Annotated in this window: 45 protein-coding genes; 23 read left to right on the top strand and 22 right to left on the bottom strand. The window is 38.2% G+C overall.

Annotated elements, in window-relative coordinates; genetic code table 11:
• The first annotated feature begins 179 nt into the window (after positions 1-179).
• On the top strand, positions 180-2,147 hold the full coding sequence (gene betT / locus ABJD71_RS09135) for a choline BCCT transporter BetT (protein ID WP_348167782.1): 1,968 nt from the start codon (positions 180-182) through the stop codon (positions 2,145-2,147).
• Between the two features lie 439 nt (positions 2,148-2,586).
• On the opposite strand, the gene ABJD71_RS09130 is transcribed toward betT, so the two are convergent.
• The 7 genes from ABJD71_RS09130 to lptD form a co-directional block, all read right to left on the bottom strand.
• Positions 2,587-4,611: a methyl-accepting chemotaxis protein gene (locus ABJD71_RS09130; RefSeq protein WP_348167779.1), complete on the bottom strand. Its 2,025-nt coding sequence runs from the start codon at positions 4,609-4,611 to the stop codon at positions 2,587-2,589.
• A 160-nt stretch (positions 4,612-4,771) separates the two neighbouring features.
• On the bottom strand, positions 4,772-5,590 hold the full coding sequence (locus ABJD71_RS09125) for a symmetrical bis(5'-nucleosyl)-tetraphosphatase (protein ID WP_348167775.1): 819 nt from the start codon (positions 5,588-5,590) through the stop codon (positions 4,772-4,774).
• Between the two features lie 4 nt (positions 5,591-5,594).
• The gene (gene apaG, locus ABJD71_RS09120; RefSeq protein ID WP_348167772.1) at positions 5,595-5,969 is read right to left on the bottom strand and encodes a Co2+/Mg2+ efflux protein ApaG; all 375 of its coding nucleotides are present in this window, start codon (positions 5,967-5,969) and stop codon (positions 5,595-5,597) included.
• A gap of 30 nt (positions 5,970-5,999) precedes the next feature.
• Positions 6,000-6,818, bottom strand: a complete 819-nt coding sequence (rsmA, locus tag ABJD71_RS09115) for a 16S rRNA (adenine(1518)-N(6)/adenine(1519)-N(6))-dimethyltransferase RsmA (RefSeq protein ID WP_348167769.1) — start codon at positions 6,816-6,818, stop codon at positions 6,000-6,002.
• Positions 6,815-7,798: a 4-hydroxythreonine-4-phosphate dehydrogenase PdxA gene (gene pdxA / locus ABJD71_RS09110; RefSeq protein ID WP_348167766.1), complete on the bottom strand. Its 984-nt coding sequence runs from the start codon at positions 7,796-7,798 to the stop codon at positions 6,815-6,817. The genes rsmA and pdxA overlap by 4 nt, the downstream gene beginning before the upstream one ends.
• On the bottom strand, positions 7,799-9,091 hold the full coding sequence (surA, locus tag ABJD71_RS09105; RefSeq protein WP_348167763.1) for a peptidylprolyl isomerase SurA: 1,293 nt from the start codon (positions 9,089-9,091) through the stop codon (positions 7,799-7,801). It abuts the gene before it with no gap.
• Positions 9,092-9,183: 92 nt separating this feature from the next.
• Positions 9,184-11,373, bottom strand: coding sequence for an LPS assembly protein LptD (lptD, locus tag ABJD71_RS09100; protein WP_348167760.1), 2,190 nt, complete (start codon positions 11,371-11,373; stop codon positions 9,184-9,186).
• A 152-nt stretch (positions 11,374-11,525) separates the two neighbouring features.
• On the opposite strand from lptD, the gene ABJD71_RS09095 reads away from it, so the two are divergent.
• The 4 genes from ABJD71_RS09095 to ABJD71_RS09080 all read left to right on the top strand — a co-directional run bounded on the left by ABJD71_RS09095 (position 11,526) and on the right by ABJD71_RS09080 (position 14,923).
• Entirely contained in the window at positions 11,526-12,533 is a 1,008-nt protein-coding gene (locus tag ABJD71_RS09095) for a phosphotransferase (protein WP_348167757.1), read from the top strand.
• Positions 12,526-13,197 carry an N-acetylmuramate alpha-1-phosphate uridylyltransferase MurU gene (gene murU / locus ABJD71_RS09090; RefSeq protein WP_348167754.1) on the top strand — a complete coding sequence of 224 codons (672 nt, stop codon included), beginning with the start codon at positions 12,526-12,528 and terminating at the stop codon, positions 13,195-13,197. Before ABJD71_RS09095 ends, murU begins: the two co-directional genes overlap by 8 nt.
• Positions 13,198-13,210: 13 nt before the next feature.
• The gene (gene djlA, locus ABJD71_RS09085) at positions 13,211-14,044 is read left to right on the top strand and encodes a co-chaperone DjlA (RefSeq protein WP_348167751.1); all 834 of its coding nucleotides are present in this window, start codon (positions 13,211-13,213) and stop codon (positions 14,042-14,044) included.
• 138 nt (positions 14,045-14,182) lie between these two features.
• On the top strand, positions 14,183-14,923 hold the full coding sequence (locus ABJD71_RS09080) for a choice-of-anchor H family protein (protein WP_348167748.1): 741 nt from the start codon (positions 14,183-14,185) through the stop codon (positions 14,921-14,923).
• 25 nt (positions 14,924-14,948) lie between these two features.
• Here the strand turns inward: ABJD71_RS09080 and ABJD71_RS09075 are convergent, their stop codons facing one another.
• Both ABJD71_RS09075 and ABJD71_RS09070 read right to left on the bottom strand, forming a co-directional pair.
• Positions 14,949-15,152: a hypothetical protein gene (locus ABJD71_RS09075; protein WP_348168114.1), complete on the bottom strand. Its 204-nt coding sequence runs from the start codon at positions 15,150-15,152 to the stop codon at positions 14,949-14,951.
• Between the two features lie 214 nt (positions 15,153-15,366).
• Positions 15,367-16,221, bottom strand: coding sequence for an SPFH domain-containing protein (locus ABJD71_RS09070; protein ID WP_348168105.1), 855 nt, complete (start codon positions 16,219-16,221; stop codon positions 15,367-15,369).
• 403 nt (positions 16,222-16,624) lie between these two features.
• On the opposite strand from ABJD71_RS09070, the gene ABJD71_RS09065 reads away from it, so the two are divergent.
• The gene (locus ABJD71_RS09065; protein WP_348167745.1) at positions 16,625-21,058 is read left to right on the top strand and encodes an ExeM/NucH family extracellular endonuclease; all 4,434 of its coding nucleotides are present in this window, start codon (positions 16,625-16,627) and stop codon (positions 21,056-21,058) included.
• A gap of 109 nt (positions 21,059-21,167) precedes the next feature.
• Here ABJD71_RS09065 and ABJD71_RS09060 read toward each other — a convergent pair whose 3' ends face one another.
• Positions 21,168-22,928 carry an acyl-CoA dehydrogenase family protein gene (locus ABJD71_RS09060; protein WP_348168102.1) on the bottom strand — a complete coding sequence of 587 codons (1,761 nt, stop codon included), beginning with the start codon at positions 22,926-22,928 and terminating at the stop codon, positions 21,168-21,170.
• 137 nt (positions 22,929-23,065) lie between these two features.
• Positions 23,066-23,506 carry a hypothetical protein gene (locus tag ABJD71_RS09055; RefSeq protein ID WP_348167742.1) on the bottom strand — a complete coding sequence of 147 codons (441 nt, stop codon included), beginning with the start codon at positions 23,504-23,506 and terminating at the stop codon, positions 23,066-23,068.
• Positions 23,507-23,723: 217 nt separating this feature from the next.
• On the opposite strand from ABJD71_RS09055, the gene ABJD71_RS09050 reads away from it, so the two are divergent.
• Entirely contained in the window at positions 23,724-24,782 is a 1,059-nt protein-coding gene (locus ABJD71_RS09050) for an efflux RND transporter periplasmic adaptor subunit (protein ID WP_348167740.1), read from the top strand.
• Between the two features lie 2 nt (positions 24,783-24,784).
• Complete coding sequence (locus ABJD71_RS09045) at positions 24,785-27,895, top strand: efflux RND transporter permease subunit (RefSeq protein WP_348167738.1); 3,111 nt, start codon at positions 24,785-24,787, stop codon at positions 27,893-27,895.
• Between the two features lie 21 nt (positions 27,896-27,916).
• Here ABJD71_RS09045 and ABJD71_RS09040 read toward each other — a convergent pair whose 3' ends face one another.
• From ABJD71_RS09040 to rpsU, 5 genes are all read right to left on the bottom strand, one after another.
• Entirely contained in the window at positions 27,917-29,482 is a 1,566-nt protein-coding gene (locus ABJD71_RS09040) for a sodium/solute symporter (RefSeq protein ID WP_348167735.1), read from the bottom strand.
• Positions 29,483-29,585: 103 nt separating this feature from the next.
• Positions 29,586-31,445 (bottom strand): RNA polymerase sigma factor RpoD, encoded by a 1,860-nt coding sequence (gene rpoD, locus ABJD71_RS09035; protein WP_348168099.1) that lies wholly within the window; start codon positions 31,443-31,445, stop codon positions 29,586-29,588.
• Positions 31,446-31,579: 134 nt separating this feature from the next.
• Complete coding sequence (gene dnaG, locus ABJD71_RS09030) at positions 31,580-33,346, bottom strand: DNA primase (RefSeq protein WP_348167732.1); 1,767 nt, start codon at positions 33,344-33,346, stop codon at positions 31,580-31,582.
• Between the two features lie 134 nt (positions 33,347-33,480).
• The gene (locus ABJD71_RS09025; RefSeq protein WP_348167729.1) at positions 33,481-33,942 is read right to left on the bottom strand and encodes a GatB/YqeY domain-containing protein; all 462 of its coding nucleotides are present in this window, start codon (positions 33,940-33,942) and stop codon (positions 33,481-33,483) included.
• Between the two features lie 80 nt (positions 33,943-34,022).
• Positions 34,023-34,238 (bottom strand): 30S ribosomal protein S21, encoded by a 216-nt coding sequence (gene rpsU / locus ABJD71_RS09020; RefSeq protein ID WP_006991319.1) that lies wholly within the window; start codon positions 34,236-34,238, stop codon positions 34,023-34,025.
• 220 nt (positions 34,239-34,458) lie between these two features.
• Here rpsU and tsaD point away from each other — a divergent pair, with 220 nt between their 5' ends.
• Together tsaD and ABJD71_RS09010 are read left to right on the top strand one after the other, a co-directional pair.
• A complete protein-coding gene (gene tsaD / locus ABJD71_RS09015) occupies positions 34,459-35,472 on the top strand; it encodes a tRNA (adenosine(37)-N6)-threonylcarbamoyltransferase complex transferase subunit TsaD (protein WP_348167726.1) in 1,014 nt (337 codons plus the stop codon).
• 132 nt (positions 35,473-35,604) lie between these two features.
• Entirely contained in the window at positions 35,605-37,047 is a 1,443-nt protein-coding gene (locus ABJD71_RS09010) for a hypothetical protein (RefSeq protein ID WP_348167723.1), read from the top strand.
• A 57-nt stretch (positions 37,048-37,104) separates the two neighbouring features.
• On the opposite strand, the gene plsY is transcribed toward ABJD71_RS09010, so the two are convergent.
• Entirely contained in the window at positions 37,105-37,704 is a 600-nt protein-coding gene (plsY, locus tag ABJD71_RS09005) for a glycerol-3-phosphate 1-O-acyltransferase PlsY (protein ID WP_348167720.1), read from the bottom strand.
• Positions 37,705-37,780: 76 nt separating this feature from the next.
• On the opposite strand from plsY, the gene folB reads away from it, so the two are divergent.
• The 5 genes from folB (at position 37,781) to ABJD71_RS08980 (ending at position 41,306) form a co-directional block, all read left to right on the top strand.
• Positions 37,781-38,140: a dihydroneopterin aldolase gene (gene folB / locus ABJD71_RS09000; RefSeq protein ID WP_348167717.1), complete on the top strand. Its 360-nt coding sequence runs from the start codon at positions 37,781-37,783 to the stop codon at positions 38,138-38,140.
• Positions 38,141-38,157: 17 nt separating this feature from the next.
• On the top strand, positions 38,158-38,658 hold the full coding sequence (folK, locus tag ABJD71_RS08995) for a 2-amino-4-hydroxy-6-hydroxymethyldihydropteridine diphosphokinase (protein WP_348168095.1): 501 nt from the start codon (positions 38,158-38,160) through the stop codon (positions 38,656-38,658).
• Positions 38,655-39,455, top strand: coding sequence for an undecaprenyl-diphosphate phosphatase (locus ABJD71_RS08990; protein ID WP_348167714.1), 801 nt, complete (start codon positions 38,655-38,657; stop codon positions 39,453-39,455). Before folK ends, ABJD71_RS08990 begins: the two co-directional genes overlap by 4 nt.
• A 12-nt stretch (positions 39,456-39,467) precedes the next feature.
• On the top strand, positions 39,468-39,833 hold the full coding sequence (locus ABJD71_RS08985; RefSeq protein ID WP_348167711.1) for a histidine triad nucleotide-binding protein: 366 nt from the start codon (positions 39,468-39,470) through the stop codon (positions 39,831-39,833).
• Between the two features lie 636 nt (positions 39,834-40,469).
• Complete coding sequence (locus tag ABJD71_RS08980) at positions 40,470-41,306, top strand: HDOD domain-containing protein (protein ID WP_348167708.1); 837 nt, start codon at positions 40,470-40,472, stop codon at positions 41,304-41,306.
• A 58-nt stretch (positions 41,307-41,364) separates the two neighbouring features.
• On the opposite strand, the gene rdgC is transcribed toward ABJD71_RS08980, so the two are convergent.
• Positions 41,365-42,267, bottom strand: coding sequence for a recombination-associated protein RdgC (rdgC, locus tag ABJD71_RS08975; RefSeq protein WP_348167705.1), 903 nt, complete (start codon positions 42,265-42,267; stop codon positions 41,365-41,367).
• A 133-nt stretch (positions 42,268-42,400) separates the two neighbouring features.
• Positions 42,401-44,122, bottom strand: coding sequence for an ATP-binding protein (locus ABJD71_RS08970; protein WP_348167702.1), 1,722 nt, complete (start codon positions 44,120-44,122; stop codon positions 42,401-42,403).
• A gap of 217 nt (positions 44,123-44,339) precedes the next feature.
• Here ABJD71_RS08970 and phoB point away from each other — a divergent pair, with 217 nt between their 5' ends.
• The 7 genes from phoB (at position 44,340) to ABJD71_RS08935 (ending at position 52,074) form a co-directional block, all read left to right on the top strand.
• Positions 44,340-45,029 carry a phosphate regulon transcriptional regulator PhoB gene (gene phoB / locus ABJD71_RS08965; RefSeq protein WP_348167699.1) on the top strand — a complete coding sequence of 230 codons (690 nt, stop codon included), beginning with the start codon at positions 44,340-44,342 and terminating at the stop codon, positions 45,027-45,029.
• Positions 45,030-45,103: 74 nt separating this feature from the next.
• Positions 45,104-46,432, top strand: coding sequence for a phosphate regulon sensor histidine kinase PhoR (phoR, locus tag ABJD71_RS08960; protein ID WP_348167696.1), 1,329 nt, complete (start codon positions 45,104-45,106; stop codon positions 46,430-46,432).
• A 911-nt stretch (positions 46,433-47,343) separates the two neighbouring features.
• Positions 47,344-48,504: an outer membrane beta-barrel protein gene (locus ABJD71_RS08955; protein WP_348167693.1), complete on the top strand. Its 1,161-nt coding sequence runs from the start codon at positions 47,344-47,346 to the stop codon at positions 48,502-48,504.
• Positions 48,505-48,534: 30 nt separating this feature from the next.
• Entirely contained in the window at positions 48,535-49,062 is a 528-nt protein-coding gene (locus ABJD71_RS08950) for a polysaccharide biosynthesis/export family protein (protein ID WP_348167690.1), read from the top strand.
• 28 nt (positions 49,063-49,090) lie between these two features.
• Complete coding sequence (locus ABJD71_RS08945; protein WP_348167687.1) at positions 49,091-51,283, top strand: polysaccharide biosynthesis tyrosine autokinase; 2,193 nt, start codon at positions 49,091-49,093, stop codon at positions 51,281-51,283.
• Positions 51,284-51,420: 137 nt separating this feature from the next.
• Positions 51,421-51,585: a CpsB/CapC family capsule biosynthesis tyrosine phosphatase gene (locus ABJD71_RS08940; RefSeq protein ID WP_348167684.1), complete on the top strand. Its 165-nt coding sequence runs from the start codon at positions 51,421-51,423 to the stop codon at positions 51,583-51,585.
• 177 nt (positions 51,586-51,762) lie between these two features.
• Positions 51,763-52,074, top strand: a complete 312-nt coding sequence (locus tag ABJD71_RS08935) for a CpsB/CapC family capsule biosynthesis tyrosine phosphatase (RefSeq protein ID WP_348167680.1) — start codon at positions 51,763-51,765, stop codon at positions 52,072-52,074.
• A 138-nt stretch (positions 52,075-52,212) separates the two neighbouring features.
• Here the strand turns inward: ABJD71_RS08935 and ABJD71_RS08930 are convergent, their stop codons facing one another.
• The 3 genes from ABJD71_RS08930 to ABJD71_RS08920 form a co-directional block, all read right to left on the bottom strand.
• Entirely contained in the window at positions 52,213-53,244 is a 1,032-nt protein-coding gene (locus ABJD71_RS08930) for a glycosyltransferase (RefSeq protein ID WP_348167677.1), read from the bottom strand.
• Entirely contained in the window at positions 53,237-53,776 is a 540-nt protein-coding gene (locus ABJD71_RS08925; RefSeq protein WP_348167674.1) for a serine O-acetyltransferase, read from the bottom strand. The genes ABJD71_RS08930 and ABJD71_RS08925 overlap by 8 nt, the downstream gene beginning before the upstream one ends.
• A 227-nt stretch (positions 53,777-54,003) precedes the next feature.
• Positions 54,004-56,685, bottom strand: coding sequence for an AMP-binding protein (locus ABJD71_RS08920; protein WP_348167671.1), 2,682 nt, complete (start codon positions 56,683-56,685; stop codon positions 54,004-54,006).
• Between the two features lie 419 nt (positions 56,686-57,104).
• Here ABJD71_RS08920 and ABJD71_RS08915 point away from each other — a divergent pair.
• On the top strand, positions 57,105-57,671 hold a 567-nt coding region (locus ABJD71_RS08915), incomplete at its 3' end, for a hypothetical protein (protein ID WP_348167668.1).

Here is a 57,671-nt window from a genome sequence, read left to right as displayed (position 1 = left end):
GCGGCGCCCGTATTGTAACCTACCAAGATGAAAATTTCCTGAGTCATTCTCGTTTATAATAAAAAGTTCAATGGATATTCATATTTTTTGGAAAGTGGCTAATCATAGCCATTGTGTATCAAAGACAGTGCCAAAAGGTTATATTGGTAAAATATCATCTAATAGGTAGACGTATTTAAGTGGTTTTAAGTAAACTCGATCAAGCCCTCAATCGCCCCGTTTTTTATCTTTCTTCATTGTCGATTTCAATATTAGTTTTGTTTGCGCTAATAAGTCCTGATACAGCTGATGTTTTTTTTACTGATTTGCAAAGCACAATTATTGCTAATGGCAGCTGGTTTTACGTGTTATCTGTAGCGACTATTTTGATATCAGTATTGTACCTAGGCTTTTCGAAGTACGGTGAAATAAAGCTCGGGCCTGACCATTGCACGCCGGAATTTTCTTTACCTACTTGGCTTTCAATGTTGTTTGCAGCAGGTATGGGTATTGGACTCATGTTCTTTGGTGTTGCAGAGCCAGTTATGCATTTTTTGTCTCCCCCAACTGCGACTCAAGGTACAACTGACGCAGTGCGAGAAGCGATGACAATGACGTTTTTCCATTGGGGGTTACATGCTTGGGCCATTTATGCCGTCGTAGCTTTAGTGTTGGCTTATTTTAGTTTTAGATTAAATTTACCACTAACCTTACGCTCTGCTTTGTATCCTTTAATTGGAGATCGTATTTATGGTTGGGCAGGGCATGTTGTTGATATATTTGCCGTTGTTAGTACTATTTTTGGCATTGCGACCTCTTTAGGTTTAGGGGCGGCGCAAATCAACTCAGGTCTCAATTATTTATTTGAACTGGATGAATCAGTCACCACACAAATATATTTAATGGTAGGGATAATTGCTATTGCAATTGTTTCAGTCGCGACAGGTTTAGATAAGGGGATTAGACGTCTGTCAGAGTTAAATATGATATTGGCTATAGCTCTGTTGTTATTTATCTTAATTTTAGGACCGACGGTATTTTTATTGACTGCATATGTGCAAAACACAGGGGCTTACCTATCGGATTTAGTGCGTAATACTTTTAACTTATTTGCCTATGATAAAACTGATTGGATAGGTGGGTGGACTATTTTTTATTGGGGTTGGTGGTTAGCTTGGGCTCCATTTGTTGGTTTGTTCATAGCACGAATATCCAGAGGAAGAACAATTCGTGAGTTTGTCACTGGGGTAATGGTTATACCTACAGCATTTACATTATTTTGGATGACTGTGTTTGGTAATTCTGCCATAGACCTAATCTATACACAGGGTATTGATGACTTAGGAAGTATGGTAAGTAACAATGCCCCTGTGGCACTGTTTGTCTTTTTAGAGAACTTTCCTTTTCAACAATTTTTAAGCTTTATTGCTACTTTAATGGTGGTGGTGTTCTTTGTTACATCTTGTGATTCTGGTGCCATGGTGGTTGATATGTTGTGCTCACATGGTCGCAATGACACACCAGTTTGGCAACGTATCTATTGGGCGATAAGTATAGGGTTGGTGTCGGCTATATTACTCACTGCTGGCGGATTAAACGCGTTGCAAACTATGACTATTGCCTCTGCCTTACCTTTTGCTGTTATTCTATTATTGGCACTGGTTGGGTTGATTAAAGCGTTACGGGTTGAAGCCCATAAGAAAGCAAGTTTGGCTATGAATTCTCACCCTCAGCCATCAGATACTGATGGAGGTTGGAAACAGCGCCTTTCGACTATAATACAATGTCCAAATGAAGCCACCGCAAACAAGTTTGTAGATGGTATTGTTCGCTCAGCGATGGAAAATGTGCGCGCTGAGTTGGCGCTCAACCAAGTAGAATCTGAAATCTCTGGTGATGTAAACAAGCTTACATTACACGTTGACCATGGCCCTGAACACTCGTTTGTGTACGGAGTAAAATGTGCTAAACATCAGCAACCGCTCTTTACTTGTGAGCCAGCTATACTCACAGTAGATAATAGTGATGAAGACTATTACCGTGTTGAGGTCCACTTAGCTGAAGGTGGTCAAGATTACGATATTATGGGGTGGTCAAAGCAAGCCGTGATTAATGATATGATTGACCACTATCAAAAGCACCTACATTTCTTACATCTTGTCCGATAATAATGTGGTGCGTTTAATACCAATTCAAATTTATAAGTGAACTGTCGAATGAGTCCAGCGGTTTAGCAGTTATGGTCTACTTTCTGAAGACTGAAACTCCGTACAAAAGCCGCTGAGGCATTTCTCTTAGGTGCGTTTAAAATGGGCTATTTCAATTTGGTGCTCAAACTCAAAATAGTGTCTCTACTCTACAGTTAAAGCACCTTTATTAAGCTCAATGACATTCTCCCTGAGAGTTCAAATCTTTACACATTGTCGCAATACGCTGTTGATTTATTTACTAGATAATTGTTAAAAGTGAGACTGGTGAATTTGGTCAAAGTGCTAACTTCAGGAAGTGGCTAAGTTGGTGTTAAGCATTTGGGGGCAGTGAGTGTTGTAATAAAAAGCCGGCTTTCGCCGACTCTCTGTTTATATACTAGTAGGCTAACCTACCTAGCTAGACCTTGAAAGCTTGCACTGAATTTTGTAATTCTTCTGCCAGTTTAGCAACCTCGTGACTAGATTCAGCTGTTTGGTGAGCTCCTGTAGTAGTTTCTTCAGCAATATTCACTATGCCCTCAAGCTTTTCACTAATCTCTAATGAGACAATATTTTGTTCGCGGGCGGCTTGTTCTATTTGACTACTCACATCATAAGCTTTGTGAACAGCGCTAGTTATAGATTCTAAAGCAACAGTTGCGTTTTCAGCTTGTTGAACACAAATTGTGGTTTGTTCCTTACCTTGATTCATTACCGATACTGCTTTTTCAGCTCCAGCTTGTAATACTTCAATCATAGAGTTTATTTCTTGAGTGGATTTCTGCGTACGACTTGCTAAGGTTCTAACTTCGTCTGCAACTACTGCGAAACCACGACCATGCTCTCCTGCACGTGCCGCTTCGATAGCAGCATTTAATGCGAGAAGGTTAGTCTGGTCAGCTACGCCCCTAATAACTTCCAAAATACCACCTATGCTAGCACTATCTTGGTTTAGCTTATTAATGACCTGCGCTGCTGCTTCAACATCTTTAGCTAATATTAGTATGGTATTTTTGTTTTCTTCTGAAATAGCTTTAACTTTTTCAGCTTCATGATCCGCATTCTTGATTTGATTAAGTGTATCTTCCGCATTTTGAGTGACTAATTGAGAAGTACTATGCATTTCAGTTGTGGCTGTAGCTACTTGAGCCACTTGTGACTTTTGTTCTTGAATAGAATGGGTGGTTTGCGTAGTCACTGCTGAAGTTTCTTCTGCTGCGGCTGCCAATTGAGTAGACCTAGAGCCTATACTTGAAATAAGTGTTTTCAAACTAGCTATGAGGTTATTACAGTTTTTTGCCAATTCACCAAATTCGTCATTAGCCGTGTCATCAAGCTTTTGGGTGAGATCACCAGTGGATACAATATTAAGTATTTCATTAACTTTATGTAGGGGGTTGATAATAGCTGATACGGTTCTATATGCAATTCCTGCTGCGATTGCTAAAGATGCTAAGCCTATAATAATGGTAATCATTTTTCCTGAAGAAACTGAATTGTTTACATCATCCTTGGCTTGTTGAGCTTGGGCATCAGCTAATTTTTTGAGATCGTCAAGTTTATCTGAGGCCTGTATGATATTTTGTTCTGATGCGGCATAAGCTACACTTGATTGCTGTTTACTTTCTAATAGTTTTATTTGGGTTTGTATCAGTCCCTGTGAAGAGTTGATAGATTCTAATACATCGTCAACAAGCCCGTATATTTCATTTAATGTGCCTGAACTATCTAAGTTATCTGCTTTATCTTGCATTGCAGTTACTTTATTTTGTATATCATCCACTACAAATTTGACTTCGCTACCATTAATATCTGCACGGAGTAAGGTCTCAGTTTTTATATACTCTGCACTAGCTGTTAGCAGGGTCATTAAATTTGACTCGAGTCCGTTAGCAATTTCAGAAGTCTCCTGTAAGCTACTGTTATCTAATACCTCATCTAAATCGGCAAAATCAACGATAAGTGTGGATGTATCATCAGCGTTATCCTCAACATCTCCTATAATATCCAATAGATTGTCTGCGTATTCCAACTGAGATTTTTTGTTAACAAAAAGTGTATTTACATTATCTAAGTACTCACGGAATATAGTCTCAGTTTCTACTAAAGATTTACGCAGTGCAGGCTCTTTAGTTACTACAGCTGATAGCGTACGTAATTCATCTTCAAAGTTTTGATGGCTATCTTCAAATGCAACTAATTTGTCTTCTAAGACTTCTGACTCTGTTTCATATAGTGCCTCAGTAGTTAATTTACTCATGTTTAAAAAGGCAATTTTTAGTATTTTACTCCCACTAACAGTTGGAAAAGCAAGTGCATTAACTTCCTCAGTAGCGTTATCAATCTTGCTTAAACTGGTATAGGCAACAACACCTAATATAAACATAAGAGCGGTAATGACTCCAAAACCACCTACGACACGAGTTGCAACTGTTATTTTCATGAAACGGCCTTAAACTTAAGTTGGATGTACCAAATACTGTCAAACATTAGTTATTAATTGTTGTTTTAATAAACCTGCAATGTGACAAGATTCAAACTATAACTGACTGAACCCAAATTGATAGAGATAATGGGTATATTAATTCTTAGCTATCGACCGATTATTGGGTTTCTTTATACTTTATTGAATGTCTAATGTTTGTTGATAAATCAAGTAGGGTTAGTTTGTTTCCCCAAACGAAACCTGTATCAAGAGCGATCGCTTGTCTAGTGTGAGTTGACCCGTTGAGAGCAGCCCAATGCCCAAAAATAACTTTTTGGAGGCTTTTTAGTTTTTCATTAGAAACCGCAAACCAAGGAGTGAGGTTTGGGTTTGCATCTTTTGGAGCAGTTTTACAGTCAAAGTTTAAAGAATTTACATCTTTAACAAAGCGCATTCTGGTTAGGGCATTAACAATAAAACGAGACCGTTTAGCACCCGTTAATTTATCATCCCACACCGTCGGTAGGTTACCATACATAATAGATAAAAAACTTTGCCAATTTTCACCTGTCAATTGTTCACTTATTTCGTTGCTATAAGCTAAAGCTTGCTTAATGGACCATTGAGGGTAAAGGCCTGCATGGGTTATTAATATATCTACTTTTGGTTGCAGAGCTAAAGGTTTTTTCCGTAACCAATTTATGTACTTTTCTATATGGTTGCTGGTAAGCAATAAGTCTAGTTTGTCATTTGGCTTAGCTTTTCGTATCCCAGAATAGATTGCTAGTAAATGTAAATCGTGATTCCCCAAAACTGTTTCAAAACTATCACCAAGTGAGTATAGATATTCTATTGTTTCAAGAGCTTCTGGGCCACGACCTATTAAGTCGCCTACTGCAATTAATTTGTCTTGTCTTGCTGAAAAGCCAACTGAGTCTAATAGTTTTACTAGACCACTGAAGCAAGCTTGTATGTCTCCAACAATATAAGTTGCCATTTCTTTAATTTAAAACATTAGGTACAGCTAAACGAAACACATCAATGGGAGCCTCAAAGGTTTGCCCATCTAAGGTGAGCATTTCATAAAAGCCCTGCATGGTGCCGATTGGAGTGTCTAAAATTGCACCACTACTATATTGAAAGGATTCACCTTGCTTGATAAGAGGCTGTTCTCCAATAACGCCAGGACCTTTAACTTCAGTACTCTTACCATTGCCATCTGTTATTAACCAATACCTCGCTATTAATTGCACACTTTTATCACTCTGATTTGTGATAGTAATAGTATAGCTAAATGGATATTTATCCTTATCTGGAATTCCATTTGGCAGATATTGAGTCTGCACATCAATTGCAATAGGGGAGGCTTCATTCATTACAGTGCTCAGTATTTAATTTTTTTGTCTTTAATCGTTACCTGATTCTATCGCATAGCTTTCAACAGCATTAGCAATTTTTGCAAAATCTTGTAAAGACAAGTTCTCTGCTCGAAGCTCTGGATTGATTCCCAAATCGATAAGTTGGTGTTCACTTAAGCTATTTTTAAGGCTATTGCGTATTGTTTTGCGTCTTTGGTTAAATGCCTGTGCGCAGACCGTATGAAGGGTATCCTCATTAGTGAGTGAAACTGGCTTTTGTTTATGAGGAATTAATCTAACAACAGCTGAGTCAACTTTCGGGGGAGGGTTAAATGCGCCGGGGGGGACCTGAATAACAGGTATTACTTGGCAATGGTATTGGGCCATCACTGATAATCTGCCGTAATTTTTATTTCCAGGTGATGCGGCTAAGCGATTAACCACTTCTTTTTGTAACATAAAGTGCATATCTTGTACTTTGTTTGCAAAAGAAAATAAATGGAACATAAGCGGTGTTGATATATTATACGGTAGGTTTCCAAATATTCTTAGGGGAGTATCCTCTGAAATCAATTGTGAAAAATCGTACTTTAATGCGTCTGTTTCAACGATATTAAGCTTGCTTGAAATAAAGGGGTGGGTTCTTAATCGAGCTGCTAAATCTCTATCTAATTCTACAACTGTTAATTCATCAAGTAATTCACATACAGGTTCGGTAAGGGCGCCGAGCCCTGGACCTATTTCTACCATGTGTTGCCCTTTTTGAGGATTAATAGCGGATACTATTTGATCAATCACATAGTTATCATGTAAAAAATTCTGGCCAAAACGTTTTCTAGCCGTATGCCCTAAATGCTGTTTACTCATTGTTTTTTCGCTGCTATTTCGATGGCTTTTTCGATAGCTAATTCAAAGCTACCCATGTCTGCTTGGCCTGTCCCTGCTAAATCTAATGCGGTGCCATGGTCTACTGATGTACGAATAAAAGGTAAGCCTAAGGTGATATTAATCGAAGCGCCAAATCCTTTATATTTTAAAACAGGCAGGCCTTGGTCGTGATACATAGCTAACACTGCATCTGCTTGTGCAAGATATTTAGGATTAAAAATAGTATCTGCAGGCAGAGGGCCTGTAATATTTAATCCTTCTTCTCTTAGTGCATCTAATGCTGGATTAATTACAAGTATTTCTTCTTTACCAATATGACCATCTTCACCAGCATGGGGGTTTAAACCACATACGAAGATATGGGGACGCTTAATACCAAACTTTAGCATTAAATCAGTATTTACGATGTGAAGTACTTTATGTAAACGTTCAAAAGTAATGGCCTTCGAAACATAGGCTAAAGGTATATGTGTCGTTGCTAGAACAACACGTAAACCTTCTGTCGCTAACATCATTACCACATCATTCGTATTTGACTCGTGGGCAAAAAACTCTGTATGTCCGCTAAATGAAATCCCCCCTTCATTAATAATCCCTTTATGTACAGGGCCAGTGACTACCGCATCAAATTCGCCATCTAAATTTTTCTTACATGCTTGGCGAAGTGTTTCAACTACATATGGGCCATTATCACTACTTAAAACTCCACATTTTGTAGCAACATTACTTGTGATATTCACTAAAAAAATTTGGCCTGCGGGAAGTAAGCTGGTGCAATCTTCTTGGTATTCAACAAATTTAATAGGTAAGCCTAGCTGCTTAGCTCTTTGACTTAACATATCTCCATCTGCAAATACGACTAGTTGCGCAGGCCAAGGTTTTTGTGCGACTTGAATCAATAAATCTGGGCCAATCCCTGCAGGCTCACCTGGTGTAATCGCGAGTTTCAATGGCTTCATTTAGCTTGCCGAGTCGCTTAGGATTTCAACATAAGCGCCTGCACGTATTTCTCGAAGCCAAGTGTCGGCTTCTTCAGCAAATTTACGTTGAAATAATAACTGATAAGCTTTTTCTTCTTTACGCTGCTCAGTGATATCACCTACACGCTTGCCAAGTAGTTGCATTAAATGCCAGCCAAACTGAGAACGTACTGGTTGACTTATTTCATCTACTTCTAGTTTACCAAGTGTTTCTTGGAACTCAGGGACATAAACACTAGGGTCTGACCAGCCTAATTCACCACCTTTTAAGGCAGAACCTGGGTCGGCAGAATGCTCTTTGGCTAGCTCACCAAAATCTGCTTCTCCTGCTAATATCTGTTCGCGGAAGTCTTTCAGCATTTTTTCCGCTTTCTCATCACTTAAAATTACAGAAGGGGGAATTAATATATGTCTTGCGTTAACTTCAGAAATTTCTACTTTTTCAATTCCTCGAAGGTCTTTTATTTTCAGAATATGAAAACCTGCGCCGCTACGAATAGGGCCAACGAGTGTGTCTTTACTCTTGTTCTGAACCGCCTCTGCAAAAAGAGTAGGCATAGAGTTGATGTTCATCCAACCTAAGTCACCACCTTCTAGCGCTAGTGCCCCCCCTGATGATGCGGTTGCAATTTTTGCGAAATCAGAGCCATTATTGAGTAGTTCTAAAACTTTAGTTGCACGACTTTTTGCAGCCGTTATGTCTTCATCTGTAGGTTCTGATGGAAACTCAATCAAGATATGGCCTAAGTGGTACTCGGCTTGTTGGCTACCCTGTTCGTCAATAAGTTTTACTAAGTTATCAACTTCTTGATCTGTAATATAGACACGACGCCTTACATTGGCTCGGCGAACTTCACCCAGTATAATTTCTTTACGAATTTCTTCTCTATAAGTGTCATACGTGATGCCTTCTCGAGCAACCTTGTTACGAAATTGCTCTATCGTCATATTTTCACCTTGAGCAATATTACCTATGGTTTGTTCTAACTGAGGATCGCTAATTTGTATACCCATACGCTCAGCAAGTTGCATTTGCAAATTATCGACAATTAACTTTTCAATAGCTTGAGTGCGGACTACACGATCTGAAGGCAAGGTTTGGTTGTTAATCGCCGCATTACGTTTTACTACCGCAACAAGTTCTTCGATTTCACTTTCTAACACCACACTTTGATCAACAATTACCGAGACTTTGTCGAGTGACTGAGGTGCAGCAAAGGTTTTAAGTGTTAAAAATGCGCTGACTAAAAGAGTAACTACTAATACTTTCATAATGTTTTTTACTTTTAAGTTTAATGACGTTTGTTTAAAAACGTCTAATAGAAATTGGACTGTTTGAAAAGGTTAGTTATTTCAAACGTTAATTAGTTCAACAGATAAGGGCGTCTATATCCAAAAAGCCCGTCTCGTAATAAATTCCGATTGGTAAAGTATACATGAAATCCTGATTCGAAATCATCGGTACTTTGTAATCCGGTATTATCAAAGCTATTGCTTAAATATCGTTCAGCGACGAAGCTAATTGTCCAACAACAAGAGTTGAATTGAACCCCATTGTACGCTTCTACCGTTCTGTTTAGTGTCCTGTCATGATACCAGCGGCCTATCCACTGCCAATTCTTTGAAATAGGCCAAGTGGCAGTTATGCCTATTTGATCAATTTTTTCTGACGATAAATTTCTAACAAATCTGTGGTTTATTTGAAGAAGTTTATTTTCAGAAAGTTGATATTCAAGGGATATGCTACTGCGCTCAACTTTATCTGTGATACTTGATACCTGTGCTAACGTATGTGCATACCATTTACTGCCCATTTGCCAATCTAATTCAGCAGCTAAGGCAGACTTACTGTCATCTTTAGTCGCATCAAGTACTTGATTGTCTTTCAGGTAGAATATTTGACCTATGCTTAGCTTGAACTTTTCTTGATTATTGTTATCGAGAATACGGGTAGTAGTACCTAGTGTAATCTGATTGTTATCACTTATTCTATCTAGCCCTGTGAATTCTTGGCCTCTAAATAAGCCTGCAAAATCATTGTAGAGCCTAGTCGTGTCATACAGTCCAATGTTAGTTTGGTCTTCATAGCTGGTGTATAAATATTGTGCTTTGGGCTCTAACGTTTGTGTTAGGGTTTTACCAAACCAGTTGATTTCTCTTTCGAAAGCTAAACTACCATAGAGTTTTGCTTGACCTAACGTTCTAGTGACTTCTTTTTCTAAACTGGTATCTGTAATGTTTTCTTGAACATAATGGGTGTGCATTACTGAAACTTCAGCTAGTAATTCACTCCATTGATTTTGAAATGGGTAGCTCAATGTAGGTGCAATATGAAAACGTGTGGCTGTAGGGTTGTTTTCATCGCCGCTTTCAAAGTAGGCGAGCTCTGAGTTAATCTTAAATTCAAATCCAGCCGCGAGATTACTTAAATAGTTGAGCCTAATTTCAGGGAGTGCCCGATAACTATCTGGGTGATCCCCTAAAACTTCAAAGTCTCTAAATTGAGCACTTACATCTAAACTTTCAGAGAAGTAATTAAACCCAAGCGTTTTATAAAGGTGAGTATCTGATTGGCTGTAATAATCTGAGCCTAAATCGTTAACATAGTTATCATCACTGAGGCCATTTATTTCAGCATTTACACGCCAATTTTCGTTGATAGTTCCATTGTGTACATATCGATAGAAGTAACGCTCGGAGTTTAGGTCTTCAGCAAGATCATTAGAAAGGTATTCGAGGTTAAGTTGGCCTTTATGTTGTTCTGTTAGGTAACGAAACTCTGTTTTGAGTTGCAAGCCACGGTTAGTCATTAACCTTGGGCTCAAAGTCAAATCGTAGTTTGGAGCAATGTTCCAATAAATCGGTTGCTCGAGACTAATACCAGTAGAGCTACTGTTAGTAATATCTGGGTAAAGTAAACCAGATTGACGCTCATCATTAACGGGAAAAGAAAAGTAAGGCAAGTACAACACTGGAACGTCTTTTATATAGAAGCGGGCATGCTTAACAACTCCCCTTGCCTGATTCGGGGTGATTTTGATTTGACTCGCTTGGATCCGCCAAACTTCGTCATCAACAGGGCAGCTACTATAGCTTGCTTCTAGTAAACTAATTCCCGTTTGTTCACTGATACCAATTTTATTAGCTTGTCCATGACCCTGAACTCGGTTGAGTTGATATGTAGACTCTTCAATTAATAGTTCGTTTGAGATTCTGTTTAAGGATATTTTATTACTTGATACCGTAATATTATTATCTTGAAAGTTAACATTACCACTGGCGACTAAAGTTTCACTTAATCGATCTAACTTTGCTGATGCTGCTTGTATTTTTGCTACTGAACTATTGATCTCTACTTTGCCATTGAATTCAGCATAAGTATTTTGTTTAATTTCACTGTACTCAGAACTCACTTGAATTTGCCCATCAAGTAATGAGCCATTTAAGTTTGGCCCAGCTACAGGAACAAAACACACTTCTTGAGCATTTAATACCCCAGCCCCCATTAATAATGAGCAAAGGAGTGGGCGGTGCAGTTTTAGAGTAATTGACAAGTAAAAAATAGCCTAAATAGAAAGTATAAAATGGTGTAAAATGTTAATTTTAAGGGTTTCGAACGGATTTACCAGTAGACTTGCAAAAAAAGAGATATTTCGCCATTCTCTCATAAAAACACTTAAACATCATTCTCAACTAGAGACAATTTTTGAATATCCAGACTACACGTGAACAACAGCTATTGAATTGGATTAACCTCCACACGCATTTTTCTTGCAAAGCCTTAATCATGGTTTCTGCTGACGCTAGCTTTCGTCGTTACTTTCGTTTTGAATCAAACGACAAGTGGATTATTGCAGTAGATGCCCCTCCAGAATTTGAGAGTTGTGCTGCCTTTGTAAATGTTGCCTCTAGTTATAGTAAACAAGGAATTAAGGTTCCTAAAGTGTTCGCATATGATTTGGAACTTGGATTTTATTGCCAGGAGGACTTCGGTGATTCTTTATTTTCTGGACGGCTAAATCAACAAAATTGCCCTCAGTTATATAAAAAAGCACTTGCAATCATTCCTTTAATTCAAAAATGTACCACCACTGTGGAAGGTCGCTTACCTCAATACGATACTCTTTTAGTTGATAGAGAGGTTGCTATGTTAAAAGATTGGTTATTCGATCGATATTTGGATATCAGGCTCTCGAAGAGTGAGTTAAAAACTGTACAGCAAGCTTTAAGGAGTATTGGAGCTAACTTCTTGTCACAGCCATATGCAGGCGTTCATAGAGATTATCATTCTAGAAACCTCATGGTACTCGGTGATGAAATTGGTGTAATCGATTTTCAAGACGCAGTAATAGGTCCTATAACCTATGACGCCGTATCCTTACTAAAGGATTGTTATCAAGAATGGCCTAAAGAATGGATTGAGTCTTGGTTAAAGGCCTGGCATCAAGAATATTATTCTGAGCATTCATGGGAAAATTTTAAGTTTTGGTTTGATATCGTAGGAATGCAACGACACACTAAAGTAGCAGGTATTTTTGCTAGGCTATATATTCGAGATGGTAAATCTGGATATTTATCGGATATTCCTCGTACTTTAAAATATTTAATTGAAGCTGCTAGTGCTTACCCAGAATTTCGAGATTTTTCGTCAGTGATTGCAGATAAAGTATTACCAAAAGTGTTAATCAAGCAACAAAGCAGTGTGTATGCATAGTACTGCTATGATTTTGGCTGCGGGTAGAGGAGAGCGCATGCGCCCCCTAACTGATTCTGTGCCTAAACCTCTTCTAACAGTTCGTAGAAAGGCATTAATCGAATATCACCTAGAAGCTCTGAAGACAGCAGGTTATGAGAGAGTTATTATTAATCATGCTTGGTTAGGATCCATGATTGAAGACAAAGTTGGCGGGGGAGAGCGTTTCGATTTACAGATTCTCTATTCTCCAGAAGTGGATGCGTTAGAAACTGCAGGAGGCATAGTAAACGCATTGCCTTTGCTTTGCCCAACTGAACAAGCGCAGTATTTTACTGTGATCAATGGTGACGTCTTTACTGATTACGACTTTTCTCAGTTAAGAAAATTGAGATTTTCAAATGAAGTTGCTCATTTGGTAATGATAGATAACCCAGAACATAACCCTGACGGAGATTTTTACCTAGATGAAAGTAGGTTGAATATTAACCAAGGTAAAAAGCTAACCTTTAGCGGAATTGCGGTCTATCAAAAGTCTTTTTTTGATAACGTCAACTGTGAAATTAAACCTTTAGCCCCCATGTTAAAAAGTGGAATACAAAATAACTTAATTAGTGGCCAATATTTTTCAGGTAATTGGACCGATGTTGGTACACCAGAGCGTCTAGCTCAGTTAAATAAATAGGTATGATGAGTAAATGATTGGAAAATTTTTAGGAACCATTTTTGGCTCTATGTTTGGTGGTATTCCTGGAGCCGTTTTAGGTTTTATGGTGGGACACTTTTTTGATAAAGGTTACAGTCAAGATTTCAATCAAAAAGGCGGTTTTAGCCGCTTTTTTAGTACGGAAGAAGCACTTAAGTCTCAGGCAATATTTTTCCATTCTTTGTTTTCGGTGATGGGGCATATTGCCAAAGCTGATGGCAAGGTTAGTGATTCTGAAATTCGTATGGCAAGTACCTTGATGGATCAGATGAAGCTAGAGGGAGATATTAGAGCTGAGGCACAACAAGCCTTTAGAGATGGGAAGGCCGCAAGCTTTCCTTTAAAGCAGACAATCAAAGACTTTAAAGAATCATGTCACGGTCGTCGTGACATAATGCAAGTGTATTTAGAAATACTAATTCAATCTGCTTACGTAGATGGCAAGCTTGATAAAGCTGAGCAAGCTATTCTAGAAACTGTGGCGCAATATCTAGGATTCCCCCAAAAAGACTTATTGTATTTACTGTCTGCATTTGAAGCAGAGCTGCGCTTTAGACAAAGTGGCGGACAACAGCGCGCTGGTGGGCACTCTTCAGCTTATTCATCACAGCAGTCTTTAGCCGATGCCTATAAAATCTTAGGGGTTACGGTATCTGATGACGATAAAAGTATTAAAAAATCCTATCGAAAATTAATGAGTGAACACCATCCAGATAAATTGGTCTCAAAGGGCTTGCCTAAACAAGCCTTAGAAATGGCAAAAAATAAAGCACAAGATATTCAAGCTGCTTATGAATTAGTTAAGGAAAAGCGCGGGTTTAGATAAACTTTAAAGTCGTAGTTTGTTGTGTTTCGTCAACAAATTAGGTTTAGTGTCCCGGCGTTGGTAATGAGTTAAGGCTCGCTTCAGTTTTTGTTCATGTAATTTTCTGCAAACTAGTTACAAGTTTGAAAGGAGCATTACATGAAAAACTTATTATTAATAGGGTTGGCAAGTTTAACTTTAACAACAGATTTATATGCTAAAAAAGCAGATGATTGGGAAGTTACATCGTCTGAACAGCAGTTTGATAATACCAGCGAGCTAGTCTACAAAACTACATTTGTTCCCCCTCAAGAACCATCAGAAACATCTAAAAATGGAGTCGCTGCTACTAGCCAAGCAAAACAAACTTCTGAGGCTAGAAAGTTAGATTTTCGCCCTGAAGCTAAAAACGCTAACTCGAACTTCTGGATATACGATGCCTGGGTAGAGTTTTATGGTGATGAAGACAGTGACGGTTACTTTAGCCACTTTTCGGTTGGTTTAGATGCAGATACTTACTTTAGTGAAGCTCAAGTTTATGCCCGCCTTTATTTAGGTAGAGATGAAGTATTTAAGGAGTATCATACGACTAGTACCTTCACTATTTATGGTGATAGTAGTGCTGACTATTTGGTGGTGGAAAGTGAACTGTTAACTGGTTTTACTTCGGATGATTATGAAGTGCTAATTGAACTATATGACGAGTATACCAATGAGTTAGTTGCTGTGATTGATGGCTACAATGATGGGGACTTGTATTTATTACCCTTAGAAAGTAACAATTATGAAGAAGTCTACGAAGAGCCTAATGTTATTATTATGACTGAGCATGGTGGCAGTATCGGCTGGGGGATCTTGTGCTTACTACCTTTGTTATTCAGAAAAAAATGGATAAGCTAGTAATAAAGGCTTATCCATCTTAGCGCTAGTTATTTTTATCGTTACTGCCGGGCTCTACTACTTCGGTGGCAACTTTTTGTATCAGCTTGACTCTACCTTGTTTTACTAAGGTATCTCGCAATACGTATTCTATTTGGGCGTTAACGCTGCGCAGGTCGTCATCAGCCCAGCGTTGCATCGCTGCTAGCACATCAGGGCTTATTCTTAATGGGAAGGATTTTCTAGACAAATTTATTACCTTGGCCTTTTTAGGACCGCTTGAGAATGACTATTTCCCATACTGGTAGTTGAGCCTAAAGTACAACTGACTAATTCCCAATTTTGTCTGCCTAAATCGTTTAGTATTACCTCAAGTTCATGTGTCTCGGGCGCTTGACTGATTATGCCTTTAGTTTTTGCTTTTACACTTATTACTTTGTATTCCCATTGCATGGTTACTCTCCTTAATACAAGCTGCCACTATTTACTATAGGTTGAGCGTTTTTGTCACCACATAAAACCACTAATAAATTACTCACCATCATGGCTTTACGATCTTCGTCTAGCTCTACAACACCTTTAGCTTGAAGCCTATCAAGGGCTAACTCTACCATACCGACAGCGCCTTCAACTATTTTACTCCGAGCAGCAATGATCGCGGTTGCTTGCTGGCGTTGTAGCATTGCGCTAGCTATTTCCTGAGCATAAGCAAGATGGCTAATTTTGGATTCATGTACGGTAAGCCCTGCTTTTCCTAAGCGTTCTTGGATTTCTTCTTTTAATCTCTCGGATATTTGTTTGGGGTGACTACGTAGTGCTACATCTGAGCTATCTTCGTTTTGTGGATCATATGAATAACTGCTAGCTAAGTTACGCAATGCTGATTCACTTTGAATAGTGACGTAGCTTTCATAGTCATCTACTTCAAAGATGGCTTCTGCTGAATCGGTAACAGACCAAACGACAATAGTCGCAATTTCTATCGGGTTACCTAGGTTATCGTTTACTTTAATTTTAGCTGATTCAAAATTTCGAATTCGTAAAGATACGGTTTTGCGCATAAAAAATGGGACACTCCAACGTAAACCATTTCGCTTTTCAGTGCCGACATAGCTACCAAATAGCGTCATGACTTTCGCTTGATTTGGTTGCACCATAAAAAAGCCACCCCAACAAATCAGCACGACTACAGTGCAAAACAGAGCGAATGGTAGCCATACTTGGTTATGTATCATAAACCCAAATACAAGCTGTAAGATTGGTAAAACAACAAAACCTGCTAAATATCCACTAATCGAGAAACTTTGCTTTTCATTAATCATAAATAATCCATGTGATGTCAAATTGATATCATTATGATTTTATTTCGTTTTGATTATAAATGCAAGTGACTCGCTAGTTATTGAAATATAGACGTTTTAATTATTTTGGTAATTATTGCTACCTCATAGACTGTTGTGTTTATTTATTTTGTCTCTGTTATATTTACGTGCTTGTATATTAAGTTCAGTAAGCATTTTAAGTTGCTGTTTTAATTACTTAATTGTTTGGGTGTGAATATTGCTTTACATGCAGACCAAAAGGTCAGGATCGGTCTTGGGAATACAATGGAAATACTATATATCTGTCATAAGGATGTCACAGAAGTATAAGAATATCGCCTTCAATTTATTAAATGATAATAAGCCGACTTATCGGTAGTGAAATTTTCTGGGAGAAAATATGAAGTTGAAATATCCAGCACTGGTGGCCGCAATATGCGCCTCAACAGTGCAAGCTAATGACTTAGTAATTACAGGGGTAATAGATGGGCCACTGTCAGGTGGTACACCCAAAGCTGTAGAAATATTTGTACTAAATGACGTTGCAGATCTATCTGTTTGTGGTTTAGGTTCTGCCAATAATGGCGGAGGAAGTGATGGTCAAGAATACACTTTTAACAGTATTGCCGCTGCTGCAGGAAGCTATATTTATATAGCCTCGGAAGCCGATGGTTTTGAAAGCTACTTAGGCTTTGCTCCTACAGATACCGCTGGGGCAATGGGCATTAATGGTGATGATGCTGTAGAGTTGTTTTGTGATGGTGCAGTTATCGATACCTTCGGAGACATTGACGTTGATGGCAATGGTGAAGCTTGGGAATACTTAGATGGGTGGGCTTATCGTTCAGCTAACACCGGCCCTGATGGCGCTACATTTACTTTAGCTAATTGGTCATTTAGTGGAGCTAATGCATTAGATGGTGAAACCTCTAATGAAACAGCAGTATCAGTGTTTCCTCTTCAGTCTTTTGCTGATGGAGTTATCATTGATGACGGCAGTGACGGCGGAAGTGATGACGATTCAGCTGGTGCATGTGTTGGCTGTGACGCTGCAGATAAAGTTGCTGATGCTTCAACCTTTGATGCATCAAGTTACTATGCCACTGTACAAGAAGAAGTAGATGCAGGTTCACAGGCCGATATTATTAAGCAACTACTTTCTGAAACCATTAGCGCTAATACAACTGTACTTTCGTACTCTCAAGTATGGACTGCTTTGACAGCCACTGATGAAGATCCCGCTGACTCAGATAATATTATTCTTTGGTACACAGGTACCCCAAGAGCGAAAAACTTAAATGGTGGTGATATTGGTGACTGGAATCGTGAGCACAGTTGGCCAAGTAGTCATGGTTTTGGTGATGATAGTTTTGAAGCTTATACCGATATACATCACTTAAGACCTTCAGATGTAACCATTAACTCTACTCGTGGCAACTTAGATTTTGATGATAGTGATTCAGAAATTTCAGCTGCACCAGGTAACTTTGTTGATAGCGATTCTTTTGAACCTAGAGATGACATCAAAGGTGATGTAGCTCGAATGATGTTCTACATGGACACGCGTTATGAAGGTGCTGACGTAACTCCTGACTTAGAAGTAGTTGATGACTTCACCGATACAAGTTCAGAACAAATCGGCCTTTTGTGTCGTTTATGGGAATGGCATTTAGAAGATCCTGTTGATGCTTCTGAAATGGCACGTAATGACGCTATTTATGAGTATCAAGGTAACCGTAACCCTTACATCGATCACTCTGAATGGGCAGCGCTGTTTTACACGACTGACGCTTGTTCTAATGATGACGGTGGTTCGGATGACGGTGGTGATGACGATAATGGTTCAGATTCATCTGTAGATAGTGTCTTTATTTCTGAATACATTGAAGGTAGCAGCAATAATAAAGCCATTGAGTTATACAACCCATCAGGAGCTGACATCGATTTAGCGGCTAGCAATTATCAACTAGGGCGTTTTTCAAATGGTGCCACTACTGCGACCTTCATCGATTTAGAGGGGATTCTGGAAGCTGATGGCGTATTTGTTATTGCGAATCCATCATCCGTTCAGGACATCTTAGACGTTGTCGACCAAACCAATTCTAACCTTAATCACAATGGTGATGATGCCTATGAGCTATATGCTGATGGTGAAGTGATTGATTCATTTGGGCAAGTCGGTACAGATCCGGGCTCTGAATGGGGAACTGCTCCAACTGACACTCAAAATAACACCTTAGTTAGAAATGCTAATGTATATGGTGGCGATGTTGATAGTAGTGATGAGTTTGATCCTGCCGTTGAATGGTCTGGGCTAGGCGAAGATGTATTTACTGACTTAGGTAGCCATACTGTAGAAGCAAGAGAAATCTTTATTTCTGAGTATATTGAAGGAAGCAGCAATAACAAAGCAATTGAGCTGTATAACCCTTCTAGTACAGATATTGATTTAGATGCCGGTAACTACCAGTTAGGCAGATTCTCAAATGGTGGGACAACTGCTACTTTAATTGACTTAACAGGGACTATTTCAGGAAAAGGTGTATATGTTGTTGCTAACTCTTCATCTGTTCAGGAAATTTTAGATGTTGCTGACCAAGAAAGTGGTAGCCTTAGCCATAATGGTGACGATGCTTATGAACTATACTCTGATGGTGTAGTTATTGACTCATTTGGACAGGTGGGCTTTGATCCTGGCTCTGAGTGGGGAACAGGAGACCAAAGTACTCAAAATAATACATTAGTGCGTAAAAATACCGTTACAAGCGGTGATGCTGATAGTTCTGATGAGTTTGAGCCTTCTGTAGAGTGGGACGGTTATGCATCAGATACTTTTACTTTCTTAGGCAGTCACGGTGTAACTGATGGCGATGATGATGAACCTGTGGTTGACCCAGCATTAGGCCTTTGTTTTGAAGATGCAACGTTAATCAGTGCTGTTCAAGGTAGTGGCGACGTTTCACCTTTAGTTGGCGAAACAGTAGTTATTGAAGGGATTGTAACGGCTTCTCTTCTCGAGCAGAATGGTTTCTTTGTTCAAGAAGAAAACGCTGACATGGATACTGATACATCAACCTCAGAAGGGATATATGTTCCTTATAGTGGTGAATTGCCAAGTGTTGGTGATGTGGTTCGTGTTTTAGGTGTGGTTGCTGAAAACTTTGCTCGTACACAGTTAGCTGCTACTGAAGCGCCATTGATTTGTGGAACTGACACTGCGGAGGTTTTCCCACTGAGTTTACCGTTTACTGATTTTGCAGCAGCAGAGTCTTTAGAAGGTATGTTAGTGACGACGACGCAAGCATTGATTGTGACAGACAACTATACGTTAGGTCAGTATGGTCAAGTAACCTTATCTACTGAACGTTTGTTTACACCAACAAATGTATTTGCACCTGGCTCTGAGGACGCTATTGCTCTTGAAGCTTCTAATGCATTAAATCGTGTATTACTAGATGATGGAAATGATACAAGTAATCCAGAAGTGGTTATTTTCCCAACGGGAGGCTTGTCGGCTTCTAATACGTTACGAGGCGGAGACACTGTTTCTTTGCTTACGGGAGTGCTTGATTATGCCTTTAGTGATTATAGAGTCATACCAACTATTGATCCGACATTTGCTGCGACTAACGCGCGTACTGCTGAGCCTGAACTCAATTTAGGTAATTTGAAAGTGGCAAGCTTAAATGTGCTTAACTACTTCAATAACATAGATAGTGGCCCAGATATTTGTGGACCTGATGGAAATGCAGATTGTCGTGGTGCTGATAGCGAAGCTGAATTTGAGCGTCAGAAAACAAAAACGGTTGCAGCTATTGTCGCAATGGATGCTGATATTGTTGGCTTAATGGAAATTGAAAACAATGGCTTCACAGACGGTTCAGCAATTTATGATTTAGTATCTGCAATAAATGACATCATGGGTGCAGGTACGTACTCAATTGTTGACCCTGGTACAACGGTAGGTACTGATGCGATTACGGTTGCACTTATTTATAAACCTAGTGTTGTGTCGTTAACAGGTGCAACTCAGATTCTAAATAGTGACAACTCTATTGCTGACGATGATGGGGTATTGTTTGTCGATACTAAGAACCGCCCAGCAGTGGTTCAAGAGTTTACTCTACTCGAAAATAATGAATCGATAGTTATAAGTGTTAACCACTTAAAGTCTAAAGGTTCAAGCTGTGGTACTGGTGATGATGACGCTACCACAGGTCAAGGTAATTGTAATCTTACTCGTACCCGTGCAGCTCAAGCATTAAGTGCTTTCTTGACTGAGCAGTTCCCAGAGAAAGCAACGTTAATCATTGGTGACTTGAATGCTTATGCTAAAGAAGACCCAATCGTTGCATTAGAAAATGCGGGTTACACTAATCTAATCAATTATTTTAATGGTGATGAAGCTTATTCATATAGCTTTGATGGTTTAGTTGGTTACTTAGATCATGCATTAGGAAATGAAGCGGCATTAGATAAAGTGGTTGATGTGACTGAGTGGCACATTAATGCTGATGAACCAATTGCCCTTGATTATAATTTTGAGTTTAAGTCAGATACGCAAGCCATCAATTATTATGCTGATGATGCTTACCGTATGTCTGATCATGATCCTGTGATAATTGCATTACAATTAGAGTCAACTGTGACTGTAATAGTTGGTGATATCAACGGTGATGGCAAGGTCAGTGCAAGAGACTATAATGAACTGATAAAAGCTTTTGGTAGTCGTGAAGGTAGCCGTCGGTATAATGCGAGTGCCGATATGAATAGTGATGGCGTTATCAACGTTAAAGATTTCTTCTTATGGGTTGACGCTTATAGAGCCCGCTAAGGTTTATTAGTGAGTCTCTTGTTAGTTTAATAAGAAACTAGAAATCAATATGTTAAAGGCCGCTCAACAGAGCGGCCTTTTTTATACCTACAAGCTAATGAACCGGAGGTTATAAATAATCGAACTCTTTATCCGCTAACACCATTATATCTTCGGCTGAGTCTAGTAAGTTGGTTTTATACAACTCTTTTCTAGGCAAAATACGTTTTAAGTAAAACGCACAAGTATTCGCTTTACCAGATTTCATACTTTCATTTGATGATTTTTTAGCCATGTCGGCCATGCTTAACCAAATAACGCCGAGTAGGCTGTAGGCGCTATAGTTCATGAAGTCATAGGCACTTGCGGCTAAATCAACAGTGCTAAGTTCTTTGACTGCAGTTGCCGTAGTGTGCCATTCCGTTAGTAATTCTGTGGCGCGCTCTTTATCACTCAGGTTTGTCATTTGAGAGATCTTACTGCTGAACAATTCATATGTATCTTGCAATACGTTATTTTTGTCACGGGCAAGTTTCCTAGATATTAGATCTAGTGCTTGAACCCCATTTGTTCCTTCATAAAGTTGAGTAATTCTGGCATCTCGTACTAATTGTTCCATACCCCACTCGCGTATATAGCCATGGCCTCCGTATACTTGAATACCTAAGTTGCTCATTTCAGTGGCCATATCTGTCATGAATCCTTTGACGATTGGTGTTAAAAAAGAAATTACGTTTTTAGCTTTATGTTTATTTGAATCAGTTCCGAACCTTTCTATATCCATTTGCTGGGCATAAAGTAATGCCAAAGCTCGACAGCCTTCTGCAATCGATTTTTGAGTGAGTAGCATTTTACGAACATCTGGCTGGTGAATAATTGAGTCCGCTTTTTTATTTGGCGCTTGAATGCCTTGGGGAGCACGAGATTGAAAACGCTCTCTTGCGTATACCAACGAACCTTGATAAGAGGCTTCGGCGATGCCTAATCCTTGCAGGCCAACCTGAAAACGAGCGTCATTCATCATAGTGAACATACATGCTAGGCCGTCGTTTTCTTCTCCTACTAGATAGCCAGTTGCACTGTCAAAGTTCATCACACAGGTTGGACTAGCTTTTAAGCCCATTTTCTTCTCAATACTGCCAACGGTGACAGAGTTTCTGTCTCCCAACGAACCATCATCTTTAGGCAAAAACTTAGGAGCCAGAAACAAGCTTATTCCTTTAACTCCTGCAGGGGCATCTGGAAGCCTAGCTAGCACTAGATGTAAAATGTTATCAGTCCAGTCTTGATCTCCCGATGAAATAAAAATTTTACTGCCCGTAATATTATAACTGCCGTCATTATTAGGTTCTGCTTTGGTGCTCAGTAAACTTAAGTCTGTTCCAGCTTGGGGCTCAGTTAGGCACATAGTTCCTGTCCATTCACCGGATATTAATTTTGCTAAATAAGTTTGTTTTAGCTCATCACTAGCATGTTTTGTCACTGCTAAAATTGCGCTTTCATTGAGCATGCCGGTCAAGCGCCAACTTACGTTGGCAGAATCAAGCATTTCATGTACGGGTACAGCCATAGTGTTGGGTAAATCTTGGCCTTCATAATCAGTTGTACCTAGCATCGCGTTCCAGCCATTCGCAACGTATTCTTTGTACGCATTTGCAAAGCCGTCAGGCGTCACAACATCACCATTTATAAGCTTTGCGCCTTGCTCATCGCCTTCACGGTTTAGTGGGGCGATGATTTCTTCGGCAAATTTTGCACCTTGATTTAGTATTTCATTTACTAGGTCTTGATCAAAATCTTGGAGCCCTAGAGCTTGATAGTGGTCAGATAGTTGTAACCATTCATGTAACACAAACTGCATATCATTTATTGGGGCTGTATATTGAGGCATCATAAGTCTCTATAAAATGAAGTCATCGGACCATTATAGATATAAATGTATAAAATTTGTTAATTAAAAAGACTGCTAAGTATTATTTCTGCTTATATTTTTTAAAAATACTGATGAATGGTCTCTGCTTAAAGCCTTTATTTAGTGGGCTCAGATTGTTCTATTGATACGAATGCTTCCCGTAGTTGATGCAGTACAATTGTCCCAGAAAAATTGTCATTAGTCAGTGCATATGGATCAACAAATGACACATCAGCTACATTTCTATTCGCCCATTCAGGAACACTTAACTCTTCAATTTGTTGGGAAAGTTTGTCAGTCAATCGGCAAGCAAAGTACTGAGTATTGCTAGAGTCTGTTAACAATAATTCGCCTACTTCTACGTTTAATCCAGTATTTTTCCAGACAACACTATGTGCTGTACATTGGGCACTTGTAGATTTCAGCGCTTTGCCTTGTGGTATATGCCAGTCGTCGTTATCTTTGTGTCGAAGAACTAATATTTTGTTATCTTTTACAATCAGGCATGCTGCTTGAGCTGGGGCTAATTCGTTTAGAGATTGTTTAATTCTACACATGGGATTCGCTGGAATTTCTTTGCTACACCCTGTTATGAGTAGTAAATTAATCAGTAAAGTTATGAGTGATCTATTTTGCAACATTCTGGCTATAAAGACTTATCTTGGATACGTCATTATCACACTAAATTATCCTTCCCCATAATAAATTGTTTGTGTCATTCATGGCATGTTTTTCGGGTGGTTAAATTGCTCGCTATTTTTAAAGGTTATTTCAATGTCTAAAGGACTTAAGTTTTCTCCCCTTTTAGTTGCCCTTGGCGTATGTATTGCGTTGGTTGTGTATTTGTATTTACCGAAAGACTCTGAAGAGAAGTCTCGGCCTAGCTTTGCCGCGAGTGTCGTGTCTCATGTTGTTAAAAAGGAAGAGTTTGAAATTTTGGTTGAGGCTCTAGGAACGGCAACTGCAAATGAATCTGTGATGATTACTGCACAAACCTCTGACATTGTGCAACAGCTTCATTTTAACGATAGCGATGTTGTTAAAAAAGGGCAATTGTTGTTGGAGTTAGATGACAAAGTCGAAAAAGCACGTATTGCTGAATTGGATGTGAGTCTAAAAGAAGCTGAACGCCAACTAAAACGAGTTAGCGATTTAGCCAAAAGTAATGTGGCATCTGAACAATTACTTGATGAGCAAGAGGCTAGAGTTAAATCTTTAAAAGCACAGTATATTGTGTCTGAAACAGAACTTGATGAGTTGCAGATAAAAGCGCCGTTTGATGGTTTGTTAGGTGTTCGAGAAGTGAGTATCGGTGCATTTGTTAAACCCGGTGACTTGATTACGACGTTAGATGACTTAAGTACTATAAAAGTCGATTTCGATGTCGCTGAGGTGCATTTATCTAGCATCGCGATAGGACAGAAAATCAGATCTACTTCTATTGCTTATGAGGGTGAAATTTTTGAAGGCACAATCGCAAGTGTTGGATCAAGAGTTGACCCTTCGACTCGTTCTGTAAAAGTGCGAGCTGTTATTGATAACCAAGACTTAAAGTTGCGTCCAGGGATGTTGCTGCAAATATTGCTACAAAAACAAGTCTTGAATACCTTGGTGTTACCTGAAAGTGCCTTAGTTCCATTAGAAGATAGTCAGTTTGTATTTGTGATTAAAGATGATAAAGCAGTGAAAGTAGAAGTTGAGATAGGGGATAGAAAACCCGGTATTGTGCAGATAATAGGTGGATTAAAGGTAGGCGATATTGTGGTCATTGAAGGGACTTTAAAATTGCGAGACGGGTCTAGTGTTAATGTTGTTAATGATAGCGAGGTTTAACCGTGCTTATATCTGACATTTCGGTTAAACGACCGGTTTTTGCTTCCGTTGTTAATCTAGTTCTAGTGGTATTTGGTATTGTATCAATTACTTTTTTAAGTTTGCGAGAATATCCAGATGTAGACCCTCCAATTGTATCAATTAACACTAATTACACCGGAGCTTCATCTTCAATCGTTGAGACCCGCATTACTCAGTTGTTAGAAGATAGGATTAGCGGTATTGAAGGGATCAAAAGTATTACTTCGACTAGCAGAAATGGACGTTCTCAAATTACTATTGAATTTAATTTATCCAGAGATATTGATGCGGCATCAAATGATGTTAGAGAGCGAGTCAGTAGAGCATTAAATAACCTACCTGACCAGGCCGATCCCCCTGAAGTATCAAAGTCAACTTCAGATGATGATGTTATCGTTTGGTACAACTTACGCAGTGATAATTTATCGGTTATGGAACTGACTGATTATGCAGATCGCTTTATCGTTGACCGTCTATCTGTAGCCGATGGCGTTGCTAGGGTTCGGATTGGTGGTGGCCGCAGCTATGCTATGAAAGTATGGCTTGATCGAAATGCAATGGCAGCCAGGCAAATCACTGTAGCTGACGTAGAAAATGTTATTCGTTCTGAAAACGTTGAGCTACCTGCTGGGGAAATCGAATCAATTAATCGTGACTTTGAAGTACGAGTTGCCCGTAGTTTTTTAACTCCTGAAGACTTCGCTAATTTGACTGTTAAAGCCAGCGCTGATGGCTACTTAGTTAAGTTAGGGGAAATAGCACGTGTTGAATTAGGCGCCGATGACGATGAAACTGAGTTTCGTGGTGACGGTGTGAATATGATTGGTTTAGGTATAATTAAACAGTCAAAAGCTAACACCCTTGAAGTGGCTCGAGAAGCCAAGAAAGCCATTCAAGAAATAGAAGAAACCCTGCCAGATAATATTTTTATTGTGCCCAGCTATGATTCATCAGTGTTCATTGAAGCTTCAATAAATGAAGTATATGAAACTCTTGCTATCGCCATGTTAATGGTGGTTTTAGTTATCTATGTATTCTTAGGAAATGTGAGAGCGACCATAATCCCAGCAGTAACTGTACCTGTATCTTTAGTGGCCGCATTTATTGTGATGTATGCTCTTGGGTTTTCAATCAATTTATTGACCTTGCTAGCTCTGGTTTTAGGGATAGGTCTGGTTGTAGATGACGCTATTGTTGTACTTGAAAACATATCACGAAGAATTGAATTGGGTGAGCCTCCTATTCTTGCTGCCTATCGAGGGGCCCGAGAGGTTGGCTTTGCCGTTATTGCAACTACATTAGTGCTGATTGCTGTTTTTGTTCCACTCGTCTTTTTACAAGGTAACGTAGGCCGATTATTTACTGAATTCGCTTTGGCTATAGCCGCAGCTGTGGCGTTTTCCAGTGTTACAGCTTTAACACTTTCTCCCATGATGTGTTCTTTGTTGTTAAAAAAACGCAACAAGAAAAGCGGCTTTTCATATTGGGTTGACCGTAAATTTACGCGCATTGAAAAAGGCTATTACAATGGGTTAGGAGTGACTATACATCAGCCATTTCTCATGGTGTTGTTAGTCGGAGTTAGTATTATTGCTTTGTTCAAATTGAGCCAGATTTTACCGGGAGAGTTCGTACCTAAAGAAGATAGAGGTAACTTTTTCATTCGAGTGCAAACCGCTGAAGGTTCTAGTTTCGAGAATAACTCTGCAAATATGAAAAAGATTGAAGACATTTTAATGGAGTACTCAGCTAACGGTGAAGTTGATAGGGTGTTAGTACGTACACCAGGGTTTGGTGGGACGGGTGGGATCGGGGTTGTTGGTATGCCTTTTGACAGAGAAAGAAAACGCTCAACCTTTGAAGTTATGGATGAAATGAGTAAAAGGTTAGCTGCCATTCCTGATGTAAGGGCGTTCGCTATTATGCGAAGCGGTATTGGGGGAGGTGGGTTAAACAGACCTGTTCAATTTGTTCTTCAAGGCAATACCTATGAAGACTTAGTTCGTTGGCGAGATATTGTATTAGAGAAAGCTCGAGCTAATCCTAATTTAATTCGAGTTGACTCTGATTACAAAGAAACTTGGCCTCAGTTGTTAGTAAATATTGATAAAAATAGGGCCGCTGATTTAGGCGTATCTATTAGCGATATTGGCCGCACCTTAGAGACCATGTTAGGCCAAAGGCGCGTATCGACCTATTTAGATAAAGGTCAAGAGTACGATGTAATCATGGAAGGGGAGAAGTCTGATTATCGCAGCCCGCAAAGTATAGAAAATATCTATGTGCGCTCTTCGCAGAGTAATCAGTTAATACCATTAGACAATTTGCTGTCTGTCAGTGAAAGAGCTACCTCTGCAAGGTTAAATCGTTATAACCGTATGAGAAGTATTACCATAAGTGCAAACTTAGCTGATGGTTATACGGTTGGTGAGGCACTTGATTACTTAAATGACATCGTCAAAACTGAAATTTCTGATCCTGTGTCTATTGACTACAAAGGAGAGTCTCAGCTTTATCAAGAGTCTGGTAACTCTATTCTCTTTATCTTTGCTTTGGCTCTAGTTGTCACATATTTGATTTTGGCGGCTCAGTTTGAAAGTTGGATCCATCCTTTAGTTATTATGCTAACGGTTCCTGTTGCTCTAGTTGGGGCGTTTGTTGGTTTATACCTGTTCGGCATGACCCTCAATATCTACAGTCAAATAGGGCTCGTTATGTTGATTGGTCTGGCAGCTAAGAATGGTATTTTAATTGTAGAGTTTGCGAACCAGTTAAGAGATGCGGGTATGGAGTTTGAGAAAGCATTGAGAACGGCCGCTTCTCAAAGGTTAAGACCCATAGTGATGACTGGTTTTACCACTGTTTTTAGTTCACTTCCATTGGTTTTGGCAACGGGAGCGGGGGCTGAAAGTCGTACGGTCATAGGTGTTGTAATATGTGCGGGAGTATTAATTTCAGCATTCCTAACCCTTTATATTGTGCCGACTGCTTACTATTTGTTTGCTAAAAATACAGGTTCTCCTAATAAGCGAGGAAACACTATTGAACAGCTAGAAAAAGATATTCCCTATCGAAAAGGTGAATTAGATTAATAAAACGCCTGCTTTTGTTCATTACAAAAACAGGCTTTGTATTGTAAAACAAAACCCTAAAAGGCTGAAAAACCAAACTATTAGCGCTGTTGTGTTGGCTGTAGTTAGTACTTTTAACCGAGCAGTAAAAAATGACTGCTTTGTTGATTCAGAAGACAACAGATATAAACAACAAGCGATACTAATAGTGCAAATAAAACCGCTTAGATTCCACCAAAACCAAAAAATATGCGGTTGATAAAGCCATAGATAAATATTACTGACTACACCTAGGATTAAACCAATATTTACCTGCTTAGCTGTTATACCTGAAGTACAGGTCGCTATTAAGAAGGTAGCTAAAATTGGCCCATAGCAAACAGATCCAATTTTATTAATGGCTTCTATTATTGTGGGCGCAATATCTCCTGCAAAAAAAGATAAACTAAGGGTAACTCCTCCCCAAAATATACCCGCATACTTTGCGACTCTTATAGACGCCTCTGATGATAATGTTTTCCCTGTCACTCTGCAGTAATCCTCAATGCTAACTGCAGATAAACTATTAATAGCAGAGCTTAAAGAAGACATAGCAGCAGCTAAGATTGCGACGAGCAGCAAACCTAAAATACCGTTTGGTAAATAGTTAACAATAAAAATTGGCATCATCCAATCTGGATGTTCAACAGGAATTTGAGAGATGAACTCGGGAGTGGTTAAAGCCAATGTGCCTATTATCAACCCTGCTAAACAATAAATTAAGGTGATCGGGAAACGTAAGAAGCTAGCTGTCATTATTATTTTTTTTAGATCGCTAAGGCTTTTTGCCGCCAACGAACGCTGAGCTTCTGACTGATCGCACCCATAATAAGAGGCGTAAAGAACGATGCCACCAAAAATCATGGGCAATAATCCAAAACCTTCACCATCAAATCCATTTGAGTCTATATTGAGTGTTGTAAGCCTTTGTGTATCAACAAGCTCAGTAAAATTTGTCCAGCCACCGATGTTATAAAGGCCAAACCCCAAGCAGATTAATGCCCCTGTAATGATCAGTACCATTTGTACAGCATCGCCATACACCACTGCTTTCATACCTCCTTGCAGTGAGTAGATAAGTGTGATGACTCCAATTAGTAAGACACTTTGCCAAAATGCTAAGCCCATGGTGCTTTGAAGAATAATAGAAATAGCATAAATCATAATAGCAGTAGCAAAAGACCGGCTAATTTGAAACACGATGCTGATTAACACTCGGGATGAACGTCCAAAGCGTTTTTCTAAAAAGTCATATACAGTGATGATACCAGCACGATAGAGGGTAGGTAGAATAAAGTATAGTAGCGCCAACATAGCTAAAGGGAGTGCTAGTTCGTATGATAGCCAGGTTAGTCCACCACCTTCTCGTAAGCCCACAAAAGCAGGGGCTGATATAAAGCTAACTGCAGAAAGCTGTGTTGCCATGATAGATAAAGATAAGGGCTTCCATCCTAGCTGGTTATTAGCTAAAAAGTAGTCTTCTGTATTTACTTGTTTTCTAAACGTAAAACCCATTATCAATAGCCCAGCTAGATAGGTGGCGATGATGGCATAATCGAAAATATTCATTAAACGTTGCTTTAATAACTAATTATTGAATTACCTTACAAAAAATAATACATAAAAAAAAGCCCCAGCATTTGCTGAGGCTTTGTTATCTTGTTGATTATCCTTATTCGTCTAAGAAACTTTTTAGTTGCTCAGAACGGCTAGGGTGACGTAATTTACGTAATGCTTTTGCTTCAATTTGACGAATACGCTCTCGGGTTACATCAAACTGTTTACCGACTTCTTCTAGGGTATGGTCAGTGTTCATGTCGATACCAAATCGCATTCTCAATACTTTAGCTTCACGTGCAGTTAAACCAGCTAGAACTTCTTGAGTGGCATCTTTTAAACTACCGCCGGTGGCTGAGTCTAAAGGCTGAACAATTGTACTGTCTTCGATAAAGTCACCTAAGTGCGAATCTTCATCATCACCAATTGGTGTTTCCATAGAAATAGGTTCTTTAGCTATCTTTAACACCTTACGAACTTTGTCTTCAGGCATTAACATACGTTCAGATAGCTCTTCAGGAGATGGCTCACGTCCCATTTCTTGTAACATTTGACGAGATATACGATTTAATTTATTAATCGTTTCTATCATGTGTACAGGAATACGGATTGTTCTTGCTTGGTCTGCAATTGAGCGAGTGATAGCCTGACGTATCCACCAAGTAGCATAAGTTGAGAACTTATAACCACGACGATACTCAAACTTATCTACTGCTTTCATTAGACCGATGTTACCTTCTTGAATTAGATCTAAGAATTGTAAGCCTCGGTTTGTATATTTTTTCGCGATTGAAATAACCAAACGTAAGTTTGCTTCAACCATTTCTTTCTTAGCTCGGCGGGCTTTTGCTTCGCCAATTGACATGCGACGGTTGATATCTTTGATATCAGCAATAATTAATCCAGTTTCTTCTTCTACTGTATTCATTTTGCTAATTGCACGCTCAAGTTCTTCTTGGTGTGCTCGCATCTCTTCTGCATAAGGCAATGCAGAGTCCAATATTTCAAATAACCAATCAGTTGAGGTTTCGTTGCCAGAAAAAGCTTTGATGAAATCTTTCTTCGGCATTTTTGCAGTAATAACACAGTGTTTCATCACTATACGTTCTTGCACACGAATTCGATTCATCATGCCACGCATGTTTTTAACCATGCGATCAAATTGCTTAGGCGTAAGCCTAAACTCTTTAAATACTTCACTTAACTCATTAATCTGAACACGAGATTCTTTATGAGATCTACCTTTAGCGTCGATGATATCTCGTACTTTTTCGTATTGAATGCGAAGAGCTGTGAATTTTTCACGTGCTAATTCAGGATCTGGGCCCGTATCTTCTTCTTCTTCGTCTTCATCATCATCGTCACCGTCTTCGTCTTCTAATTCTTCCTCAGATAACTCAGAACCCACGTGAGTTGCAGTTGGGGCTACGTCTTGCTCGTTTGGATCAACAAAACCAATGATGATATCACTAAGGCGAATTTCTTCAGCTTCAAATAAATCCCACTGATCAAGCAAATGAGTAATGGCTTCAGGGTACTCAGCTACAGAGCATTGAACCTGATTAATACCTTCCTCGATACGTTTGGCGATAACGATTTCGCCTTCACGGGTCAATAGTTCAACTGTACCCATCTCACGCATGTACATGCGAACTGGATCAGTTGTGCGACCAATTTCACTTTCAACTGTTGCTAATGCAGCAGCTGCGGCTTCTGCAGCTTCTTCATCAGTATCACTTTCTTGCATTAAAAGTTCGTCTGAATCAGGGGCCGTTTCGAATACCTTAATCCCCATATCGTTGATCATGCGGATAATGTCTTCAATCTGATCAGAATCTACAATGTCTTGTGGGAGGTGGTCGTTAACTTCCGCGAAAGTCAAATAGCCCTGTTCTTTACCTTTAGCAATGAGGAGTTTTATCTGCGACTGCTTGCTTTGCACCATATAACTTACACTTCTCGAATTTGATTGAATATTGATAGAAGCCACTCCTAGGGAGGACTTGTACTGTACCTTGTTGCATTTACCCAGTAATAATTACTTCATACTGCGACTTCAGCGAATTCGCCAGTATAGCAGACTCACTATGCATACGGCTATATGTTGGGTCATTTTTGTTCTTTTACAAGTAGGTTTAACTCTTGTTTTTCATCTTCGCTCAATTTGCTTACCCTAGACTTAGAAAATAGCTCATCCATTCTGCTTTGAAGATGCCAATCTAGGAGCTTAGAAAAACTGTCTTCAAAGACTTTTTGTTGGTTTTGCTCTGCATATTCCCATGCTAATAACTTTGGTAAATGTGGACCCTGAGGATGTTCTCTAAAATACTCTAATACATTTGCAGTTTTTGCAGTCGGGTAGGCTTTACAATATTGATAAAGCTCAATTAAGAGATCTAGCCCTGGTATATTTACGGCAGATAATACAGACAGGTCAGTGGTTGGTGAGGCTGAAGCTAAACTAGGTTCATCTAACAACAGTCTCAGCATCATTCTAACGGGAGATATAGTGCTTTTGTTAAGCCTATTAAAGTCTAATTTCTGAGGTCCTTTGTGCTGATTGGCTTTGGCTATATCACGCTCTAACCTGTGTCTATTTTGCTCACCCATATAATTACTTAAGTCAGACATCAAAATATCTCGAATATTGTCCCCTACAATTTGCTCAATCAGCGGAGTGGCTTCCGTTTTTAGTGCGGCTTTTCCTTCTAAGCTACCCACATGATGTCTTTTTAGTAAATTATCAAAGAAAAATCTAGAAAGCGGTACTGAATCTGTTTTAAGTTTGTCTTCAAATTCGTTTTTACCTATTTGACGAACTAAGGTATCTGGGTCTTCGCCGTCTGGTAAAAATAAAAACTTCATTTCGACACCATCTTTTAAGAAGGGAAGCGCACTTTCTAAAGCTCTCCACGCGGCTTCTCGACCAGCTCGGTCACCATCGTAACAGCAAATGACTTCGTTGGTAGAACGAAATAACATTTGAATATGCTCAGCTGTTGTAGCTGTACCCAATGACGCAACAGCATAGTCAATTCCAAACTGTGCTAGCGCTACAACATCCATATAACCTTCAACAATAATGACTTTTTCTAAGTTACGATGAGCCTGCTTTGCTTGATAAAAACCATATAACTCGTGTCCCTTATGAAAAATACGAGTTTCTGGAGAGTTGAGGTATTTAGGTCCGCCATCTTCTAGAACTCTGCCGCCAAATCCAATGACGCGGCCTCGTTTATCCCGTATAGGAAACATAATACGATCACGAAAGAAATCAAATCTGCGCCTATTGTCGTTTTCTGTAATGAGTTTAAGGTCGAGTAACTGTTGTTGGTACTCCGGACTAATTCCAAAGGTTTTAAGTATTGAGTCCCACTCGGGAGGTGCAAAACCCATATCAAAGGCTTTGACAACTTCCCCACTTAGGCCTCGATTTTTTAAATAACCAACGGCTTTATCTTTGTCTGGATGGATTTTAAGTTGCTGCGAAAAATATTTTGCGACTTTTTCCATCAAATCGTAATCGTTTTCTTTTTGCTGTTTTTGAGCGGCGCTTGGAGCAGGAGAGCTACCTTTTTCTCTCGGTACTTCAATGCTGTGATACTGAGCGAGTTCCTCAATTGCTTCTGGAAATTCTATGCGGTCGAATTCCATTAAAAATGTTATGACATTTCCGTGAGCACCGCATCCAAAACAATGATAAAACTGTTTATCTTGGCTAACCGTAAATGAGGGACTTTTTTCATTATGAAATGGACAACAAGCTTGATGATTACGCCCAGCTTTCTTTAGTGGGACTCGACCATCAATAATTTCTACTATGTCTGTGCGAGCAATAATGTCATCTATGAACTCACGAGGAATACGACCAGACATGGGACCTTCTCAATTTTTAAAACAGGTTAATATAATGCCATAGAGCTTTGTCTACTGAGACAAAATTTTCTTGAAAAAAACAAAAAACCGCATTTAATGCGGCTTCTTAGGATGTGTATTCAGATTACTAGGTGTTAGGCATTAAGCTTGACTTTGATTTTACCGCTAAGTTGGCCCATGTCAGCTCTGCCCTGAACTTTGGGTTTTAACCAAGACATGACCTTACCCATATCTTTCATACCTGAAGCTCCAGACTCTGAAATAGCTTGAACAATTAAATTATCAATCTCTTCATCATTAAGGGGCTTAGGCAAAAAGTCTTGTAAAATAGCAATCTCTGCGAGTTCAACATCAAGTAAATCTTGACGACCAGCAGTTTCATATTGACTTGCAGCATCTTTTCTTTGTTTTACCATTTTTATCAATATTGCAAGCACACCATCATTATCAATAGCGACATAATCTGGATTTGTGCGACCATCAATTTCATGCTGTTTAATGCTTGCTAGAGCCATGCGAATAGTACCAAGACGAATTTTGTCTTTGGCGCGCATTGCTTCTTTTTGTGCATTTTTTAATTCATCTAATAAAGACATGGAATGACTCAATGAAACTGAATATATGATAAAACGACTAAAAGCGCGTCAAGTCTATTAACGCGCTTAATAGAAGAGATCTAGTACAATCTGATGCGACGAGCGTTTTCGCGAGATAACTTCTTCAAAAGACGTTTCTTTGCAGCTGCTTTTTTACGTTTACGTTCCCAAGTAGGTTTTTCAAAAAATTCGCGACGACGAACTTCCGAAAGTACACCTGCTTTTTCACATGAACGTTTAAAACGACGCAATGCAACATCAAAAGGTTCGTTCTCTCTAACTTTAACGATTGGCATTAAAATCTCACCTCAAAAAATAATATAAACTTTATCGGACCGGTACACTATGTATCCAGCTCGGTTAAAAATGGTGCGGAATTCTAATCATATCCACAGCTTTTGTAAAGCCTTAGCTTGTTAAAAAAGTAATTAATTCTAACAAACGTCACATTAAATTGGCGCTTTTGGCTGCAATCAGTAAAATGCCTGCAAATTATACGTTACTTAACTAGAAAATATGCGCGTTTTAGGAATCGAAACTTCTTGTGATGAGACTGGTGTGGCTATCTATGATGAGCACCAAGGCTTGTTGTCCCATCAATTATACAGCCAAGTAAAGTTACATGCTGATTATGGAGGTGTTGTTCCTGAATTAGCTTCTAGAGATCATGTACGAAAATTAGTGCCATTAATCAAGCAGGCATTAAAAGAAGCTGATTGTACAAATGAAGATCTGGACGGCATTGCGTTTACAAATGGACCTGGGTTGATAGGTGCATTATTAGTGGGCTCTTCAGTTGCGCGCAGCTTAGCTTATGCTTGGGGGGTACCGGCTGTAGGGGTTCATCATATGGAAGGGCATTTGCTAGCTCCCATGTTAGATGAACCTATACCTGAGTATCCTTTTATAGCCTTGTTGGTCTCTGGTGGGCACTCTATGATGGTTAAGGTTGAAGGCATTGGAGGTTACCAAGTTTTAGGTGAGTCAGTGGATGATGCCGCTGGTGAAGCATTTGATAAAACAGCAAAGCTATTAGGTTTGGACTACCCTGGAGGGCCACTATTAGCTAAATTAGCTGATAAAGGTGAATCAGGGCATTATTCATTTCCTCGGCCAATGACGACTAAGCCCGGTTTAGATTTCAGTTTCAGCGGGTTGAAAACCTTCACTGCGAACACTATTCGGGATTCAGACGGCTCTGATCAAGCTAAAGCAAATATTGCCTATGCGTTTCAAGAAGCAGTGGTAGATACTCTCGCTATTAAATGCAAAAGGGCGTTAAAACAAACCGGTATCAAACGTCTGGTTATTGCTGGTGGCGTTAGCGCTAATACCCAATTACGAGAGCAATTAGCGATTATGATGAACAACATCAAGGGTGAGGTCTTTTATCCTAGGTTGGAGTTTTGTACGGATAATGGTGCCATGATTGCTTATGCAGGTTTGCAACGACTCAAGTCTGGTGAATTTGAAGGGTTGTCAACTAAGGCTAGGCCTCGTTGGTCGTTAGAAGAGCTTGCAAAGATATAATTAAGTGTAAAGGTTATTACCACTGCATTAAACGTGGTTGAATTTCATCCTCCAAAGTCTAGATAGGCTGCTTCATAAGTCCTAATTTTACAATCTAGAGTGTCAATTTAATAGTAAACCTGAGGGGGGATTGTGTCGCTAGGAAGTCGTATTAGCTATCCAGAGTCTGTGATTGATTTAAATCGACAGATATATTCAGTAAATAAGCAAGCAAATTCTCTTTATCAACAAGCTGCACTGTATTTTGCAACTATCGGTGAGCACAAGAACTTAGTTGCGGAGTTAGAAGAGCGGATTGAGCAAAAAGAAGACCAATTAGTAACCGTTAAAGGTAAAGAGAAGGCTAGGGCTATTGCAAGTATTAGCATTCTAAAGCAGCGTTTAAACAGGATAAATGCTGATCGTGAATGTGAGCGCTTACTTCGGTTGAGTTGTGCTGTTGATGTGTGCCTTAAGTTACTTGATATTACTGAGAGCCACAATTTCGAAGGTACGCAACTAAAGAGTGCCAAATTTCTTGGGACTATACTTTTACTTTCACCTGGAAGAGGTAAAAAGTTATCTGAGCTACATCAACGTTTAAAACCAGCATATAAAACTATTCTAAGTTTGCGCCTGTTAGACAAGTTAGTAGAAGATGGCAGTATTAAGAGTTCATATATTGTTGAGGCTTATGACGCTGAAACACGGTATGAAAAGAATAATCGTCTAGATAACCCTTACTTTCGAAGTGTGTTGTTACCCATCATGCTAGTTGCGTTGTTTCAGGATGTTGGTTTTCAGCACCCAGATGTCATTGCCATCATGAAAGGAGGTGGTAGTCTAGATGAATTTCGCCCATTACAGGCTGAAGAGCGTGATCTGATGTTGAAGTTGGGTTATCAACACGCAATTGATTACGCCTTAAATGGGTTAGGGTGTCAAAAATATCAAGGAGGGTCTAAAGTAGCAAAGAGCCAATTTGATAATATTGAAAAGATGCGCTTAAAGTTTCAAATAGGTTTTTTAAAAGATATTGTAAATCCAGCGATTGGTATTGGAGACATCGTTAAAATACCTCAGGTCTATACATCAGTAGTTTTATCTACAAAGCGCGACTTCATAAAAAAAGACTTACCAAAAGCATCTAAAATAATTGCACAGTTAGCAGTCAACAGTACAGTGAATCAGAAAGCTGCAGATGCATTTATCAGTATTGTTGGACACTTCCCCCAAGGTTATGGTGTGACGTTAATTCCTAAAAATTTACAAGGTGTAGAATTAGACAATTATGAATATGCCGTTGTCACCCGTTTAAACCCTCAAAACCCTGATGAGCCTATATGCAAGGTTGTAACCCGAAATTTAACTTACATTACTTTTGGAGCGACCACGAGTGTTAAAAAGGATTGTAATTTACATTTTAATATAGCTCGAAATAAACTTTCAAAAATAGATAGTACTCGCTTAAAAACGATTATGAAAACACTGTCTTATTCATTTAAAGTCGATGATATAGAAACCTTAGTTCCTCCTTTTTGGGAGCCTCATGAATATTTTTCAGATAGGAAAAACCAAAATTTATGGACAATGTAAGATTAACAGAATGCTCTGGCATTAGGAGTGGGCGAGTTGATACTAATCAAAGGCTTATTATCTTGATAGGTTTTTGAGAGTTATTTTACTTTCGTGTCCTCGCATTAATCTTACAATATTGTCTTTGTGACGAAACACAATCAATGCACTTAAAATACCAACAGGAATAGCAAACTCTGGTTTGATTAACATTGTCAAGAATGGCGCTATGCAAACCGACACTATTGCAGCTAAAGATGAATATTTAGTTAAATAAATCACCAGGCCCCAGGTTAAAATTAGCAGTGCCGCTAACTCTAAACCTAATGGCAATATAGCTCCGAAGGCTGTAGCAACTGCTTTACCTCCCGAGAAATGAAAGAATAGTGGTAGCATATGACCTAAGCAGGCAAATACCGCTACAAATGCAAGATAAATTGGCTCTATTTCTAGATGGTAGCTGGCATAGACTGGTATCGTGCCTTTTAAAATATCAAGTATCAAGACTAAACTAGCGGGAAGCTTCCCTCCAATTCTCAGCACATTAGTCGCCCCAGGATTACCAGAGCCTGTTTCTCTTGGGTCTGCTAATCCAAATAATTGGCACACTAAAATCGCACTAGAAATCGATCCTAATAGATAAGCTGAAGCAAACATTAATATTGTTAACGCTGTCATGTACTTGTATTAATTAAATAAGTTACAATCAGTGAAGAATATAACAATCTTCCAAAAAATACAGCGCGGATCATCAATGGATAAAATTCATATCGAAGGGCTTGAGGTCTTATCGCTTATAGGTGTGTACGATTGGGAAAGGGAATATCAGCAAAGGCTTATTGTCGATGTAGTCTTACATGTTGATTTATCTAAAGCAGCCAACACCGATGACGTTAGCTTTACACTTAATTACGCTTTAGTTGCTCAAGGGCTTAGTGAATTTGCATCAAGAAGCGAATACAAACTTATAGAGGCCTTTGCCAGCAATATGGTTGATTGGTTATTGATTACATTTCCAGCTTTGAAAAAAGTGCAACTTAAGTTGAGTAAACCCGATATTTTACCCAAAGCTAAAAATGTTGCGGTAGAGTTTTCAAGAGAGCAAATCCGTTGAATAGTCATGTAAAAGATATTCATGATATTTTTATCAGTATCGGAAGTAACGTTGACAAGGAAAGCAATACTAAGGCTGGGCTCGATAGCTTATTTGATAATTTCGGTGAACTTATAATGTCAGCTGTGTATGAAAGCGAGTCTGTGGGATTTGAAGGCAGTAACTTCTATAACTTAGTGGTCAAAACAGAGACGTCTTTACCTGTAAACGAGGTGTGCCGTGTTTTAAAAAGTATTGAAAAAGACCATGGTCGCAAGCGTAGCGAGCAAAAATTCTCTCCGAGAACTCTCGACTTAGATTTATTACTTTACGACAATCTTGTTTTAGAACAACCTATTGAATTACCTCGTCCTGAGGTATTGTATAATGCGTTTGTATTAAAGCCATTGGCTGAAATTGCAGCAGATGTTTTGCACCCTATTGTAAACAAACCTTATGCCGAACTATGGCATGATTATGATAAAAGCCTACAGCGGTTGTGGGCCATTAACTTTGAATGGAGTCCAAATAGTATATGACTATTTTTGAAATTATTATCTTGGCAATTATTCAGGGATTAACTGAGTTTTTACCTATTTCTAGTTCTGCTCATTTAATTTTACCTTCAGAAGTATTAGGGTGGAATGATCAAGGCCTAGCTTATGATGTAGCTGTACATGTAGGTAGTTTACTTGCTGTGATGATTTATTTTCGTGCAGACATCTGGCGGTTAGCTAATGCATGGTTGCGTAATGGTTTAGGCAAAAATCAAACTAACGATAGTCGCTTGGCTTGGTGGGTAATTATTGGCACTATTCCCGCTGTACTGTTTGGGTTTGCTTTTAAAGATTTTATAGAAGTATATGGTCGTTCTGCATTAGTTATTGCTTGTACAACAATTGGCTTCGGTCTTTTGCTTTGGTACGCAGATAGTAAGGCAAAGCAAATTAAAACAGTCAATGGCATCACTTGGAAAAATGCTATTTTTATAGGCATCGCTCAAGCTATTGCTATTATTCCTGGCACTTCTCGCTCCGGGATTACGATGACTGCAGGTCTAATGATTGGTTTAGATCGTGAAAGTGCTGCTCGATTTTCCTTCTTATTATCTATTCCAGTCATATTGGGGGCTGGATTACTAGCAAGTCTAGATCTCGTTCAAGCTCCTGGTGCTGTAGACTGGCAGGCACTACTTTTTGGTGCAGGGTTTTCATTTGTCAGTGCCTATGCTTGTATTTATTTATTTTTAGCCTGGATTTCTAAGATTGGTATGTTGCCGTTTGTCATCTATCGGTTGATTTTAGGCATTGCCTTACTGTTATTTGTACTTTTGTAATCGAGAAATAATATGTCTGAAACTATTTTCACTAAAATTGTTAATAAAGAAATTCCAGCTGAGATCCTTTATGAAGATGATCTTGCTCTTGCATTTAGTGATATTAATCCACAAGCTCCTATTCATTTTTTAGTTATTCCTAAAAAGCCGATACCGACTATCAACGATATTGAACTAGAAGATAAATCCCTAGTTGGACATCTATACTGGGTAGCGGCTCTTATCGCCAAGCAGAAAGGAGTTGCAGAAAGTGGGTATCGTGCAGTAATGAATTGTAACGAGCAGGGTGGGCAAACTGTATACCATATCCATTTACATGTATTAGCTGGTAAATCATTAGGGTGGCCACCTTATCAAGAAAAGCTTAAAGCTGGGTAAGTTTGAAGTGTGATAAAATAGCAGCTAAAAGCTGCTATTTTTTATTTCAAGTAATGCACTAAAGCCCTAATACTTTAATACCCTGTTTGACGTGGATATCTACAGGGATATCAGTAGCTTCTTAGTCTTCATTACTCATTTAACTTGGGTAAAAATGGAATGTCTATATTTCAATGATCTAATGGGTAATAGTTTACGCGACTAAAACCTCTAGCCTTAGACGTTGTGCTTGTTCGGAAACTAAAGTATTGATGTCGTTTTTGACGGCTTCTCATTGTTTTACTTTATAAATACACCCCAAAAATAAGCTTGAAATAATTGCAATTGTGACAATAGAAATATCTGATTTTGAAAGATTTTTCACTTTTTCACCCTGTTTTATCACTTTTAATATTGATTTGGATCGTTTTATCTTAAATATAACTAATTTTTAGCTCTTAAAGTGTGTATCACAGCTAGATAGCTATAAAAAATATGCTAGCATTTGAGAGCTTGAATATGTAAATGTTTAACATAATTATACTGCTAGTTAAGCTGTTTAATTGTAGTAACAGTCTGCAGATAAAAAGGCGACTTATTATTGGGTAGGTTGCTGAGTATTCGTTGACACACTTAACGTGTAATAAAGGAAAATATATGGCTACAGAAAATGCTTTACTAACTATATTGGCTGATAAAATTAATAATGATACTTTGGTGCTTCCAACTTTACCTGCAATAGCTTTAAAAGTAAGGCGAGCTGCAGATGATCCTGAAATCAACCTTAATGCTATGGCGGATGTAATTGCTCAAGATCCGTCGTTAAGCGCCCGTATGATTAAAATATCAAATAGTGCTTATTTGGGTCGAGCGGTAAAAGTTACTTCAACACAACAAGCTGTTACTCGTATTGGTTTACGTCAAATTAAAAATATTTCAACAGCTCTCGCCATGGAACAGCTTTTTGTGTCGAAGAATCCAATTGTCAAAGAACATATGGAAGCTGTATGGGACACTACAATGGAAGTCGTCGCCAACTCTTTAGCTGTATTGCAAGTTCATGTAAAGCAAACTAAAAATCGAACTTTAAATATTGACTCTGTAATGTTAGCTGCTTTAGTGCACAATATTGGTGTATTGCCCATACTGACGGAAGCTGAGCGTCATACTGAGGTATTTGCTAACCCGACGTTTTTAGAAGTTGCTAGAAACAAATTATCAGGGCGAATTGGTGCCAGCATAATGAAAGAGTGGGGGTTTGAGCCTGAATTTATAGAAGTAGCTGAGTCTTGGGGCAATATGTCAGTTCAGTCTGATGGGATCTCATACTTAGATATTGTGCGTTTAGGTGCAGCTTTTTGTGGTAAGTTTGAAGAAAGTAAGGAAGTTGCATTTAAAGCGGCGATAGAAAAGGGCGTAATAAGTGATTTATCTGATTTATTGACCGATGACTTTGAAGAATACAAGGCTAGCGCTAAGCTCATTTTTGAGTAACTGTTATGGAAGTAGGTGCAGACTATCATTCTATTCTGCACCTATTTTAAAAGGCCGATTATCCATCCTCATTTAAGGGGAAAATCTCTTTTAACCTATTTGTAAAACGAACTATTTCTCCTGACATTAGAGCAAAGTTCGCATCCATTCTAGCTAACATTTGATCTTTAGGGATGTCATCATTTTGTTCTCGGACCACATCGCTGAACTTCAGTCGTTTAATGCTTAAGTCTTCTTGAATTATAGCACTAAAGGTTTCATCCCATTCAATGGCTATTTTTTGGACCAATTTTCCTGCTTCTAAATGCTGAGCAATTTCAGTACTGTATAAATCTTGATTTTTACAACGAACTATTGCGCCATCTTCTTCTAGGGCTTTTAATTCTGCTTCTTCAAGTACATTTATATCGCTCGGTGCTTTATCGTCACTAAGCCATGAGGTGAGCTCTGCTTGAACTGATTGTCTCGCTAGAGGCATAACAGGTAGAGAGCCTAAAGCTTTGCGTAACATTGCTAAAAATGCTTCAGCTTTGCCATCTGATGATGCATCTACAACGACTAAATTTTCAGCCATGGATACAAACCCATGTGTGAAACTATTTTTTGTAAAAGCCTGAGGAAGTAAGCGATGGATAATTTCTTGCTTCATATCTTGTTGAGCTTTTTTGCCAACAGGCGAACCAGTTTCAGTCTCAACTAATGCCACTTTATCTGCTAATTCTGCATTTACAACCGCAGCAGGTAAAATTCGCTCCTGCTTTTTTAAGGTTAACCAGATTCTACCTGCGGCAGCGTGAAGTAAACTTTCTCCCTGATTAAAAGGAGAAGCCCACCCCATAGTCGCTAACTCTTGACTGCCACATGGCCGAAATTTAAACTCACCTAACTTGTCTTCAATGTCCTGCTCTTGAAAGTCCATATCTAGTGTTATTGCGTAAAGCTTTAGGTTTTTAAACCACATATAGTAACCGCTATTTGATTAAACATCTAAGAATCAGATGTAAGTAAAAAAAGGGCATAGAGACTAACAGAAATTTGACCTATTCGCCATGGTTGGAGGCTGTTTTCAGAATGATTAACTCGTCAGAAAGAGATTACATTGGAATAGATATTTTGTAATGTAGACCTTCTCCCAATTCACTAGATGCTTGAATTTTTCCCTTCAAAGTTTGAGTGACTAAGTTGTACATAATATGAGTCCCCAATCCACTACCACCTTCACTCCGCTTCGTAGTAAAAAATGCATCAAAATGCTGTTCCAATGTTATTCTATCTAGGCCTTTACCATCATCAGAATAATTGATTAGTAGACTGTTATCTTGCTGGCTAATATCTATAGCAATTGAACCTTTAGGCTTATTGTCAAAACCATGAATTAGCGAGTTCATAATCATATTAGTGAGTATTTGTGCGAGTACTCCAGGGGCACATTTTATTGTTAGATCATCTGGGCAATGGACATCAATAATATGTTGTGTTTTCTTAATACTAGGGGCCAAAGATTGCACAATTTCAATCAAGTATTCACTGACGTTAATTTCTCTTTCAGCTTCACTTGTTTGATCTACTGCTACTTGTTTAAAACTTGAAATTAGATCAGATGCTCTATTTAAATTATTTGTTAGTAGAGTAATGGTTTGTTGTGCTTCAGATAAAAAAGATGACATGGTGCTTCCAGTCAGTTTTTTGTCTTCGTAGGCCACTTTTAATTTATCAACTCTATCTTGTAAGAAGCTAGTGGCTGTCACACCAACACCGAGTGGGGTATTTACATCGTGAGCTATACCTGCCACTAAGCCTCCTAATGACGCCATTTTTGCAGACTCAACTAGCTGATCTTTTGCAAGTTGAATTGTTTCCATTGAGGTGGCAAGTTCCGAATTTCGTTTACGAAGTTCGTCTTCAATAAATTGCCTATTCTCGTTTTCTTGTCTTAGTTCTCGTTGGTTGACTAACAATTCATCTTTTTGTTGTTCGAGGTCGAGCATTATTTTACTTAAGGTTGCAGTCTTTTTGGCCACATCTTCTTCGAGAGAAATATTTTGATCGTCTAATCGTCTGTTGGCTTGCTGTAGTTCGTTTTGTGTTCCTGCTAACTTGGATTGATAATCTATAATTTCATCGATTAATTTGTTATAGGAGGACTCTAATACTTTTAATTCATTATCTTCATTAATACTTAAATCAAGTTTGGATGAGTTAGGATCATTCAAGTTAAAATCAGTGATCTGTTGGGTCAATTCATTTAATGGGCTAGTTAACATTGTGCGAAATGCACTCATGAACAAAAAGACCAGAAATGCTGTTTTTACTATGGCGTTGCCAAGCAGAAAAAATATACCTACTTCAATACGGCCAAAAATAATATCTGAACTTGAATATAAGGTGACATCACCTACTAAAGAGGTTCTACCCGAAAATTCAAAAATAAGTGGAAAACTATAACCAAATGTTCCACCAGAATGGTCTCTCACTACCCCTTTAGTAATCGACTCATGACTCAGTTCTGAGGTTCGCCCTAGGTTAGATATATAGTTTCCGTTTTCATCTCTTATTTGAACTCCTTCAATAATCGGTAATTCCATTAAGCCTACGGCTATTGACTTAGCTTGTGGTGTATTTAACTCCCATATTGCCCGAGTTAGGCTCGTACTAAATGTATTTTTAAGGGTTTGAAGCTCGCTTTCAATATGACTTTTGGCATTTAGGTATTCAGTAAAGACTTGCCCTGCGGTTACTATCAAGGTTAATACAAAATACACTGATAAAACTCTTGTTAAGAGCTTTTTGGATAAACCTTGCTTGGCACTAGTCATTTAAATTTTTATTCCTTAAAATCTTTTGGCAAATAAAGAATATGCGGAATTAAAAGAATAAACAAGCAGTCCAATAACCTGATGTAATTGTAAAGCAGATCTTATTTTTGTATTTTCCTATTACACTTTATACAAACTTAAATACTAACCTTAATAAAAGTGTCACAAAAAGTATGAATAATCGTGTCTGTCTTCGATGTATTAAGGAAACTCTAGAATGGCAAAACGTATTTTATTAGTAGAGGATGAAGCTCCAATCAGAGAAATGTTGAAGTTTGTACTTGAACAGTCGGGTTATGAAGCAATAGAAGCTGAAGATTATGATGTCGCATTAGAGAAAATTATTGAACCTTATCCAGATCTAATTCTATTAGATTGGATGTTACCCGGTGGGACAGGTGTCCAGCTTGCTAAAAAACTTAAGCAGCATGAATATGTTAGAGACATTCCAATAATAATGTTGACTGCTAGAGGTGAAGAGGAGGATAAAATAAGAGGCTTAGATGCAGGGGCCGATGATTATGTTACTAAGCCTTTCTCCCCTAAAGAGCTTGTCGCACGTGTTAAAGCGGTTATTAGGAGGGTAACTCCAACATCTAGTGAAGATGCGATTGATTTTCAAGGCTTAAAACTTGACCCAGTTTCACATCGTGTTACTTCAAATGATATACCAATCGAAATGGGACCAACTGAATTTAAATTGTTGCACTTTTTCATGACGCATGCAGAACGAGTGTATAGCAGAGAGCAATTGTTAGATAATGTTTGGGGGACAAATGTGTATGTTGAAGACAGAACAGTAGACGTGCATATAAGAAGGCTTCGTAAAGCTTTATCTAGCTTTGAACATGACAATATGATTCAAACAGTGAGAGGCGCAGGGTATCGTTTTTCAAGCAAGCTTTAATAAGAGAACGAGCCCCAGTTTGCGTTAATTTCAAGGCTGTAAATTTAGGTTAGAAATAAGGATTAGTAACTATTATGTTTAAGCCGCCCCCTTGGCTACAAAGTACGCTTAAGTTTATTGTATATATTACGATAGTGGTCTCTCTTGGGTATTTTTTAGAGCAAGTGTTATTTGTATCTCTCATAGGGGCTTTAATGTTACTTGGTTGGAGTTATGTTCGCTTATACCGCTTAGACTATTGGTTATGGCATAGTAAGAAGATGTCTCCACCTACGTCTCGTGGAATATGGGCTCATATTTACGAAGGAATATATAACTCTAATTTAAAGAATCGAAAAAAGCGAAAAACATTAGGTGAAATTGTTCGTCGTTTTCGCCAAGGTTCTGAAGCTTTGCCTGATGCGGCTGTAGTGGTAGATAAGATAGGTTGCATAACCTGGTGCAACAGGTTGGCACGAATTGAACTAGGGCTTAGATATCCAGATGATATGGGGAAATTATTGAGTGACATTATTACTGATCCCAAATTCGATGTATTTTATGAAGCCAAGCGGTTTGAATACCCAATCGAAATTACGTCTCCCATTAATCCGAATAAAGTGCTCGAATTTAGAGGCGTGGCTTATGAAGATGATCATCTAATGTTGCTCGTAAGAGACGTCACTAGACTCACGCAAATAGAGAATATGCGTAAAGATTTTGTAGCAAATGTATCCCATGAATTAAAAACGCCGCTTACCGTAATCAATGGGTATTTAGAAATGTTACCTGAAGAAGGTGAAATGCCTGCCCCAATGATGAAAAAAGCAATTTTAGAAATGCGGGCTCAATCTTTACGAATGCAAAGTTTAATTGAAGAGTTACTGGTTTTATCAAGAATTGAAGCGAGCACAGAACGAGCTTTTGACAAGTTGGTTAATGTGCCTCAAATGTTATGGCAGATTCAAGTAGAGGCAGATGCCTTAAATAGAGATCGGGGGCATAAAATTTTCTTTGATATTTCTCCTATTTTATATTTGTATGGAATTGAAACTGAGTTACGAAGTGCCTTTTCAAATTTAATATTTAATGCCATTAATTATACGCCAAACGGTGGTGTAATAGAGTTGAAATGGCGCTTAGAAGGGGCCAAAGCTACCTTCAGTGTGAAAGATAATGGTGATGGCATTTCTGCAGAACATATTGATAGGCTAACAGAACGTTTTTATCGGGTTGATAAAGCAAGATCACGTAAGACAGGCGGCTCTGGGTTAGGCCTATCCATAGTGAAACATGTATTGTCTCATCACAACTCAAAATTACATATAAACAGTTCTGTTGGTAGAGGAGCCCTGTTTTCATGTCATTTCTCTGAAGAGTTAACGTACCTATCTGATGAATCAAAAACGTCAATATCAATGTGAAATCTATTTTTAAATTCATATCACGATAGAAATTCATATTTCAGCAAACGTTATTGTTCAGAAATATCTCGGTAAGGTATGCACTACTTAACAGGTCGCTTAGCAAGTTTGTAAAAAATAATGTCTTAATTTCTTACAATTATTAGTATTATAAGAACTTGGTCGCATAAATAGCCATTAACGCGTAAAAGATAAAATTATAAAGAGTGAAAATACCTTAAAGACCATGGTAAAGTAGCTTTCAGGTTCTAGATTATAGTTCTACTGTTTAAATAAAATAGAAATTAAACACCTGTATTACATACTATTTACTTAGACGTGTATATTTTTACAAAGGCTGAGAAAACCTGAAAATATTTCTACGATGATATCCAGAGTAAAAGCTATTTACACACGTGTTTTATCAACAAATTATAGAAAAGTATATTTTCTAGCTTGCTTTAGAGCAATGGAGGACTTAATACTATTATATTGCAAATGAATGGTGAAAATATCACGTTGGATAAAGAAAATAATGATGTAAAGCAAGAGCCTTCGATGCAGGAGTTTTTAAGTAGAATGCCGTTAAATATTGTTGACAGTTTCACAGACAAGCAGCTCTTACATTTAAAAGTCGCTTTGGGTTCTCGAAAATGGGCAAAGCACAACGTAGATGTTAGAGGTACTTTTTTTTATTCCATTTTTCAGAAATAGAATTTATTACGTTTTTTAATGGGGCGTAACTATAGAGAGCTATCTCGTAATGAGAAAGCCCTATTAAGTCTTAGTTTATTGATTTTTACTACAATGCTAGTGTTTGTGTCTATTGTGTTAGGTTTGCTTGCGTTGTATCTAGTGAAATCTGCTTTGGGAATTAATTTGTTTCAAAACTTTTCTCTAGGGATATGGGATTGGTTTAAGGAGTTATTGTATTGAATCTTTCATTGAGTAAAAAGAATATATGTATTTGTCTTTGCATGTTGTCTGGGTCAAATGCGGTTTTTTCACAAGAGCTTGGCTTTAGTTCAGAGGCTGAGTTGAAAGTTAGTCACAATAGTAATATCTACCGCACTACCTCAGAGGTAAACGACAACATATTGTCTATAAAACCTACCTTAGAATATCTAGGTGCTTACGGCAAGCAGGCAATAAGGTTTCATTATGTAGGTGGTTATGCAGCGTTTAATGATAATACAAATTTAAATTATGCAGAACATGATGTGTTAGTTAGTGCAGAACTTGATCATACCAATAAATTGAGTACTGAGTTTACTATGAGGTACAGAGACCAAATCGAAACTCCTGGCTCTAACAATTCGATAACTACACAAGTCTTAGAGTACAATCAGTTTGCTGTTTCAGACCTATTTGCAAGCTTGATGTACGGTACATCACAAAGCTCTGGGCAAATAGTTATGCAATATGCCCACAGTAACTTTGATTATAGAAATAATGGACAAGAGTTTCGTAGTTATGTCAGAGATTTACTGTCAGGTAACTTTTTTTATAAAATAGGGGCTAATACCCGTTTCTTGTTTGAAGCAAGTATTAGTGATTTAAGTTACGAAAATACTGACTTAATAGATTTAACCAGTTTCCAAACTCGATCTTTGATAGGAGTTGACTGGTCACCAAGTGCAGCTACGTCAACCTCACTTAAGGTGGGTTATCTAAATGTTGATTATGATAACAATAACCTTTCAGATTTATCAGGGTTATCCTATTCATTTGATTTAAAGTGGCGGCCAAGCACATATACGCTAATACAGGGGGCTGCAATTCGAGATGCCAGAGAAAGTGCTGAGTTGTTAGCAGGCGGTTATATTAATAATCAGTTTTCAATCAGTGCTTCTCATGAATTGACATATAAAACTAAGATTTTTGTTGGTTACATACATTCAAATTATGATTTCGACTCCGCTGTAAGGCGTGAAGATACGCGAAACGACTTAACGGCGAAATTAAGCTTTCAATCAAAGAATTGGTTGAATCTATATTTGGAATATAAAGTTGATAAAAGGAGCTCACTAATAGAGTTTTATAATTACAATGCCAACATAGTCAGTGTTGGTGTGTTAGCGTCTTTTAATTAGATTAGTAGTCATTCGTTTCAAGGAGTAAAAATGAAGTACATATATAATTTTCTAATAAGTTTGGTGTTTTTGCAGTGTACTTATGCAGTAGCGCAAGGAACCCAATCTTATTTGTTATCAACAGATGACGTAATATCAATAAATGTTTTTGATGAACCTGATCTTAACGTTACATCAGCAAAAATTACTGATGATGGCAGTGTTTCTGTACCTTTGTTAGGGCCAGTACAAGTTAAAGGGAAGACTGTTAATGAGGTTGAGGTACTACTTACTGCTCTATTTGGAGCTGACTACCTTAAAAAGCCTAGCCTTACAGTAACGATAGATGAGTACAGACCTTTTTATATAAATGGTGAAGTGCGAAACCCAGGAAGCTATGCTTACAGAACTAATATGACTGTGCAGATTGCTGTGACAATTGCTGGCGGGTTCACTGATAGAGCCTCCAAAAGTAATGTTTTTTTATTGAACGAAGATGGTTCTGAGCGTGTAAAAGTGACGTTACAAGAGCAAGTTAAACCCGGTGATGTAATCACTGTCGATGAAAGTTTCTTCTAGTTGGAAGTGGATTAAGAGGTATTAGAAAATGGCATTTCAAGAACGTAATATGGCAAACACATCAGATTCAGAAGATATAGTCGATTTAGCTCAATATTGGATTACGATAAAAAGAGCAAAGTGGGGAATTCTATTAATAACCCTAGTGTGTTTATTGGTTGGTGTTTTAATTGCACGCACAGCAACACCGGTTTACCAAGCTGCATCTAAAATATTAGCTGATCCTCAACAACCAAATGCAACCTTTGAAACAGCACCGGTTAGTTTTGCTATGATCCCTTTGTTTTATCAAACTCAATATGAAATTATTCAATCAAGAACCATAGCAGAGTCGGTAGTTGACAAGTTAGAACTCGTTGATAGGTATAAAAGAGAGCAAGCCAAAAAGTTAGCAGAAGAAAAAACGTTTTTGCAAAAAATCAAAACAAAAGTTTTGGGGAAAAGCGCTGCTGACACTAAACCTTTAACAGATGCAGAAATTAGAGGTTTATTGGCATTAGAGCTTCGCTCCAACTTATTTGTGAGCGGCGGAGAGCAAACTCAAATAATTAATGTTAGTTATCAATCAGAAAACCCTAAACTAGCCGCAGATATTATTAACACCTTAGCACAGTCTTATATTCAATTTGGTCTAGAGGCTCGTTTAAGTGACGTTAAAGATACAGAAACTTGGTTAAGTAAACAGTCTGCAGAGTTAAAAGATCAATTAACTAAAGCAGAAAACAAGTTAAGAGAATTTAGAATCCAACAAGGTGTAGTAGATTCAAACCTACAACAACAAGATTCTAACTCAAGAGTTCAGACGTTAAGCGACCAATTAATTAGTGCTCAAACTCAGTTAAGCTCTGCTGAAGAGTTGTACCTTCAAGTTCAAAAAATTAATTCTGACTCTAATGAGTTTTTGACACTGGGACCAATTCAACAAAACCTCACGATTAGACAGTTGGTGACTGAAGAGTCTCGCTTACAAAGCAGAGCGAATGAATTGTTTGAACGATATAAAGAGAAACATCCTAAAATGATTTCTGCAAGAAGCGAGCTTAAAAGCGTAAAAGCTAGTTTGGCTTCGGAGGTTCAAAAAGTTGTAGGCGCTATAGAAAGCGACTATGAATTGGCAAAGCTACAAGTAAAAAATATATCGACATTACTACAGCAGGAAAAATCAGGTATTCAGTCTCTTCAAGGCTCTAACTATACTTTAACAGCACTTGAACGAGATGTTGAAAATAAGCTTAGAATTTATGAATCATTTAATGAGCGTTTAATGGAAGCTAATATTAAAGGTGATTATACAGCTTCAAATATTCAAGTTATTGATTATGCATCAGTCCCTAAAAGACCAATAAGCCCTAATGTAAAAATTATTATTCTATTTGCTACCTTTTTAGGTGTAATTCTTGGTGTGTGTATTGCGCTACTTCGTGAAATGTTGAATAAAACATTTCACACTCCAGAATCTCTAGAAGAAAACCTTAATATTCCGTCACTTGGAATCACTATGGCTCTTAAGAAAAAAGATGCCCATGGGATACCAGAAATGGAGTACTCCAAAGATACTGAAACTGTGTTTGCTGAGTGTGTTAATACTATTCGAACGAGTTTACAATTTTCGGATATTGAAAGGCCACCTAAGACAATTTTAATTAGTTCTGCAAATAGCTCTGAGGGAAAGTCAACGTTAGCTATGAATCTTGCTGCAGCATATAGCCAGTTAGGTAAAACATTACTATTAGAAGTGGATTTGCGAAAACCAAGTGTTGCGAAAAACTTAAATATAAGAAGCAATATTGGGTTAACTGATATTTTAAGTGATGCAAAAACTTTTGATGAGTGTATTGTTAAAACTTCTGCAGTTAAAGGGTTTAGTGTACTGCCATGTGGGCATATACCTCATGATCCAATTGGCCTTCTATCTTCCCAGCGTTTTTCTGACTTGTTGAAAACTCTTCAATTTGAATTTGATCATATTATTCTAGATGGGCCTCCTACTTTACCTGTAAGTGATGCTTGTGTTATTGCCAATCATGTAGATGGCGTGATTATGGCTGTGAGAGCAGAAGATACTAAAATTAGAGTTTCCAAAGAAGCTGTTAGTCGTTTGACTAAGTTAAATGCTAATGTAATTGGTGCGGTTTTGACTGTTGCAGAACCTCAAAAAATGAGTTTCTATGGTGACCATTATCACTCTGGTGAATATTACGGTAATAGTAAGGGGGCTTAAATCTTAGTTTGCTGAGAGTATGTACTGTTTCTTGGATGTTTTGTTTTTAGTGTCAACCTATATCAAGACCTAAATTTGTATTTCACTATGTATACACTATTTTAATGGTCTGCTAATTAGCTTTAGGTCTAGTTAAAATGATAGATATTCACAGTCATATTCTCCCTAGTGTTGATGATGGAGCTCGGCGTCAACAAGAAGCGATTGAGATGTTAAGAATTACCATTGACCAGGAGGGTGTTAAACAAGTATTGACACCCCATATTCCCGCTGGTGGTGTAACAATTCTAAACAAGCTCTAGCAGATAGTTTTTACGATTTAGAGATGTGGTTGCTTCACAAGGTCTTTTTATTAAATTACTTTTAGCTGCTGCAGTAAGGATTGGTGTCGACTAATATCTTTAGTTCAAGAAAATGAAACTCCTTGGTTTGGAGAATATTAAAATAAAAAACTATTTTTGCTTTAATTTCCTCGCATAGTGATACCCAATGGAAGTGACCACTTAGTTCGGTGGGTGAACCAACGAAATATAATGCTCATTATTGTCCACCCTGAGCGAAACCAAAGCTTTTTACGAAATGCAATTAAGCTTCAAGCCTTTATTGATTTAGGATGCTACCTGCAAGTAACAGCAAGTAGTTTAACTGAAAAGGTTGCTCATGGCGTAAGAGTCATGGCTGAAAAATTTTTAGTACATGGACATGTAAGTACTATTGCCTCAGACTGCCATAACGTTAATGGAAGAGCTCCTCACTTACTTGAAGGTCTTAAGATTATTGTGAGAGGTTAAAGCTAAACGCGTAGTCAAAGATATATCAAAGCCCTTAATTGCTAAAAATAACTTTCACTAATAAAGTCATTAGGTAGAACTCATATTCGGGTTACAAGTAATGAACGAAACAACCCGAATATTTAATTCAATCTTCTTTTAGACTGTTTTTGTTGGTATTTCAATAGAATCAATAGTATCTGAGTTATTTCTGTTTGCAAAAAAGCCTCTTATTAATCCAAGTGTATTAACGTTCCAAGACACCACAGAATAGATTCCTTTAATTAAGCTTTTCTTTTTGATTGTAATTAATAACAAAGGAATTGCGAGAATGGCAATTGCTATCGTACTCTTTGATAGTATGGAAATGTTCAGAAATGTGATGCTAATAAGGGAGAACCACCATAAGATCACCGCGCCGTATAGGCGCAATTCAGTTACGTCCTTTAGCAATAATTTGAAGTGAGATTTTCCAACAGAGGCTCTAAGAATTTCGCCAACTCCTTTAATATAGCCTGAGGTCCATCGCTTTAACAATAACTGGTAAGGAGGTGCGTCATGACCCCAATGCCTTACGGCATCTTCATCTATACGATGTAGTTGCCAATTTTTTGCTCTGAGTCTCACTGCTAAGTCTAGCTCTTCATAGCTATGCAGGTTTCGATCGGAAAAATGACCTACGCTATCCACTGCTTTTTTACGGTAAAGGCCTCCCATAGCAAGTCGATCAACTTGCCCTTCGTACATGTGTTCAGCCGCTCGTTCAACTCGAGCTTGAAACTCTAAACTCTCGGTATTCATTTCGATTACCTTTCCGCCTACACCCGCTACCTCAGGTTTTTTCTGGATAAATTCAAGTGCTTTGGGTAAAAATGTTTCGAGCATTTGCATATCACCATCCAATATATAAACGAACTCACCTTGAGAGTATTGATATCCAAGTTGAGGCCCAATACCACAGCAGCGTTCATTAGCATTAGATAATTGTACTATTTTTATCGGGTAACGTTGCGCTATTTGAATAGTGTTATCGGTCGACATTGAATCTGCTAGTATTACTTCTCCGCCTATTTTTTCAATAGCCTTTAGTGCGCTTTCTAATGCAATAGAAATTTTCTTTTCTTCATTAAGTGCTTTTATTATTATTGATACTACACACTTTTTTTCTTCTTGAATTGATTGATTATTCATTAGACGTGTCCATTGAGGATGGGTTTTGTTTAGGTAATCGAATTTGAGCAGGAACACCAACTGCAATGGCCCTCGCAGGTACATCTTTGATTACAACCGCATTAGCACCGATTTGAGCATCATCACCAATAATAACACCTCCAAGAATTTTTGCCCCGGCACCAATATTTACTCGGTTACCTATTTGCGGAGCCTCAAAAGGCGCATCCATTTTACGATTTCCAATTGTTACACCTTGTCGAATAATACAATCATCTCCTAGTTCAGCATTGCCATGAATAACTATGCAACCTGAGTGTTCGATGATTAATCGTTTTCCGATTTTAGCTGAGACACCAATTGTGATACCAAAAAATACCTCGCTAAATTTAAACAAAATTATGTGTACTATCGCTAGAGGGTATCTAATAATTTTGGTTTTAAACTTATATCGTAGGTGACCAAAACGATAAAATTGTAACGCCCAAAATCCTAATGAAAGTAACCCCTCATGAGACGCTTTTAGATCTTGAAAAAAATTCGAATTTCTCATTTTTGTGCCTCCTTTATATGGAGTGTTTTTGTTTGAGTGAAAACATAGCCATAATTTAGATGACTTAAAGGTTTTGTATACAAGTTAAATGCCATAAATTTTGAGAGGGAGTTTGATATCGAACCCTAATAATACATATATATGGAACGATATAAAAAGAAGCGAAGTATATAAACTTTTATATTGCTTCGCCATACTTTCTTTTACGGTACTGTACAACTTTTGATTTATTCACCAAATCTAGACATTTCATTTTCTATTATCGTAGCTAGTTCAGCATGGTTTGCTTTGTCCATAGCAATACTTACATGATCTCCGCTAGAGTGACTCGTCGATATAAGGTTAACAAATTCACCTAGGCCATAATCTGATGGCCAGGTTCTAAGTCCATCCCACCAAATCGTTTTAGTTCCTTTTATTAATATTGAGTCTACGTCGCATGGCTTAAGGCTATAGTGTTCTAGTTGCGTTTTGCTAATAGTAAAAGCCCCTTTTAATTTAGGTAACTTCAATGAGTCTTTAAGCTTAGCTCTATTATTAGAGTCTAAAGGGTTGCCCACGTAGTGCTTTGCTTGAGAATTAAAGAGCTTCTCTAAATAGAGTCGTGGCTTGTGTTTTATGTATAGCTTCAGAACGTCTTTCAATGGTTTTCTTGGAGCTTTTTCAAAGATTCTTGCTTCGATTAGTATTAGGTATGCCTGCTTTCCCATTGCTTTTAAAGTACGAGCAATTTCCAAGCTGATTATCCCCCCCGATGAGTGACCACATAAATAATATGGGCCGTCTTTTTGAACTTCTAAAAGCTCTTTAATTAGCTTGTCACACACAGAGGTAATCGTTTTATACTCTTCATTTTCAAAGTTTGGGTATAAAAAACCATAAGCTGAAATGTCATCAGAAAACATATTTCCAAAATTATGAAAAGATACTATGTGCCCATCCATTCCTGGAGTAACAAAAATCTTTGTTTTTGTGCTCGATGGTTTATTATCTAAATGTACAATTATGCTTTTGGGTTTAGAGTCATCATCAACAGAACCATTCTTTATAGCTTTTAATTGTTCTGAAAATGTTGGGTGTGCATATATAAATTCAAAATCGCAATTTAGGTTGAAGTCAGCATTCATGGTATGGAATAGTTGAACAGCGCCAAGGCTATCACCACCTAAATCAAAAAAGTTACTATCATCGAGAACTATTCCAGAAGCACCTGCATAAAACCATATATCCAAAAGTCGTTTAGCTATTTTGTCGTTATTATCGATACCTGAACGGTTTTCTGATAAATTTTCTTCAGCTGTGGATATCAATGCATTTCTATCGAGTTTGCCATTTGTATTCAGGGGGAGAGAATCGATAAAGTAAACCTTGTTAGGGACCATGTATTCAGGTAATGCAGTGGTCAATTGTTGCTTTATCAATATTTCACTTGGGTTGTCTGAATTTGAGTTTCTTAGAACAAAAGAGACTATTTTCAGAACTCCTTTAATATCTCTGGCTCCAATAACAATACTTTGTTCGATACCATCTATTTGATTTAACCAATATTCTATTTCTTCAGTTTCAATTCTGACACCGTTTATTTTTATCTGAAAATCTTTTCTGCCTTTAAGTTGAAGATTACCGTTTGAATTGACAATGCCATAGTCACCGGTTGCGTAGTAACGCCTTTTATCAAAATCAACAAATTTTGTTTTATTAAGTTCATCTCGGTTTAAATAACCAGGGGTTACGCCATCGCCAGAAATGTATACCTCGCCCAATACCTCTTGTTCTACTGAATGTAAGCTTTCATCAAGTAGAATTACATCTGAATGTTTAAATGTAGTGCCTACGAATGTAGTATTCGTAACAGCCCCTCTGTCAACTTGCCAAGTAGTTCCCATACAGGCAACTTCGGTGCAGCCATAAATCACCCAGATTTCTGCATTAGGAAATATTGCTTTGCTCCGTTCAAGCAATGAGGAGGGGATCATATCTCCGCCACTAGATATATGCCTGATGTTAGTATAATTACAATTACTATCTTCAGAATGTCGTACTAGTGACTCTAAAAGGGCAGGGCCCATATGAAAGCAACTGGATTCACTAACAAGCTTTGCTAAAGTACCTGGGTTTAATAGTTTTTCTCTAGCTTCTAGCTTTAAACTTCCTCCACAATAAAAAGGCAGTAAAAGGTCGAAAAGGCTAATGCTAAATGAGTATTTTGCAATCGATAGATGAACATCAGACTTTTCAAATCGATAAGTTTCAGATGCGCTTTCCATAAAACTTTGGATGTTTTTATAGCTGAGCTTGACACCCTTCGGCATTCCTGTAGAGCCTGATGTGTAGAATATAACTGCGGTGTCTGTTAATTTTGCGCAACTAGTTTTATAAAAGTTATTGTTATCAGATATTTTCTGGTGTGTATCAAGATTAACTATTTCACAGTGTTTTAATGCACGGAAGTCATATTGCAAACTTTCTTGCGTCAATATTACTTTAGGGGCCACCTCTTCAAATATTGCGTCTATACGCGCTTTTGGCCAAGATGTGTCTATTGGGATATAAACTGCTCCGGTCATTAATATTGACAGTAGAGCTATTGGAATGTGTTCTGAGGGAGCTAAAAAAACAACAACGTTGTCCTCTGCCCCTAGTCCAAGAGATTTTAGGTGAGAACTTAGTGCTAAAGCAGCATTAAAGTAATCTTTATAGGACAGTTTTTTTGATTCAGTCTCAATTGCAATTTTATGACCTTGATTTATTGCGAGGCTTTCAATTTTATCTATAATCTGCGTTTTATCACTCATTGTATAAACGTTCGGATTGCCTTTTTTAAAGTTAATTACCTTTGAAAGAAGACTAGACGAACGGCGACTCCCTTTGATGTGTATGATATTCCGTACAGGTTGGTTGCTAGTCATTTGCAGCCCCTATGTTTAATAATTTGGGGCGAAGAACAAAACCTAAAAAGATGTAAAGTAGATTATTAATATACATTAATTCCTCAACAGCTGGCAAGTCTAGAATACAGCCATTTACATCTTTAAATAATAACATTTTCATCACAGTTTAATCCTAACAAAATTGGAGGGTATTCTATTTATCAGAACTTATTGTACTTGTAGATTTTGAGATGAAATATTCCTTTCAAAATACTGGTGTATCTAAATTCATACTGTCTTGGCTCGTTAGCTCAATTTACCGCTTATTAATTTGAAATTGGCGGTTACAGTCAGCTAATACTAGCGTATGGACCTTCATATTTATCGGATATAAATTTTCCGTTTTAATTTTAACTAATTGAGTTAAGTGCAAGAACTAAATTGGTTGAGATCTGAAAATGAAAGAACACAATGCATCACGCTTTATATACAGTTATGTACATAAAAATAGCGGTAACTTATTGTCTATCTTGTTATCTTCAATTCTGTTAACCGGTTGTGGCGGAGGAGAGTCCTCAGAGCAAATCACAAACTCTACTTCACCACCTCAAGAAGTTATTGAGCCTGAAACTGTGGTTGTAGTTGAAGAGCCTGTATCTGACGAAGAGCCAGCTAGTGAAGAGGGATTGGGTTCAGATGGTTCTTCAAATAGTGGGGGCGATGAGTCTGTTTCAAATGGCCAACAGGGTAATAATGCAGGTTCATCAGCCGTTATTGAGTTGAAGCCTAGTCAACCTGAGGTGGCACAGCCCGTAGTGATTGAGCCGGAAGTCGTTCAGCCTGAGGAGGTACAGCCCCCAGAGGTGATAGAGCCGCCAGAGGTGATTGAGCCACCAGAGGTGATTGAGCCACCAGAGGTGATTGAGCCACCAGAGGTGGTACAGCCCCCAGAGGTGGTACAGCCCCCAGAGGTGGTACAGCCCCCAGAGGTGGTAGAGCCCCCAGAGGTGGTAGAGCCCCCAGAG

It is taken from the genome of Paraglaciecola sp. (genome assembly GCF_039943935.1).
Classification (GTDB): Bacteria; Pseudomonadota; Gammaproteobacteria; order Enterobacterales; family Alteromonadaceae; genus Paraglaciecola.
Note: the sequence above shows the minus strand (reverse complement) of the source record. Positions and strands in the feature narration are given on the sequence as shown.

Bases quoted from the DNA above. Each gene is read 5' to 3' on its own strand.
- folB (WP_348167717.1), top strand. From the start codon at position 37,781: ATGGATAAAATTCATATCGAAGGGCTTGAGGTCTTATCGCTTATAGGT.
- ABJD71_RS09065 (WP_348167745.1), top strand. From the start codon at position 16,625: ATGAAGTTGAAATATCCAGCACTGGTGGCCGCAATATGCGCCTCAACA.
- murU (WP_348167754.1), top strand. From the start codon at position 12,526: ATGCATAGTACTGCTATGATTTTGGCTGCGGGTAGAGGAGAGCGCATG.
- djlA (WP_348167751.1), top strand. From the start codon at position 13,211: ATGATTGGAAAATTTTTAGGAACCATTTTTGGCTCTATGTTTGGTGGT.
- ABJD71_RS09125 (WP_348167775.1), bottom strand. From the start codon at position 5,590: ATGGCAACTTATATTGTTGGAGACATACAAGCTTGCTTCAGTGGTCTA.
- ABJD71_RS08945 (WP_348167687.1), top strand. From the start codon at position 49,091: ATGGCATTTCAAGAACGTAATATGGCAAACACATCAGATTCAGAAGAT.
- ABJD71_RS08980 (WP_348167708.1), top strand. From the start codon at position 40,470: ATGGCTACAGAAAATGCTTTACTAACTATATTGGCTGATAAAATTAAT.
- ABJD71_RS08950 (WP_348167690.1), top strand. From the start codon at position 48,535: ATGAAGTACATATATAATTTTCTAATAAGTTTGGTGTTTTTGCAGTGT.
- ABJD71_RS09130 (WP_348167779.1), bottom strand. From the start codon at position 4,611: ATGAAAATAACAGTTGCAACTCGTGTCGTAGGTGGTTTTGGAGTCATT.
- ABJD71_RS09055 (WP_348167742.1), bottom strand. From the start codon at position 23,506: ATGTGTAGAATTAAACAATCTCTAAACGAATTAGCCCCAGCTCAAGCA.
- plsY (WP_348167720.1), bottom strand. From the start codon at position 37,704: ATGACAGCGTTAACAATATTAATGTTTGCTTCAGCTTATCTATTAGGA.
- ABJD71_RS09050 (WP_348167740.1), top strand. From the start codon at position 23,724: ATGTCTAAAGGACTTAAGTTTTCTCCCCTTTTAGTTGCCCTTGGCGTA.
- ABJD71_RS09080 (WP_348167748.1), top strand. From the start codon at position 14,183: ATGAAAAACTTATTATTAATAGGGTTGGCAAGTTTAACTTTAACAACA.
- rpsU (WP_006991319.1), bottom strand. From the start codon at position 34,238: ATGCCAATCGTTAAAGTTAGAGAGAACGAACCTTTTGATGTTGCATTG.
- phoR (WP_348167696.1), top strand. From the start codon at position 45,104: ATGTTTAAGCCGCCCCCTTGGCTACAAAGTACGCTTAAGTTTATTGTA.
- ABJD71_RS08970 (WP_348167702.1), bottom strand. From the start codon at position 44,122: ATGACTAGTGCCAAGCAAGGTTTATCCAAAAAGCTCTTAACAAGAGTT.
- tsaD (WP_348167726.1), top strand. From the start codon at position 34,459: ATGCGCGTTTTAGGAATCGAAACTTCTTGTGATGAGACTGGTGTGGCT.
- ABJD71_RS08920 (WP_348167671.1), bottom strand. From the start codon at position 56,685: ATGACTAGCAACCAACCTGTACGGAATATCATACACATCAAAGGGAGT.
- ABJD71_RS09040 (WP_348167735.1), bottom strand. From the start codon at position 29,482: ATGAATATTTTCGATTATGCCATCATCGCCACCTATCTAGCTGGGCTA.
- rdgC (WP_348167705.1), bottom strand. From the start codon at position 42,267: ATGTGGTTTAAAAACCTAAAGCTTTACGCAATAACACTAGATATGGAC.
- ABJD71_RS08930 (WP_348167677.1), bottom strand. From the start codon at position 53,244: ATGAATAATCAATCAATTCAAGAAGAAAAAAAGTGTGTAGTATCAATA.
- dnaG (WP_348167732.1), bottom strand. From the start codon at position 33,346: ATGTCTGGTCGTATTCCTCGTGAGTTCATAGATGACATTATTGCTCGC.
- phoB (WP_348167699.1), top strand. From the start codon at position 44,340: ATGGCAAAACGTATTTTATTAGTAGAGGATGAAGCTCCAATCAGAGAA.
- ABJD71_RS08940 (WP_348167684.1), top strand. From the start codon at position 51,421: ATGATAGATATTCACAGTCATATTCTCCCTAGTGTTGATGATGGAGCT.
- ABJD71_RS09060 (WP_348168102.1), bottom strand. From the start codon at position 22,928: ATGCCTCAATATACAGCCCCAATAAATGATATGCAGTTTGTGTTACAT.
- ABJD71_RS08990 (WP_348167714.1), top strand. From the start codon at position 38,655: ATGACTATTTTTGAAATTATTATCTTGGCAATTATTCAGGGATTAACT.
- surA (WP_348167763.1), bottom strand. From the start codon at position 9,091: ATGAAAGTATTAGTAGTTACTCTTTTAGTCAGCGCATTTTTAACACTT.
- apaG (WP_348167772.1), bottom strand. From the start codon at position 5,969: ATGAATGAAGCCTCCCCTATTGCAATTGATGTGCAGACTCAATATCTG.
- ABJD71_RS08925 (WP_348167674.1), bottom strand. From the start codon at position 53,776: ATGAGAAATTCGAATTTTTTTCAAGATCTAAAAGCGTCTCATGAGGGG.
- pdxA (WP_348167766.1), bottom strand. From the start codon at position 7,798: ATGAAGCCATTGAAACTCGCGATTACACCAGGTGAGCCTGCAGGGATT.
- rsmA (WP_348167769.1), bottom strand. From the start codon at position 6,818: ATGAGTAAACAGCATTTAGGGCATACGGCTAGAAAACGTTTTGGCCAG.
- ABJD71_RS09025 (WP_348167729.1), bottom strand. From the start codon at position 33,942: ATGTCTTTATTAGATGAATTAAAAAATGCACAAAAAGAAGCAATGCGC.
- ABJD71_RS08985 (WP_348167711.1), top strand. From the start codon at position 39,468: ATGTCTGAAACTATTTTCACTAAAATTGTTAATAAAGAAATTCCAGCT.